Source organism: Serratia sp. BNK-17, from assembly GCF_048684935.1.
GTDB classification, from domain to species: Bacteria; Pseudomonadota; Gammaproteobacteria; order Enterobacterales; family Enterobacteriaceae; genus Serratia; species Serratia nematodiphila.
Window position 1 is genome coordinate 2,729,625 of record NZ_JBLQTR010000001.1, and the last position, 53,765, is coordinate 2,783,389.

Here is a 53,765-nt window from a genome sequence, read left to right on the forward strand (position 1 = left end):
CAGCGCCGCCGGGATTTGCCGCAGTTGGCAGGCCGGATCGAAGCGCAGCTCGATGCCTTTTTCTCTGGCGCTGGAATATTTGCCCAGCAGCAGGCCGCACAGCGCCGCCGAACTGAAGCGCTGCGAGATGAAATCGAGGATCTCCTGCGCGCCCTCGGATTGGGCTTCCACATAGCGGATGGCCTCGTCGTAGCGCTGCATATGCAACAGACCGGCCAACGTGGCGGTCCAGTTCAGCTGCTCGTGGCGCATGATGCGCAGGTTGTCGGCATAGCGTTTCACCTGGCTGAGCTGGCTGCTCAGGGTATTGATGTCGTTTTTGTCGCGGAAGCTGATCACCCAGCCTTGCAGCTCCTGCTCCTGCATGATGCGCACCCGGCTGGCGATCACCCGAACGTGGTTGAAGCGGCACACCTCGTCGTGCGTATCCTGGCCCAGTTGCGCGGCGGCGAAGAAGTCCGGCTGCGCCTGGATCACGTCGCCGATCGGCCGGCCCAGCAAACTGGCGGCGGGCTGGTGCAGATCCAATAGCTCGCGCGCCGCATGGTTGATGGTGATGATCCGCAGCTGTGGATCGATGGCGATCACGCCCTCATAAATGGCTTCCAGCAGCGCTTTTTGCTGGCGCACCAGCAGCGCGATCTCTTTCGGCTCCAGCCAGAACATCTGGCGCTTGAGGTTTTTCGACAGCAGCCAGGAAAAGACGAACAGGGCGATCAGCAGCAGGACGATGGAGCCGATAATTTGCGTCAACGTCCTGGCATTTAAATTATCTATGTGCGATTTCAAATAGCCGACGGAAACGATGCCGATCACGTGATTATTTTCATCCAGGATCGGCGCCTTGCTGCGCAATGAAACGCCAATGCCGCCCTTGCGAATGGAAATAATGCTTTTCCCTTCCAGCACCTCTTTATTATCGCCGCCGATCATCGGCGTACCCAGGCGGCCTTCGTATTCGGAATGATAAAGATGGCGGGCGTGATTATCGCCGATGACGATATAACTGGCGTCACTGCTGGCGCGGATTTTTTTCATCAGCGCGGCAATTCTGGCGGCGTCGTGTTTTTCCACTGCGTCCACCAGCGAAGGAATGAGGGCGATTTCCCGCGCCTGCACCTGGGCGCGGGCGCCGAGATCGCGGTGCAGCTGCGCATCCAACTGGTAATAGGTGTAGGCGCCGATACAGGTCAGCAGCAGGCAGGAGAAGGCCACCAGGCACAGAAACAGCTTGATTTGAAATGAGAGTTTGAGGCGCATGGCGGAGCTTCACCGTAAAGAGATCCTGAAGCCTTACCCTATCACGAGAAGCGGGGTCTGTAATATTGCGCCCGATCAACTTGTGATCCCTCACACGGGATTAGAGTGAACCGGACGAGAATTGTTCGCCTGCGATAAAATTGATAAGCTTTAAAATAAAAACGGTATTAACACCATTAAAACCACGTCGATTTTTACATAATCTTAATTAACCCCATAGAAACCATAACCACCATTAAAAACCCTTTTTAACTTTGAACATAATCACAGCAGATAATCTGTGCGCTTCTCTATGATGGCTGAACAAACTAATAAGAGGCCAGATTATGAGCACAACAGATGATTCTTACCTCGTAGCCAAAGACAAGACCGCCGATATTCCTCTGCGTGAGAAATGGTGGCGGATACTGGACAATTATAAAGTAGGGATTATTCCGTTACCGTTCTTTATTCTGGCCGGCGTATTGATTCTGCTCGACTGCCTGGAAGGCAAATTGCCGAGCGATATCGTGGTGATGGTGGCCACCCTGGCGTTCTTCGGTTTCGCCTGCGGCGAATTCGGCAAACGCCTGCCGTTGATCGGCAAAATGGGCGCGGCGGCGATCTGCGCCACCTTTATTCCTTCCGCGCTGGTGCACTATGGCCTGTTGCCGGACGTGGTGGTGGAATCGACCACCAAGTTCTACAAATCGACCAACATTCTTTATCTCTACATTTGCTGCATCATCGTCGGCAGCATCATGAGCATGAACCGCCAGGTGCTGATCCAGGGTTTCCTGCGCATCTTCATTCCGATGCTGTGCGGCGAGATCGTCGGCATGCTGGTGGGGATGGGCGTCGGCATGGCGCTGGGCCTGGATCCGTTCCAGATCTTCTTCTTCCTGATCTTGCCTATCATGGCCGGCGGCGTAGGTGAAGGGGCGATCCCGCTGTCGATGGGCTACGCGGCGATCCTGCACATGGAGCAGGGCGTGGCGTTGGGGCGCATTCTGCCGATCGTGATGCTCGGCAGCCTGACCGCCATCGTCATCGCCGGCCTGCTCAACCAACTGGGCAAGCGTTATCCGCACCTGACCGGCGAAGGCAGCCTGATGCCGAGTAAGCAGGGCGACAGCAACATGAACGCGGTGGAAAAAATCAGTGGCAAGGTGGACGTCAGCACCATCGCCTGCGGCGCGTTGCTGGCCATTCTGCTGTATATGGTGGGCATGCTGCTGCACCGCCTGATCGGCCTGCCGGCGCCGGTGGGCATGCTGTTCGCCGCCGTAGCGGTGAAGCTGGCGCATGGGGTGTCGCCGCGCATTCAGGAAGGTTCGCAGGTGGTGTACAAATTCTTCCGCACCGCCGTGACTTATCCGATCCTGTTCGCGGTCGGGGTGGCCATCACGCCGTGGCAGGAGTTGGTGGATGCGTTCACCGTCCAGAATCTGATCGTGATCGTCACGACCGTCAGCGCGCTGGTGGCGACCGGTTTCTTCGTTGGCAAGAAAATTGGCATGCACCCTATCGACGTGGCGATCGTCTCCTGTTGCCAGAGCGGGCAGGGCGGCACCGGCGACGTCGCGATCCTCACCGCCGGCAACCGCATGTCGCTGATGCCGTTCGCCCAGATCGCAACCCGTATCGGCGGCGCTATCAACGTCTCGCTGTCGCTGCTGGTGTTGGCCAAGTTCTTCGTATAACTCCTATAAATCCTTAGCGTTACTTTGCCTTTCCCCGCCCCCGCGGGGATTTTTTTGCCCGCGCGCCGGCCGGCCGCGCAGGCGGGAAAACGCCGGTTACGCCGCCTGTTTCATGGCGGCGTCATACCAGGCGAAGTAGCGCTCTACGCCGCGACGGCCGGATTCGATCAGCGCGCGTTTTTTCTCCTCGCTGATGCCGAACTCCAGCGTGCCGACGTCGAGCGTGTCGACATACACGGTGCGCTTCCAGTCATCGCTGTCCAGATGCACCTTGGTTTGGATGTCCAGCATCACGTTGGCCACCGCCAGGGTGAAATCAAACAGGTTGTTGACCGGCGTGCGCGGGCCGGCCTGACCGGCGGCCTGAGCGATTTCACTGGCGGAGTCCAGGCGAATGCCCAGCGTGCGGGTGTTGATGCGCTGGCTAGCGTTGTCGATGTAAGGCGGCGTGGCGGAGAAGTCATAGTCGAACAGCCGCACCGGGTAGTTGTCGATCATGCCACCGTCGATGCACAGGTCGCCCAGGGTATTGTTCTTCGCTACGAAGGCGAACGGGAACGACATCGAAATGCGCAGGCCGTCCGCCACTTTCATGCGCGGCGTGGTGCGGTGAGAATAGACCTCGCGCTGACCGCTGTTGAGGTTGGCGCCGATAAAGTAAATCGACTTGAACCCTTTCGCCGCTTTCATCGCTTCGAACTGCTCGAAGGTAATATCCGGGTTGCCGGTATATTGCTTGATAATATCGCGCGACCATTGATAGAAATAATCGCCGGGCGCGATGCCGTATTGATTGAACAGGCGATAGGCGTCCTGGATCGTGCCGAAAAAGCCGCCGTTATAATCGAGGAATTTTTTAAAATCCATCGCCGACAGAATTTTGGTGACGTCCGCCGAGCTGCAGCCCAGGCCGACCAGCAGTGCGGCGATGGCGCCCGCCGAGGCGCCGGAGGTTTGCTTGATCTGCGGCATGATGCCTTTGGCTTCCAGCAGTTCCAGCGCGCCGCCATAGGCGATGCCTTTTACGCCGCCGCCTTCAAAGACCAGGTTTTCGAATTGATAGCTCATGTTATTTCCTTACTCGTGGTTTAGGGAGTAAGGAAAATAACCAAGTGGCGAACGAGAAAATATTGATTGGGGTTGTGTGGGGCGGCAAACAAAATTATTCACAATAAATATATTATTTATATATTTATCAAAGGCATTTATTAAACAGGCGCATCGGGCTTTTTGCGTCAATACTTAGCGCTGTTCAATTCTCGCAAGGAGTCATCATGTTCTGGAAACGTTGTTTGCTGGGCGCGGCGCTGGCCGTTATGTCATTACAGGCCGGCGCCGCCGCGCCGCAGGCCAAAACCCCGACGCCGGGATTCTACCGCATCATGCTGGGCAGTTTTGAAGTGACCGCGTTGTCCGATGGCATCATTCGCCTGCCGGCGGACAAGCTGTTGCTGAACAGCACGCCGCAGCAGATCGCCGCCGGGGTAGCCGAGCAGCATCAAAGCCTGCCGGTGGTCACCTCGGTCAATGCCTATCTGATCAACACCGGCGACAAGCTGGTGATGATCGACAGCGGCGCCGGCCAACTGCTGGGCGACGGCCTGGGCAAGCTGGTGGATAACCTGCGCGCGGCGGGCTACCAGCCGGAGCAGGTGGATGAAATCTACCTGACCCACATGCACCCGGATCACCTCGGCGGCCTGACGCACGACGGCAAGGCGGCATTCCCCAATGCGGTGGTGCGCGCCGCCAGCCAGGACGCGGACTTCTGGCTGAGCGCGGACCAACTGAAACAGGCCAAAGCAGAGAGTAAAAGCAACTTCGAACGGGCCCAGGCGGCGATCAAGCCGTATCAGGCGGCCGGCCACTTTAAGCCGTTCAGCGGCGACGGTGAGCTTTCCCCGGGCATTGCCGCCTTTGCTGCCCACGGCCATACGCCGGGGCATAGCGTGTATCAGGTGACCAGCCAGGGCCAGAAGCTGTTGCTGCTGGGGGATCTGATCCACGTGGCGGCGGTGCAGATGCCGCATCCGAAGGTGGCTATCAGCTTTGATAATGACGCCAAGGCGGCGGTCGCTCAGCGGCTGCGGATATTTGGCGACAGCGCGCGGCAGAGCGAGCTGGTGGGGGGCGCACACCTGTCGTTCCCGGGGTTGGGGTATTTGAACCGCCAGGGCGACGGTTACACCTGGGTGCCGCTGAATTACGGCGCGCTGTAACGGAGATGGCCGCCCGTTGGGCGGCCATCGTAAGCGCCTTGGGGACATTGTTCGAAAATTTGGGATTATGATGCCAGAGAATCGGGGCTGATTCGCCGTGATAAACAGTGCATGATTAACGTCATGCCTGTCGTTTTCTTTAAGGAGCTCCCGATGAACCAGAAAACTCACTCCGTCGCCATCGTCACCGGCGCATCCCGCGGCATCGGCGCGGCCATCGCCGAGCGTCTGGCCGCCGATGGCTTTACCGTCATCATCAACTATTCAGGCAATCCGGCACTGGCCGATGAGCTGGTGCGCAAGATAGAACAGCGCGGCGGCCGCGCCTTGAGCGTCAAGGCCGACGTCAGCGATGCGTCTGCGGTCGCCCGGCTGTTCGACAGCGCAGAACAGGCGTTTGGCGGCGTCGACGTGCTGGTCAATAACGCCGGGGTGATCGCGCTGGCGCCGATAGCGGACATGAAGGATGAAGACGTGGATCGCCTGCTCGACATCAACCTGAAAGGCAGCTTCAATGCGATGCGCGAGGCGGCGAAGCGCCTGCGCGACAATGGCCGCATCATCAATTTCTCCTCCAGCGTGGTGGGGTTGCTGCAGCCGGGTTACGGCATGTATGCCGCCAGTAAGGCGGCGATCGAAGCGCTGACCAGCGTGCTGGCGAAAGAGCTGCGCGGCCGCAATATCACGGTGAACGCCGTCGCGCCGGGGCCGACCGCCACCGGCTTGTTCCTCGACGGCAAAACCCCGGAGCTTATCGAGCGGCTGGCGAAGATGGCGCCGTTGGAACGCCTGGGTACGCCGGACGATATCGCCGCGGCGGTGGCTTTTCTCGCCGGGGCCGACGGCGGCTGGATCAATGGCCAAACTCTGCGCGCCAACGGCGGCATCATCTGATTGGCGACGCGCCGCCGCCGGATCGGGTATCCTGTGGCGGAACATATCACATCAAGGGCAACGTATGGCGGGCCACACTCAGCAATCCCATCCTGGCGTCAGATCGCCCTGTGTCAGCCTGTGCCGGATCGACGACGAAACCCAGCAGTGCCGCGGATGCCGGCGCACGCGGGCGGAGATCGCCGCCTGGCCGACCGCCAGCGACGCGGAGAAACGCGCTATTTGGCGGCGGCTAGAGTTGCGTCAATGGGTGAAATAATCCTCAGTGTTATTGCGCTGTCAGACTTCGTGTAGCACAATTGAGCTACATGTAACAGACCGACGTTGGGAGCGCTTATGTCTACGACGACCATCCGTATTCCAGATGAGCTTAAAGCCCGCGTGGCCGCCGTCGCCGAGCAGACTGGCGTGACGTCTCACAGCTTTATTTTGCAGGCAATAACGGAGAAAACGCAGCAAGAAGAGTTGCGCCGCGACTTTGAGAATGAAGCGGAAAAACGCTATGCCAAGATAATTGCGACGGGAGAGACGGTTTCTTGGAAAGAGATGCGCGGTTATTTGGAAAATTACGCTGCGGGTAACACCGCTGCGGTTAAACCTGCCGTTAAAAAACTGGGGCGCTGATGGCAAATGTCGAGTTGGCGCCAGAGGTCAGGGATGATATCGAACGTATTCTCGCTCATTTGGCTCAGTATGCTGCCGCGGATTCAGGGCGGCGCATTCAGGAAATCATCCAGGCGGTTGCGGTATTGGAACATAATCCATTGATCGGACGGTCCCTTGGCGCAGGGCTGCGTGAATTGATTATTGGGCAGCAAGCTCGCGGTTATTTGGCGCTCTACAAATATATCCCTGATATCGATACGGCATTTGTTCTGGCGATCCGCAGTCAGAAAGAACAAGGGTATTGAATGCACGATACCGGCCTGAAAGACCGGTATCGTTGTCATGTCCTCAGAAATCCCAGTCCTCATCCTCGGTGTTGACCGCCTTGCCGATGACGTAGGACGACCCTGAGCCGGAGAAGAAATCGTGGTTTTCATCGGCGTTCGGCGACAGCGCCGACAGGATCGCCGGGTTGACCTCCGCCATCGCCGGTGGGAACAGCGCTTCATACCCGAGGTTCATCAGCGCCTTGTTGGCGTTGTAGTGCAGGAAGGTCTTCACGTCTTCCGTCCAGCCGACGCCGTCGTACAGCTCCTCGGTGTAACGCACCTCGTTGTCGTACAGATCCTGCAGCAGATCGAAGGCGAAGTTTTTCACCTGCTGGCGCCGCGCGGCGTCCACCTTCTCCAGCCCTTTCTGGAACTTATAGCCGATATAGTAGCCGTGCACCGCTTCGTCGCGAATGATCAGGCGGATCAGATCGGCGGTGTTGGTCAGCTTGGCGCGGCTGGACCAGTACATCGGCAGGTAAAAGCCCGAATAGAACAGGAACGACTCGAGGAACACGCTGGCGACTTTTTTCAGCAGCGGATCGTCGCTGCGGTAGTGCGCCAGAATGATGCCGGCTTTCTTCTGCAGCGCGCGGTTTTCCTCGCTCCAGCGATAGGCGTCATCCACGTCCGGCGTTTGGCACAGGGTGGAGAAGATTGAGCTGTAAGAGCGGGCGTGCACCGCCTCCATAAAACTGATGTTGGAGTACACCGCCTCTTCGTGCGGCGTCAGCGCATCGGCGATCAGGGCCGGCGCGCCGACGGTGTTCTGGATGGTGTCCAGCAGCGTCAGCCCGGTGAACACCCGAATGGTCAGCTGCTGCTCCTTCGGCGTCAGCGTGGCCCAGGAGGGGATATCGTTGGACAGCGGCACCTTCTCCGGCAGCCAGAAGTTGGAGGTCAGGCGGTTCCACACCTCCAGATCCTTGTCGTCTTCGATGATGTTCCAGTTGATGGCGCGCACCAGCGGCGCCGATGTTACGGTCGTCATAAGTTGCCTCACAGCGAGCAGGACACGCAGCCCTGCACCTCGGTGCCTTCCAGCGCCATCTGGCGCAGGCGGATGTAGTAAATGGTCTTGATGCCTTTGCGCCAGGCGTAGATCTGCGCGCGGTTGATGTCGCGGGTAGTGGCGGTATCGCGGAAGAACAACGTCAGCGACAGCCCCTGATCGACGTGTTGCGTGGCGGCGGCATAGGTATCGATGATTTTCTCCGGGCCAATCTCGTAGGCATCCTGGTAATACGCCAGGTTGTCGTTGGTCATGTAAGGCGCCGGGTAGTAAACGCGGCCGATCTTGCCTTCCTTGCGGATCTCGATGCGCGAAACGATCGGATGAATGCTGGAGGTGGCGTTGTTGATGTACGAGATGGAGCCGGTCGGCGGCACCGCCTGCAGGTTCTGGTTGTACAGCCCGTGCATCATCACCGACTGGCGCAGCGCGCGCCACTCGTCGCGCCCCGGAATGGCGATACCGGCGGCGGCGAACAGTTCGCGCACCCGCTCGGTCTGCGGCAGCCAGTCGCGCTCGGTGTATTTGTCAAAGTACTCGCCGCTGGCATAGCGAGAGTGCTCAAAGCCGTCAAAGGCGCCGCCGCGCTCGATCGCCAGCCGGTTAGAGGCGCGGATGGCGTGATAGGCCACGGTATAGAAATAGAGATTGGTGAAGTCGATGCCTTCTTCCGAGCCGTAGAAGATACGCTCGCGCGCCAGGTAACCGTGCAGGTTCATCTGACCGAGACCGATGGCGCGGGCGCTGCGGTTGCCTTCGGCGATCGACGGCACCGAGCGGATGTCGCTCATGTCGGCCACCGCGGTCAGCGCACGGATCGCGGTCTCGATCGCCTTGCCGAAGTCCGGCGCGTCCATGGTTTTGGCGATGTTCAGCGAGCCGAGGTTGCAGGAGATGTCCTTGCCGATGCGATCGTAGCTCAGATCTTCATGATACGTACTGGCGCGGTTGACCTGCAGGATCTCCGAACACAGGTTGCTCATGTTGATGCGACCGGCGATCGGGTTCTCCCGGTTGACCGTGTCCTCGAACATGACATACGGGTAGCCGGATTCGAACTGGATCTCCGCCAGCACCTGGAAGAATTCACGCGCGTTGATGCGCGACTTGCGGATGCGCTTGTCGTCCACCATCTCGCGGTACTTCTCGCTGACGGCAATCTCCGAAAACGGCACGCCATACACCCGTTCGACGTCGTAGGGCGAGAACAGGTACATCTCCTCGTTGTTCTTCGCCAACTCAAAGGTGATATCCGGGATCACCACCCCCAGCGACAGCGTTTTGATGCGGATCTTCTCGTCGGCGTTTTCCCGCTTGGTGTCGAGAAAACGCAGGATATCCGGGTGATGGGCGTTGAGATACACCGCGCCGGCTCCCTGGCGTGCGCCGAGCTGGTTGGCGTAGGAGAAGGCATCTTCGAGCATTTTCATGATCGGAATGACGCCGGAAGACTGGTTCTCGATGCGCTTGATCGGCGCGCCCACTTCGCGAATATTACTCAGCAGGAAGGCCACGCCGCCGCCGCGTTTCGACAGCTGCAGCGCGGAGTTCACCGCCCGGCCGATCGATTCCATATTGTCTTCGATGCGCAGCAGGAAGCAGGAGACCAGTTCGCCGCGCTGGCGTTTGCCGCAGTTGAGGAAGGTCGGCGTGGCCGGCTGGAAGCGGCCCGAAATCATCTCCTCCACCAGATCCTGCGCCAGGGCGGTATCGCCCGCCGCCAGCGTCATCGCCACCATGCACACCCGATCTTCGTAGCGTTCCAGATAGCGCTTGCCGTCGAAGGTTTTGAGCGTATAGCTGGTGTAGTACTTGAAGGCGCCGAGGAAGGTCTCGAAGCGGAATTTTTTGGCGTAGGCCTGCTGGAACAGCTGCTTGATAAACGGGAACTCGTACTGCGCCAGCACCTGCGGCTCGTAGTAGCCTTCTTCCACCAGATAGCGCAGCTTTTCCTCCAGGTTATGGAAGAACACGGTGTTTTGGTTGACGTGCTGCAGGAAGTAGTGCCGCGCCGCCAGCCGATCCTTGTCGAACTGGATCCGGCCTTCCGCATCGTAAAGATTGAGCATCGCGTTGAGCGAATGGTAATCCAGCGCGCCCGTCTCGGGCCTGGTCAGTTCTGTCGTTGCCAAAATGCGGTTACTCCCTGTCTAACGTTTTCAACGTCTTGCGTAGTGCCGAGCAGCTCGAAGCGGTACAAGAAAGGCACCTGGCATTTTTTGGCGATGATGTCGCCGGCGATGCCGTACGCTGCGCCGAAGTTGGTGTTCCCGGCGGCGATGACGCCGCGCAGGTATGAACGGTTTTGCGGAACGTTGAGAAAGCGGATCACCTGGATCGGCACCGCGCCGACGGCGCTGCCGCCGCCATAGCTGGGCACGATCAAGATATAGGGTTGTTCCATCAGCAATTTGCTGCGGGCGCCGGCGATCGGAATGCGGATCGCCGGCAGGCCCAGTTTCTCAACGAATCGGTGGGTGTTCTCCGAACTGCTGGAGAAATAGACCAGCGGATTCATCGTCGAGCCTCAGCAGGTGAGCGCCAGCGCGCCGATTTTGTCCGGCCGGAAACCGGACCAGTGATCGTCACCGGCGATAATCACCGGAACCTGCTGATAACCTAATGATTTAACGTGGTTCAGCGCCTGCTGATCCTGGGTGAGATCGATCACCTGATAATCAATCCCCTGCTTATCAAATGCGCGATAGGTGGCGTTGCACTGGACACAGTCCGGCTTACTGTAAATAATAATGCTCATGATTCGCATTTACCTTTAGACTGAAGGAAAGGCGGACAAGTCAGATAACGGAGCATCGTTCCTGGCGTTTCTGACGGCGTTATCAACCGAACGACATTCCCTGCGGCTGACCTATAAAATACTATATGTTGATATTTGTTTTATCAACCACGCTATATATGGTGTTTTGTGGGGTTGGGTGCGCAGACCGCGTCGGAGCTGGGAAGACGAGGGGAAAATTTTTTTGCGGATGGGAAATTCCCCCCTCTCAGAGAAGAGGGGGAGGCGAACGCATTATTGGCGCATGCTGACGGCCAGCCGGTTGAAGGCGTTCATGATGCTGATGGCGAAGGTCAGATCGGCGATCTCGGTATCGCTGAAGTGCGCTTTCAGCGCCTCAAAAGCGCTGTCCGGCGCGCCGGTGGCGGCGATCAGCGTCACCGACTCGGCCCATTCCAGCGCGGCGCGTTCGCGCTCGCTGAACTCATGGCTGACGCGCCAGCCCGCCAGCGTATCGAGTTTGGCGTGGCCGAAGCCGCTTTCGCGCAGCGCTTTGCCGTGCATGTCCAGGCAGTAGGCGCAGCCGTTGATCTGCGAAACGCGCATAAACATCAACTCGATGGTCGCTTTGTCCAGAGCGCCTTTCTCCAGCGCCATCAGCGCGCTCACCATATTTTTGTACGGGGCGGGCGCCAGCTCGGCATAGTTCAAACGTTGCTTAATCATGGTCAACCTCAATCGATAGTAACGAAATCATGCCGCTACTTTAGCGGCCTTATGGTCTATGCTATAGAGCCATAAAATGATTATTTAACCGGGCCATGATGCCACCGTTCCTGACTTCATTGCGGCTGGACAGCGGGCTCGCCGAACCGCTGTACCGGCAGATTTATCTGCGAATCAAAGACGCCATCGCCCAGGGCAACCTGGCGGCGGGCAGCCGGCTGCCTTCGGTGCGTGGGTTGGCGAGCGATCTTGGCGTGGCGCGCGCCACGGTGGAAAGCGCCTACGCGCAGCTGATCGCCGAAGGTTTTTTGCGGAGCCGGGGGCAGGCGGGCACCTATGTCTCGTCGCAGTTGCCGCCCATGCAGGGGGCGGCGTCCGCTGCACCGCCGCTGCCGGCGGTGGCGCCCGATCCGCTGCAGCCGCAGGGCATGCTGCAGCCTTTCCAACTGGGCGTGCCGGCGCTGGATGCGTTTCCACGTGCGCTGTGGCAGCGCATTGTCGCCCGCCAGCTGCGCGGTTCTACGGTGGCTTCCCTGGCGCTGCCGCCGGCCGGCGGCCTGCCTGAACTGCGTGAGGCGATCGCCCATTATCTGCATTTGTCGCGCGGCATCAGCTGCCAGCCGGAGCAGATTTTCCTCTGCGCCGGCTACCCGGCGCTGTTGGACTGGGTGGTGGAGACGTTGTTGCACGCCGGTGACGCGGTATGGATTGAAGATCCCGGTTATCCGGTTACGCGCCCGCTGCTGCGGGCCGCCGGCGTGAGGCCGGTCGCCGTGCCGGTGGATGAACAGGGCATGGACGTGGCCGCCGGGATCCTGACTGAGCCCGAGGCGCGGCTGGCGGTGGTCACGCCGACTCATCAGAGCCCGCTCGGCGTCTCGCTCAGCCTGGCGCGGCGGATGGCGCTGCTCGACTGGGCGCAGCAGCGCGGGGCCTGGATCCTCGAGGATGACTACGACAGCGAGTTTCGCTATCACGGGCGGCCGCTGCCGCCGCTGAAAAGCCTCGACGTTCAGGGGCGGGTGCTGTACGCCGGCACTTTCAGCAAAACGCTGTTCCCGGCGCTGCGCATGGCTTATTTGGTGGTGCCCGCCGGTCTGACGGCGGCATTCGCGCGCAGCAGCCGGCTGCGCGGCTGCGGCTGCCCACCGTTGCTGCAGGCAAGCGTGGCGGATTTTATCCGGCAAGGGCATTTCTACCGCCACCTGAAACGCATGCGGCCGCTGTACCGCCAGCGGCGCGAGTGGTTGACGCAGGCGCTGGAACGGCAGCTGGGGGCCTGGCTGACGGTGGTGCCGCAGCAGGGCGGCATTCAGCTGTTGGCTCGGCTGCATCACGGGCTGGCGGATGCGCCGTTGGCGGCGCAAGCGTGGCGGCAGGGGCTGGCGGCGCAGGCGTTGTCGGATTGGCAAATCGATCATCCGGCGGGGCAAGGGTTACTGTTGGGATTCGCCAATTTCAGCCGGCGAGAGGAGACGGAGCGGGCGGTGCAGGGGTTGGCGCAGCTGTTTAAACACGCAAATTAAACGGCCCGCGATTTCCGCGGGCCAGACGCACATCTGTTTTATCTTTATGACTGCAGGGGTGTTAACGCCGGGCCAGCAGCACGCCGAGCACGATGCCGACGGCGGCACCGATCCCTACGCCCTGCCAAGGTTTGTCACGCACATAGCTGTCGGCTTGATCGACCGCGTCGCGCGCATGCTGTGTCAGACTGGTGGAGCCATTGAACCGCGCCCGGGCGTCGCGCAGCACGCCTTTCGCCTTGCTGTGCAGCTCTTTCAGTTCCTCTTTGGTCTTGTCACCGGACTCGCGCAACACTTCATCCAGCGTATCTGCCAACAGAGTGACGTCCTGATCGATATCGCGTTCTGTTCTTTCCGCTTTCTTAAACATTCAGCTCTCCATTTCGACACATGTCTTTCAAGTGTAGACCATGCCGAGATTTGCGTGGCCGATCACGGAAAAAAACCGCCGTCACGCAGGTGTTTGCCGGCGCCTGGGCTTTGTACATTTGGTTACTCGGCGAAACCAATCACTCACGGAAGCGGCGGTTTGATTCCACTAGTATCTGTTTCAACGGCTCCACCGGGGCTTACCGAAACAACACTCTGAGGATTTAAAGATGAAAAAAGTATTAGCGCTGATCGTTGCTGCCACTATGGGTCTGTCTTCTGTTGCTTTCGCTGCTGATACTGCAGCTACTGCTCCGGCTACCACCACCGCGCCAGCTGCGACCACCACTACCGCTGCGCCAGCGGCTGCTGCTGAAAAAGCGCCAGCTAAAGCAACGCACCACAAGAAAGCCAAGCACCACAAAAAAGCGCCAGCCCAGAAAGCTCAGGCCGCTAAAAAGCACCACAAAAAAGCGCCAGCTCAGAAAGCCCAGGCCGCTAAAAAACACCACAAAAAAGCGCCAGTGCAGAAAGCTCAGGCCGCTAAAAAACACCACAAAAAAGCCGGTAAAAAAGCGTAATTAAGTGATGTTTGCGGAACCGAAAGGTTCCGCACGCTCCAGTCCGTACTCCAGACACCCGGTTCTTCCGGGTGTCTTCTTTTGAGACGACGCACGATGATCAATCGCTATCTGTTTGAAGTCATTTTCAGCGCGGTAACTCTGTGCGGGGTGATCGTCGGCTGGGAACTGTTTTTGGCCGGCAGCTTTTTGTGATCATTGCGCCGCGGCGGTTTCATGCAAATGCCGCCAGCCGAGCGCGTTGCGCTGGCGTTCAAACACCACCGTGGAGTAGCGCAGCGTAGCGCTTTGTCCCGGCAGACTCTGTTTTTCCCGGTAGCTGACTACCGCGCCCGTCGGCCATTCGGCCACCAGTTTCATCTCTTCTATCTCGATTTCCAGTCCCGGTTTGGCGGCGCGATGCGCGCGGAAAAAAGCGCACAGCGCGGTGAAATCCAGCGGGGCGCCGTTCAGCGCGATCATGCTGAAATCCGGCGTAAAGCGCGCCAGCAGCGCCTGCTCTTCTTCGGCCCCTTTGCCCAGCCAGCGTTCAATGGCGATGTGGGCGTCGATCACTTCGGTAAAATACGGGTTCATAAAGCATCCTGTTGAGCGTTGAGTTGGCGCACGATGGCGCGGTTGGCGAGGCGCAGGCACAGCAGCAGCGGGATAAGTACGCTGGCGCCCGCCAGAATGAAGCAGGTGCGGTAAGCCGCCGCGGGCGGCAACACGGCCAGCAGCAGATTCAGCAGCAGGCTGAACAGCGCCACGCCGAGGCAAAAACTGAGCTGGCGGTTGATATTCCACAGCGCGCTGGCGTCCGCCAGCTGAGCGTCGGGGATCTGCAGGAACGCGCTGCTCTGCGCGGTGCTGCTGCACAGGCTGCCGCCGAACCCCATCAGGGCGAAGGCGGCGATCTGCAGCGCGTGCTGCCCGGCCTGATCGATCTGCGCCAGCGTCAGCATGCCGGCGCCTTGCAGCAGGCAGCCGGCGATCAGCAGCGGCCGCGGGCCGAGGCGGTTAAAGGTTTTGCCGGTCAGCGTGATGGCCAGGAACGATGCCAGCGCCCAGGGCAGCATCAGGCCGCCAACCTGTGCGGCGGGCATCCCCAGCTGGTTTTGCAGATACAGCATTGCCACCAGGCTGACGCCGATGAACAGGCCGGGAATGCACAAATAAACCGTCATGGCGTTGCGCAGCAGCGGATCGCCGACCAGCCGCAGGTTCAGCAGCGGCTGCGGGGTGCGCAGGCTATGGCGCAAATAATAGGCCAGCACCAGCAGACCGGCGGCCAGCAGCGCCGCGCCGGAAGCCTGATGGCCGGCCTCGCTCAGCCGGGTCAGGCCGAGCAGCAGCAGCGTCAGCGCCGCGCAGCCGCTCAGCAGCCCCGTGGCGTCGAGCGGTTTACGCGCCGCCGTCGGCGCTTCCGCGCGCAGCCACAGCGCCGCCAGCGCCAGGGCCAGAGCCGCCAGCGGCAGGTTGGCGAAAAACACCCAGCGCCAGTCCAACCGATCGACGAGCCAGCCGCCCAGCGCCGGTGACAGCGCCGGCGCCAGCAGCCCGACTAACATGATGGCCGCAGACAGCCCGGCGCGTTCATGGCTGCGATACAGCTGATAGGTCAGCGTCTGGCCGATGGGGATCAGCAAGCCGCCGCCCATGCCCTGCAGGGTGCGCCAGCCGATCAGCGCCCCGACGCTCTCGGCGTTGCCCGCTCCGAGGGTGGCCAGCATGAACAGCGCCAGCGAGAGCAGAAACACCCGCCGCCCGCCGATGCGCTGCGCCAGCCAGGCGCTGAGCGGGATCACCAGCGTCAGGCCGAGAATATAGCCGTTGCTGACCCACGCCAGTTGGCTGACCGATGCTCGCATCGCCTGGCCGATGGCGGGGTAGGCGACGTTGGCGATAAACATATTGATCAAATCGACGAAAAAGCCGAGCAGATAGACGATTGCCACTTTGCTGCGATAAGACATGGTGCCTCCGGTTAAAGGCGAGCAGTGTAGCGGGGGGAAAAGTGCGGATAAATCGGCGGCGGGCGATTACACTGTCAAAATCATTTTGACAATAAGGGCGGCGAAATGCTGAATTTGCAGCGCCTGGCGATCTTCGCGGCGGTGGTGGAGGCGGGCAGCTTTACCGCAGCGGCGGTGGCGCTGGGGCAAACCAAGGCGGTGGTGAGCTTTAACGTCAAGCAGCTGGAGAACGAACTGGGGGTTTCACTGCTGGCGCGCAGCACCCGCCGATTATCGCTGACCGATGCCGGCGAACGCTTCTACCAGCGCAGCCTGCAGTTGTTGCAGGAGGCGGAGAACGTGCTCGACGACGTGCGCCGCGATCATCACGGGCTGAGCGGCGTGCTGCGCATCACCAGCACGCCGGAGTACGGCGCGCAGGTGGTGGCGCCGGCGCTGGCGGCGTTTTCGCGCCAGCATCCGCGCCTGCGCATCCAGCATGTGTCTTCTTCTTATCATGCCGATCTGATCTCGGAGCGCTTCGACGTGGCGATCCGTCTGGGCCAGCTGGCGGATTCCAGCCACCGCGCGGCCTTGATCGACAGCTTCGCCATTTTTCCGGTGGCGGCGCCGGATTATCTGGCCGACCGGCCGATTCATTCGCTGACGGATCTGGCGCAGGCGCAGTGGATCGCCCACAGCCGGCTCAGTTCGCCGCTCAGCTGGCAGGTGGTCACGCCGCAGCGCGAAGCGGTGCTGTTCAAGGTGGCGGACGCTGCGACGCTCACCGGCGACAGCGCCGCCGCATTGCTGGCGTTCGCCCTGCATGGCGCCGGGGTGGCGCTGCTGCCGGCGTGGCTGGCGCAGCCCGAGATCGACGCCGGCAGGCTGCAGCGGTTGCTGCCGGATCACCGTTTCCCCGAGCAGAGCATCTATGCGCTCTACCCGAATACCCGTCATGTGCCGGAGAAGGTGCGGGCGTTTATCGATTTTCTGCGCGTGCGGGTGGCGGCAAACCGTTAGCGAAATAATAATTCGTTATCACTCTCTCATTTATCATCAAATCTCATCGGGGTATGCTGGAGGGCTTCGTCTACCCCGTCCGATGCGAGCCACCTTCGATGACCGCAGAAAATAACTTCCAGCTGAACCGACGCATTCTGTCCGTGGTGATGTTCACCTTCGTCTGCTACCTGACCATCGGCCTGCCGCTGGCGGTGTTGCCGGGGTTTGTGCATGACCACCTGGGCTACAACTCGGTGCTGGCGGGCCTTATCATCAGCGCGCAGTACTTCGCCACGCTGTTCAGCCGCCCGCACGCCGGGCGTTACGCCGATCAGCTGGGGCCGAAGAAGGTGGTGCTGTTCGGCCTGGCCTGCTGCGGCGCCAGCGGCCTGTTTTACGCGCTGGCGTTCGGCGTTGACGGCTGGCCATGGCTCAGCCTGCTGCTGCTGTGCGTGGGGCGGGTGTTTCTCGGCGTCGGCGAAAGCTTCGCCAGCACCGGTTCCACGCTGTGGGGCATCGGCCGGGTCGGGGCGATGCACACCGCACGGGTGATTTCCTGGAACGGCGTCGCCACCTACGGGGCGATGGCGGCCGGCGCGCCGCTCGGCGTGTACCTGAATCAGCAGTGGGGCTTGGCCGGAGTGGCGGCGCTGATCGTGCTGGCGGTCGCGGTGGCGCTGCTGTTGGCGAGCGGCAAGCCGGACGTCTCGATCACCGCCGGGCAACGCATCGCCTTTAGCGCGGTGTTCGGCCGCATCTGGGCCTATGGTCTCGGGCTGGCGATGGGCACCGTCGGCTTCGGCGTCATCGCCACGTTCATCACCCTTTACTACGCCGACAAGGGCTGGAGCGGCGCGGCGTTTTCGCTGACGCTGTTCAGCTGCGCCTTCGTCGGCATCCGCCTGATCTTCAGCAACGTCATCAACCGCCACGGCGGTCTGAAGGTGACGCTGGTGTCGTTTCTGGTCGAGATCGTCGGGCTGCTGTTGATCTGGCAGGCCGGTGAGCCCTGGATGGTGCAAACCGGCGCGTTGCTGGCCGGCGCCGGTTTCTCGCTGGTGTTCCCGGCGCTGGGCGTCGAGGCAGTGAAACAGGTGCCGCCGCAGAATCAGGGCACGGCGCTCGGCACCTATTCGGCGTTCCTCGACCTGGCGCTGGGCATCACCGGCCCGCTGGCCGGGCTGCTGATTGGGCAAGCGGGCGTGCCGTCGATCTATCTGGCGGCGGCGCTGCTGGTGGCGCTCGGGGTGTTGCTCACTCTGCGCCTGCTGCAGCGCAGCCGGCGCTGATTCAGGAATAGTCCGAAACCCGGATTCCTCCCCAGAAAATCATTGTTTCGGTGAATGATTACGGTAAGGTCGCTCAGCGGTCCAGAATGAGAGGAGGAATCGATGTATTTACGGCCGGATGAAGTGGCTAAAGTGTTGGAGAATACCGGCTTTGAGCGTGATTATGTCACCGATCAGGCCTATGGCTACCGCAAGGGTGCACACTACGTGTATGTGAATCGCGAAGCGCGGATGGGCAGAACCGCGTTGGTGATCCACCCGGCGTTGAAAGAGAGAAGCGTGCATTTCGCCACGCCAACCTCCCCGGTGCGCACCAGCGAGCAGTATCTGGAGTTTCCCCTGGATTTAAGCGGCGACGCCCCGAACCTGCGTTACGGCATCGCACACGGCTTCAGCTCGCGCGAAGCGCTGTCGCGCTACCTCTTCAGCATGTTCCTGTAATCGGTCCCCCGCCTTGGGGGACGCGATCAGCCGTGGGCCAACGCTTCGCGGTTGAAACGCTCATTGTAGGCGCGGCGGAACTGCGCCAGTTCAAACGCATCGATATCCAGCTCGGCGAAGTAAAACAGCGCCGCTTCGGTGTGCTCGGCGTGCAGCTCCGGCGATAGCCCGGCGCGCAGCAGCACGTCGCGCCACAGGGCAATCTGTTCGTCGTCCGCCTGTTTGATGAACGTCAGATAGATGAACAGCAGGTAAGCGGCCTGGTGCATCTCTTCGGTGTAGCCGTTGTTCAGCATGCGGATAAAGGTCTGGCTTTGGCGGCCGCCCATTTCCTGGATCATCGATTCGATCAGCATCGGTTTGACCCTCAGCAGATGGGCCAGCGAATCGATGGCTTTGCGGGTGTCGGACGTCAGAATGCGGTAACCGATAATAAATACGACGATCAGGGCGGCGAGGATGATCCAGGTCATTTAGGCTTTATTACACTCTCAATACGCCAGAAGAGGGAGAGGCGCTGTGCGACAGCGCCCGCTATCAATGCTGTTCGCCGCTGAAATTACCGACCGCGCTCTGCTGGCGCAGATGGTGGTTAAAGGTGGCCGCGTCTTTGGCCAACGCGTCGAGATGGGCGCCAAGCATTTTGATCTGCTTCACCAGCGCATGTTGTTCCGGCACCGAACTGGCGGTGCTCAGTTTGCGCGCCAGTTGTTCATTCTGCGCCCGCAGCGCGGCTTCGCGCTGTTTGGCTTCTTCCAGCAGTTGCTGCAGCGCCTGGTAGCTCTGCTGCCATTCGCGGTGTTGCCGTTCGAAGCTGCTCTGCAACTCATTCATCGCATTTTGAAACTGGATTTCCAGCTCGCGCATTGTCATGGGCTCGATCCTTTGCGGCACTCAATGATGGCTTAGCAGTATAGCGAAAACTGTTCGCAAGCTCACCCGTTGACGACAAATGAGACACATGCCGCTGACAATTCCCGGCTTGCAACCGTGGCAAGGCGTCTTACAATCGACCCCATTCCCGGCCGTAAAGGCTGCCGTTCAAGAGAGGTGGAACATGAGCGAGCAGGAAAAAGACTTTTTTGAACAGGCGATGGCGGACGTGGTGCCGCTGGCGAACGGGCGGCAGACGTTGCACCTCCGGCCGCAGGAGACGGTGGACAAAAGCGCGCGGCGCGAAGCACAGCGGCTGCGGCAGGAAAACTTCCTCAGCACCGATTTTCTCGAGGTGATCCCCTGCGAACAGCCGCTGGAGTTCAAAGGGGAAGGCATTCAGCAGGGCGTGCTGGACAAGCTGCGCAACGGGCGTTATCCGCCGCAGGCGTCGCTGAACCTGCTGCGTCAGCCGGTTGAAGCCAGCCGGCAGGCGCTGTTTCGCTTCATCGTGCAGGCGGAGGCGCAAAACCTGCGTTCGCTGCTGATCGTGCATGGCCGTGGGCGGCAGAACGACAGCCATCCGAATATCGTGCGCAGTTACGTCGCCAAATGGCTGGCGCAGTTTGAACAGGTGCAGGCGTTTTGCCGCGCCTTACCGCGCGACGGCGGCGAGGGCGCCTGCTACGTCACGCTGCGTAAATCGGCGCAGGCCAGGGCGGAAAACTTTGAGCGCCACGCCAAGCGCAGCCGTTGAAAGGATTGCCGAAATAAAATGGCCGGCGAATATCGCCGGCCATCGATGAATTATTTATTAAATATTTTATAGTCCAGCGAATAACGGCCGGCGCCGGTCACCGCCAGCAACAGCAAACCACCAATGATGCTGATGTTTTTAAAGAAGTTGATTTCGTTGCCCATCATTTCCATACCGGTCATTTTCCAGAATGGATGGCCGATAAACGCAGTGCCCAAAACATAGAGGGCGAAAATGACCGCGATAGGGCGAGTAAACAGGCCGAGAATAAGCGCGATGCCGAAAATAAACTCCACCACCACGGCAACGATCGCCGCCAAATAAGGCATCGGCGTGCCGTAACCTTCCATCGCCGTGACGGTCGCACCGAAGTTGACCAGTTTCATCCAACCGAAAATGATAAACAGAATCATCAGCAATATGCGGGACAGCAGAATTACGCCGTCTTTTGAGCTATCACCCATTTCGAACTCCTTAGCCACTGTCGGAATTATGTTGTCTTACTGTATAAAGATTAGAACAATTTACGTTTTTTTCTAGCGGCGACGGGCGGTTGCGCCACTTTTTTCGATGGGCGAGACGCGTGGTGAAGCCGGCGGTATTGCCTATACTTGACTCTGGAGCAAAAACAATAAAACAGGCAATGTGAGGCCATGATGGATGAGGAATTGACCGCCGCCGGTTACCGCCGTTATTCCGGTGATAAGATTGACGTTTATTTTAACAGTGCAGTTTGCCGCCATTCCGCCAACTGCGTGCATGGCAACGCGGCTATTTTTACCCTGAATCGCCGCCCGTGGATTATGCCGGACAATGCCGAGCCGGCCGAGGTGAAACGCGTTATCGACAGCTGCCCCAGCGGCGCACTTAAATATAGGGAGAAATCATATGGATCATAAAATCTTGGCAGACGACAAGCGTTTTTATATCAATGATGAGCAAGGCAAGCTGATCGCCGAGATCTCTTTCGTGCCGAGCGGCGACAAGCTGACCATTATCGATCACACCTGGGTGGATGAGTCATTGAAGGGGCAGGGCGTCGGCAAAAAGCTGGTGGCGCTGGTGGTGGAGAAAATGCGCGCTGAGCAGCGTAAAATCATTCCGCTGTGCCCGTTCGCCAAGCATGAGTTTGATACCACGCCAGCCTATCAGGACATTCGCGCCTGAGGCGATAACGGGGCGCGGCGCGCGCCCCGAGCGTTCAGCAGACGCCGAAATCGCCGTCTTCATGGTACAGCGCCACCTCGCTGGCCTGCACCTCCGTGCGCTGCTCTTTACCCAGTTCATTCCAGCTGCAAACCAGGGTTTCGCCGTCGATCGCCACCACGGTCATCTTTGGGCCGCCGGTGGTGCGTTGTACAAAATCACCGATATTGAATGCCATGCGTTCCTCCACAACAGATTAAACCTCACCTATTGATAACACAGAATGGCGCTACCGTTGGCAGATGTTTCGTTATGCATTAAATTATACAGCGATTATCACCAGGGAGAGCAGACTAACATGCCGGGATTATTGATGTTTTATGTGGGCGGTACGGCACCGGGCGCCAATATTGAGTTGCACGACGTGCAGTTCGCGGCGGCGGATCGGCCGGATGAGGCGTATCCGCTGCTGCGCGAAAAGTGGTTCGGCGATAAGCGCAAGGTGCATGTCGACGGTTATGCGCGCATCGACTGGGCGGACGGTTACGACGTGAGCCTGGAGCCTGCGCCGTTCGCCGGTGAAGAGAAGCTGTTTTTCGTTAACGTGGGCGGTTACCGCAGCGATGAGCTGGCGGAACTGCACCAGTTCGGCCTGTTTGTGGCGCGCTCCGCCGACGAGGCGAAAGACAAAGCCAAACGAGTGCTGCTGACCGATAGCGCGCAGCAGCACAAGGATGACCTGGCCGAGGTGGACGACTGCCTGCTGCTGCAGGCGTTGCAGGGTTATCACGTTCATCTGCGGGCCAACCCGCACGGCAAACCGGCCCGGCCGCTGTGGCAGGGGTATCTGCCGATCGGCGAACCCGCGTTATAACACTGCTTCGAACACCAGCAGCAGGTTGAGATCGAGGCGTGTCAAATCCAGATGCATGATATTCATTATCTGTTGATGAAAATGCCGTTCATGCAGTACTGGAGGCGCTGTATGCTGGCAAGCACACCATCAACTCATACGGGATTTGCCATGACCATTGAGATTTACCCGGCGCAAAAAAGCGACGCCAAACGGATCCTGGATATGATTATCGAGCTGGCGGTGTACGAAAAGGCGCGCGAGCAGGTGTTGGCCAGTGTGGAAGACATCGAACGCAGCCTGTTTGGGCCGGGCGCCTGTTCCGAAGCGCTGATTTGCACGGTGAACGGCGAGCCGGCGGGTTATGCGGTGTTCTTTATGAGTTACTCCACCTGGCTGGGTAAAAACGGCATCTATCTGGAAGATCTGTACGTGGCGCCGAAGCATCGCGGCGCGGGCGCCGGTAAAAAGTTGCTGCGGCACATCGCTCAGTTGGCGTGCGAGCGGCAGTGCGGCCGCCTGGAGTGGAGCGTGCTGGACTGGAATCAGCCGGCCATCGATTTTTACCTCAGCATCGGCGCGCAGCCGCAGGGCGAGTGGGTGCGCTATCGCATGGAGGGCGAGGCGCTGACGCACTTCGCGGCGCACGGGGCGGCGCTGCCGGCGCAATAGCCGTTGGGGGGAGGCGGCCTCCCCAACTGTGGTGGTGTGAACGGTTTACTGCGGGTGAATCAGATCAGAATCAGGCGGGTTTGCCGGCGGCGAGAATAAAGATCATCGGGCGTTCCTGCTCTTCGTCCAGCGCCGGGGTAGCGGCGATTTGCTGCGCGCTGGGGCCCCATTCGTTCAAATGCTGGATGATAAATCCTTGCTGCGCCAGCGGGTTGATATAGCTGCCGAGCGTGCGGTGCTGCTTGATGACGCCTTCCGCCAGCCAGTTGGAGACGCGCTGGCCTTCCCGCTGGTAGCCGTTGACCGGCCAGGATTTCTGCCCGTTGCCGTCGGTCAGCCAGCCCTGCTGCGCCGGGGCGGTGTAGATCGGGTGCTCGGCGGTGAAGATGAACTGCCTGCCGGGTTTCAGCGCGGCGTAAACCGTGGCGAACAGCGCTGCCAGATCCTCGAGGTAGTGCAGCGTCAGCGAGCTGTAGACCAGATCGTAACTTTCCGGCGGCAGCTGCAGCTGCGCCAAATCCTGCCGGCGGTACTCGATGCCCGCGTCGGCGGTCATCTCCCGCGCCTTGGCCAGCATCTTTTCCGAGACGTCCAGCCCCAGCACGCTGGCTGCGCCCTGTTCGCGCGCGCTGCGGCAAAACCAGCCGTAGCCGCAGCCGAGATCGACCACGCTTTTTCCCTGCAAGTCCGGCAGGATGCGGCGGATGGCGGGCCATTCCGGCGCGCCGTCCAGGCCGTGCTGCGAGCGGCTGAGCTGCGCATAGCCGTCGAAAAAGGCCTGATTGTCATAGATGTTTTGCGTCATGATGACTCCTTGGGGTGAATGACGGCGGCGGAATTCCGCTGCCATACTCTGCATATTGCTGCATAATTCTACGCTGACAACATGAATAACGGGAATGACGATGGACATGATTTCGGTGCGGCAAGCGCCCGAGCTGGCGCCGCGCGCCATTGCATATTTTCAGCGGCACTGGGCCACGGCAGAGACGCTGATGATGTATGAAGACGCTATCAACCGCAGCCTCGGCGCCGCCAACCCGCTGCCGCAGTGGTACCTGCTGATGGAAAATGACCAGATCCTCGGCTGTGCGGGGCTGATTACCAACGACTTTATCAGCCGCGGTGAGCTGTATCCCTGGCTGTGTGCGCTCTACGTAGAGGAAACGCAGCGCGGCCGGGGCTGCGGCGCCAAGCTGATTGAACATGTGGCGGCGGAAACTCGCCGGTTGGGCTTCCCGCAGCTGCACCTGTGCACCGATCTGGAGGGCTACTACGAGCGCAGCGGTTTCGTTTATAACGGGCTCGGCTATCACCCCTGGGGCGAGGTCTCGCGGGTCTATTCGCGGGTGCTGTAAACCGCTCGTTGTTTGCCAATTCGGTCCGATGGTTATCCTGATGGGATTGCGGTTGTGTTTCATCTGCCGTGCCGAATATTTTCAGCGCATTCCCGCAATGAGAAAACGGCGCAGAGAGAAACGAGAGCCTTTGTCGTTATATCTGAGGGGGGGAGTGACGGCATATCATCATTCATTTTTTGTTGGATCTATATTAATTATTTATGTGAGTTATCATTCGGGCTGTTTTTCGGTTTTAATGTGCTGTGTATATTTTTAATGTGTGGCCGTGGCGGTTAATTAAATGTAATTATCATGGGGCGTTTGTCTGTCTGTTGGTATGATTTTATTGTTTTTTAGTCGTCTCAGCCTATTTTTTTCTACTTATTCTGCTATATGCTCTGAATTTTCCTCCGTATTTAGCTTTATATTTCAATTGTTGTTCCGGGACGCTAAATTGGCATTTCCTGCATCGTCGCTGGCATTGATGCAGGTGAAGCCGTGCTGAGAAATAAAAAATTGATGGTTATCTAATGAGAGAACGTTTATCGCTTCTGCGTCAGGGGAAGTGAGAACTATTTATCTCATCGATGGCTTGCGTAATTGCAAGCGTGCGGATTAATGGGAATGGAAACCACGCTGGGATGAAAAAGAGACTGTTGCAAACAAGCCTGATCGCTTTATGGGTTCTTTTTTCCGGTCAACTTATCGCTGCGCCTTCGGCTGAGTTGAAAGTATCCGGGAAAATAAAACATTCAGGATGCACCGTTATCGCCGGTAATGACGGCGTTTATGATTATGGCGCCGTGCGGGGAGGCGCTCGGGGTGAGGCGCAGAGATTACCGACCTTGAAACAAACCTGGCAGGTACGCTGTGAAGGCGATACCTATCTGGCCATCATTCCGACGGATAACCGCGCGGCCAGCCGCAATGAGCCGGATCTGCGCCGTTTCGGGCTGGGCAATGCGCCGGATGGGCAACCCGTTGGCTATTTTCTGTTGGGGCTGTCTCACTCTGCCGTAAACGGCTTCCCGGCTACGTTGCGTTCACGCAATGCGTCAGTGCCGCCGAACACGGAAGCCGCGCTGATTTCCGGTGAGCGTACCGATTGGTTGCTGGCGGATGCGACGCGCGCCGCCGGCCAGACCTACACCATGGATATTTCAGTGACGCCGGTTCTGGACGCCAATATTCTCGCCGTCGATAAAGTGGGGCTGGACGGCTCTGTCACGTTGAATTTCGTTTTTGGGCTCTGAATAACAAGCAATAAGTGCGCAGCGTCAATTCATGCATTGTTTTTACGCCGGCATGGGTAACGACAGTGAATTTGAGTGGCAAAACGGGGTTTATCTCCGCTTAACATCCTGTCATCTGTTTTGAACGGGATAATATTAACTATGAGTATGGATATTCATGATGAAAAAAACAGTAATCTCTGCAAGCATCGCCGCAATCCTGATGATGGCGAATCAGGTCTCTGCGGCCTCTATGTCGCCGGAATTGAAAGTGAAAGGGCAAATGGCGGTGCCATCCTGTGAGGTGTCCATCACCAACGACGGTGTTTTCGAACTGGGTAAGCTGTCCAATGGGTTAATTAACTCAGCGGCGGCCACGGCGTTAGCCAAGTCGCAAAAGCAGCTGGTCGTTAATTGCGAGGCCGAAACCTTCCTGAATTTCACCGTGGTCGATAACCGTGAGGGGACCGCCAGTGTAACCGGCAGCGCTCACTTTGGCCTGGGGAACGTCAATGGCGACGGCAAGCTCGGTTATTATAAAGTCAACGTCCTCAGCGCTGGGGTTAATGCCGCACCTTCGGCGCTGTTCAGCGTGAAGAAAGGCACCACGGCGTTCACCACCGTCAGTTCCGCCTATATCGATAAAAACAACATCACCGGCTGGGCAAAGTCGGGCAACGTACAAAACAGCGGCAAGCTGTTTACCGCCATGCTGGAGGTTGAGCCTTATCTGGCCTCGGCCAAAGACATGAAGGGCCCAATTACCGACAACGTCAAACTGGATGGCTCTTCCACGCTCAGTTTCGCGTACGGCATTTGAGTGCCCGAAAAAGTTCTTTGGATTGAAGTGATATAAGGATGTCGACTGATGAATAAAATTGCATTGCGCGTGATGGTAGCGTCCACGCTGCTGGTCGCCGGGGGCAGTCTGGCCGCCGGCCCGAGCGCGGAAATCAAAGTGGTGGGGGAGCTGGTGGCGCCGACCTGTGAGGTGTCACTCCCGAACGACGGGGTGTTTGATTACGGCAGCATCAACCATACGAAAATCAGCAGGGACAAAGCGGTCAGCCTGGGGATAAATGGTAACGGCACCATGGAGGTGAAATGCGATGCCGAAACGCCGATGACCTTCAACGTTATCGACAACCGTCTGGGCACCGCCAGCGAGGCGGGAAAAACCTTCGGTCTCGGTAGCATCAATAATACCGGCAAGCTGGGATTCTATGCGGTAACAGCTTACCACCCGCAGATTGATGGCAAACTCGGTCGACTGTTCGTGACCCAGGATAGCACGATCACCTCCCCAACGGGTAGCGTACAACTCGAACACGGCAAGCGCGTGGGCTGGGCTTCAAATGCCAATACGCTGGCCATCGGCAAGACCTTCACCGCAATACTGAGTGTGGAGGCCTTCCTGGCCAAAAGCGGCGATATGCACGGCGGTATCGGCGAAGGCACCAGTCTGGACGGCTCCACCACGCTGGATTTCGCGTTCGGACTGTAATGTCTGATGGGTAACGCAAGGGGGAGGGCTCTCCCCCTTTTTCTGAATCAGTCGCTCCCGGCATTAACCCAGAGAAGATGACGTGTCTATCAGGCAAAGGGCATCGGCGTTGCTGTTTTTGTTGGTCTGGCCGATGACGAAAACCGCTGCCGCCGGATTTGATGTCAAAACCCTGGCGCAGCTGGGGTACAACGCGGATATCGCCGAATTTTTCAATACCGCCCGGTTTTTGCCGGGCGTGCACCGGGTGACGCTGGAGGTCAATGCGGCGCAGCGTTACCAGGAAGAGGTGCGTTTCGATTCGCAGGGGGCGCTGTGTCTGGATGAACGGCTGGCGCAGACGCTGCGTTTGCGGGTCACGCCGCCGCCGGGGGCCTGCGAACGTTTCGATTCGCACTGGCCGCAGGCGGTGGTGCAGGTGTTTCCCGGCGCCTTTCGGGTGGAAATCACCCTGCCGGAGGCGGCGTTCGATGCGGACAAACTGCGCAGCGAGCAGTCGGGCGGCCATGCGGTGCTGCTGAACTACGACCTGTACGCCAACCGGCGTCAGGGGCGCTACGGCAATCAGCAGACGCTGCAGGCGATGCTGGAGCCGGGCGTCAACCTGCGCAACTGGGTGCTGCGCAATCGCTCAAGCTACAGCAACGACGAGAGCGGCAGCCGGCTCGAGGTGTACGAGACCTCGGCGAGCAAAGACTTTCCCGCCTGGGGGGCGGTGGTTCAGCTCGGTGAGTTCAGCGCCGGCGGCGCGCTGAGCGGCAACGTGCCGCTCAGCGGCGGGCAGCTGGTCTCCCTGGCGGCCGGCGCGCCTGATGCGGCGCTGACGGTGCCGCTGCAGGGCAGCGTGGCGAGCCCGGCGACGCTGGAGGTCAAACAGCGCGGGCAGGTGATGTACCGCACTCTGTTGCCGGCCGGGCCGTTTTCGCTGAGCGAGCTGGGGCCGGTGATGGCCGGGGTGGAGGCCGAGGTCACGCTGACCGAAACCGACGGGCGGCGGCAACGCTTTACGGTCACCCCCGACGCCGGCGACCCGGCGGGCCGGACGGGGGGGTATCGGCTGGCGGCGGGGCGCTACCGGCCGTACGGCGCCGGGCGTGAGGGCGCCTCGCCGCCGGCGCTGCTGTTGGGTGAGCAGGCATTCCGTCTCGGCCGGGGGCAGATAACGGCGGGCGGGCTGCTGGCGCGCACCTACCAGCGGCTGGGCTGGCAGGGCAGTGTGAGTGACGACGCCGGCAACTGGCTGTCGGGCGGCGCGACCTTCACCCGTGGCCGGCAGCCCGGCGTGCAGCTGGAGGCTCAGGGGCAGGTGGCGCTGGGGCCCCATCTGGCGCTGGCGCTGTCGTCGCAGTACCGCACCGAAGGCTTTCGGGACGCGGACGAAGGGCTGAACCCGCCCGCAGAGGCGGAAGGGGCGGCCCGGCAGCGCTACAACGGCGGGGCGGCGCTCTCCTGGCGCACCCTGAGCGCCGGGGCGCTGACCTACTCGCTGTCGCACGAACGCTATTACCGCGACAGCCGGCGCAGCTGGACCCATGCGCTGGCGTACGGCGTCAGCCTGGGAAGGGCGACGCTGAGCGTCAACCTGCAGTCTTCCGCTTATGACCGCGCGGCGGTCTACGCCGGGCTGAGCCTGCCCTGGGGGGGGCGGGCAGCGTCAGCAGCCGGCTGCAGTCGCGGCGCAACAATCAGCTGACGCTGGGCGGCAGCTGGCAGGGGCCGGTGAGCGAGCGGCTGAACGGCTACCTGGACGTGACGCGGGACGCGGACGGCGAGTACCAGGGCGCCGGCAACCTGAGCGGCGAGACGGCTTATACCCGGCTGGCGCTGGGGGCCTCGCACAGCGGGCAGGGCAGTTCCTCGCTGTCGCTTGCGTCGTCGGGCGGGCTGGGGGTGGCCAACGGCACCTGGGTGACGTCGCCGCAGCGCATCGGCGACACCTTCGCGGTGATGAGGGTGGCGGGACAGTCGGGGGTCAGGGTGTCGGGCGGTGGCAGCGGCATGACGGATTTTGCCGGCGACGCGCTGCTGCCGATGCTGATGCCTTATATGCCGTTGCGCGCGCAGGTCGATACGCTGTCGCTGCCGCTGAACCTGCGGCTGGACAGCACCGAAGCGGCGTTCGAGCTGGCGCGCGGCACGGTGGCGGAGCGGCGTTTTCGGGTGACCGAAGTGCGCCAGCTGCTGCTGACCCTGCGGGATGAGAGCGGCGCGCTGCTGCCGACTGGGGCGTCGGTGCACGACGAGCGGGGGCAGCTGCTGGGTACGCTGATAGGCGAGGGCAACCTGATGCTGGTGAATGACGATATCGGCAAGGCGCTGCGGGTGCGGCGGTTGAACATGAACGAATGCGTGGTGAGTTACGCGGTGCCGGCGGCGTTCGACCCGTCGGTGTTGTACGAAGAGGGCGATGGCGTCTGCCGTGCGGCGGGCGGCTCGTCCGATAATGGATGAGAAGAGAGGAGCAATCATGACGATAAAACGGAGACTGGCGCAGCTGCTGGGCGGGCTGTGGCTGACGCTGGGGCTGGCGCATTCCGCCGGGGCGTCGTTTCAGCTGGAGAGCATGGGTATCGTGCTGGAGGAGAACCCGGGGCGGGTGAGCTTCAGCATCAGGAACAGCTCGTCGGAGCCGATATTGCTGGCGACGAAGGTGGAGGATTTGGATGGCAAAGGGTTCAGCAAGGCGGTGCTGCTGTCGCCGCCGATAGCGCGCATCGAGGCGGGGCAGAGCCAGCAGGTGAACTTCGTGCTGAAGCCGGGTACGGCGCTGCCGCACGAGGTGATGCTGAAGGCGTCGTTCGAGGGGATAGGGCAGGCGGTGGACAACAGCGCGCGGATGCCGGTGCGTCAGAGCATCGGGCTGATATTGCAGCCGAAATCGGTGGCGGTGAGCAAGACGCCGTGGGACGACCTGCGGTTGAGCGCGGCGGATGGTCGGCTGACGCTCAGCAACGGCGGGTTGCACGTGGTGCGGCTGGCGCCGCAGCTGACGCTGCAGCCGTCGGGCAAGGTGGTGACGCTGGAGAACTACTACCTGATGGCGGGCGAGACGCAGACGCTGGCGGTGGAAGGGCGACCGACGTCGGTGGTGATCACGCCGCTGAGCCGCTACGGCTTCAAGCAGGACGCGGTCACGCTGGCGGTGAAGTAGCGTGATGCAAGTTAAGGGGCCCGGTGACGTTTACCGGGCTTTTGGGCTTATTTTTTCGCACCGCAACACTTCTTATACTTTTTACCGCTGCCGCACGGGCAGGGAGCATTGGGTTTGGCGCTGCCGGCGCCGGCCCGCTGTTCCTGAGCCAACGCGTACATGATGGCCTGTTCCGGGTAGCCGTTGGCGAGCAAGTCCTTCATCAGGTTCATTTCGCGAGAGATATGCCTGAAGAAATGCTTGTATCCCGGGCAGAGATAGTTATGCCCAGGATGACCGGACGGCGACACGGCGAAGCGGTGTTTGGGGCAGCCGCCATGGCAGACAAACCTGAATTCGCATTGGCGGCAATCCGGCGTTAGCGACGTCTTTTTCGCGCGGCCAAACGTATGCGCTTGCTCGCTGTTATTTAAGGTGCGGATATCTTGCTGATGAATATTCCCCAGTCGATGCTCCGGATAGACGAAGTGATCGCAGTTATACAGATCGCCGTTGGCTTCCAGAGCGAAGGCGTGCCCACAGGTTTCGGCGAATACGCACAGCACCGGCGGCTGATCGCACCAGGCGGAAAGCGCCACGTCAAACATCTGTACAGAGACGTGCCCGACATCCCGCCGTACCCAGATATCGAAAATCTGATTGAGAAACTCGCCGTATTGCCAGGCAGGCACTGTCCAGGGCGCCAGCGTGGCGGCGCTTTCGCCCGGCATGACCAGCTTGAGCGCGGCGCTCTGCGCCGTGCTCAGGCGTTCAACCAATGGAATGAATTGAATATGGCGAGAGCCTGCGGCCAAAAGAAATTCGTAAACCTCGCGCGCCTGGCCGACGTTATGCTTACCGACGACGGTGAGCGTGTTGAAGTCGACGCCGTGTTCTTGCAGCAGAGTGAGGGCGGCCAGTACCTGGGCATGGGTGCCTTTGCCCGAGCGCGAGGTGCGGTAACGATCGTGCAGCGCTTGCGGGCCGTCGATCGATATGCCGATCAGGAAGCGGTGTTCGGCGAAAAAGCGCGCCCACTCATCGTTCAGCAATAGCCCATTGGTTTGCAGCGCGTGTTGAATGCGCTTGCCGCCGGCATATTTTTGGCACAGTTCGACGATGCGACGGAAAAAAGGCAGCCCCATCATGGTGGGCTCCCCGCCCTGCCAGGAGAACATCACCTGCTCGCCATCCTGAGCTTGGATATGCTGTTGAATATACAGCGCCAGCGTTTCATCTGACATGCGCCAGTTCTGCTGGCGTTCGGGATAAAGCGCCTCTTTTTCAAGATAAAAACAGTAGGTGCAGTCGATGTTGCAAACCGATCCGGTGGGCTTTGCCATCACCAGACAACCGTGGGTAGCCGTCATTGAATACTTCCTTCCGATAACAGCATGAGCGCGCTGTGCAGCGCGAGACCCAGCGCATTAAACAAGAGGGCGAGGCTGAGCAATCTTTTAAACCACGCCGACCAGACAAGCGGGAGCGCCATCGCGCCCATCAGCGATTTTTGCCGAACAAAAGAGCCAAATACCAACAGCATCGCCACGAAAAAAGAAACGCAGCCCAGTGCGGCGAGCACATATTCTTCGCGGTAAAGGCCGGTACGCGCGGTGATAAGCGCCAGCAGCAATAGAGAGAATGCGGTTCTCTGCCACGCCAGCGCCGTTCTTTCCGGCTGCAGGCCAGGATCGCGCTGCGGACAAGCGGCGTTCATGGCCGAACCAATGTGGCCAGCGTCAGCAATATCCCTGCCGCCAGGCCCGTGCTGAGCCAAATCAGCAGGCGTGGATAGCCTAAGGCTTGTTCATGCCGCATCGCTTTCTCGTTGCCCGCCCAGCGATGGTAGGCGTAGCAGGCCAGCGCCGCCGCCGTAAGCGCCAGCGCGATGATCAACACCTTCAGCGATGTTGAGTCCGTCAACTGATCCAGGCCGACAGCGGCGGCCATAAAGGTCAGCGCGGTGCGGATCCAGGCCAGAAAGGTGCGTTCATTGGCTAATGTAAACCGGTAATCCGGTGATTTTCCCTGCGTCCACCAGCTCATTTGCTGTTCTCGACGATGTATTGATAGTAACGCGCGATATGTTTGGCGATGGTGTATTCCACCAATTGACCTCGTTCGTTGTATCCCTTGCGGGTTTTGACCAGCAGCGGAGTAGAGGGGGCAACGTTGAGGATTGCGCAGTCTTCGGCGGTCGGCAGTTCGGCCGTGATGATGTCCTCAAAGGCATCGATATTTTCATTGCGCTGTTCCAACGCGCAGTACAACCCTTTTTCCAGATCCGACAGCGTCAGCGTATTTAAGCGCGGGGTCAGATAGATATAGTTGACCTGCGCCGGGACTTCATTTTTGCGGTAAATGGTGCGGGTCAGCAGCAGCGCGCTGTCGGTGTCGAACAGCTGCGCGATAGGCTCCGGCGGCTGAATCGGTGACAACGAAAGGTTGTTGCGCGCTATCGCCTCCGTTTGCTGGCCATCGATCAGGCTGATGCGGGTCTTGACGTTCTGCTTTTCCGACGTGCTGATGACCATGGTGCCGATGCCGGCCTGACGTTTGACCAACCCTTTGGCGACCAGTTCGGCCAGCGCCCGCCGCGCGGTGATGCGGCTGACGCCGAACATTTCTTCAAACTCGGCTTCTGTCGGCAGTACGTCGTTCTTCCGATATTCGCCGTTTTTCAGCTTCTCCAGCAGGATGTCATACAGCTGGGCATACAGCGGCTTGGCGCCGCGCGAGTAGTCCAGTTCTTGTCCCATCGTTAATTTTCCTTCTGTTCTGCAGTCGCCCCGCCGAAAGGGCGGGGCGACCTCTCAATCAAGCCGCATTTCCAGCGCCAGTTTATAAAACACGCCGGCGTGCTGTTCTGGCGGCACTCCTTGCTGCACGAAGGCCCACAGATCGGCGGTGGTCCATGAGGATTTGGCGGAAGCATTCAGTTTATCAATTATTGCCGTTTGATGAGTGCCTTCCAGATGTTGCATCAGGGCCAACATACCGTAGCGCACCTGCGGCGCATAATCTTTGAAAGCCGGCACCCAGTCAGGATCGGCGCCCAACAGCGGAGAAGCGGGGTCCGACAATTGGTAGCGTGCCCAGAGTTCCGGCGGCGCGTCGCTTTGTTCCAGCATGCAACGGATGGCGGACAGCAGACGTTCGGCGACGGCGGCATCCCGGCACTGACGATCCTGCTTCGGATTTTCCGCCAGGTCATACAGCCGGTGCCCGAAGCGATCGGCGCCCCGGGTCATCACCGAAGAGGCGGGGATGCGCAATACCTGGCAGCCCTTGGTGAAACGGAATCCCGGATGCAGCGTCATGTGTCGGAGTTCTTCAGGGGACAGCCGGCGGTTGATGCTGGTGGGCATCAGGGTGTATTCGAACAGATCCTCGGCGCCGTGTACCTGCGGTGAACGCATATAGACATAACGGCCGTCGGTAATGTTGATATGGCAGCCGTGGTAGCCGAACAGCGCATAGTCGCGTATCGGCGTATCGTCGCAAATCGCTGGCACCAGAGAGGCGCCTTGCATATCCGCCGGCTTGTCCAGCTTGAAGAAATCCAGCAGCGTGGCGGGAATGTCGATGGTTTGCGCCAGCGCCTGCCGCGCTTCGCCGCGATAAGGATGCTCGGGATGCCAGATGAAGAAGGGGATATTCGCCACTTCGTTATACAGCGGCATGATATTTTTGCCCCACCACTCATGCTCCCCCAACAGGAAACCATGGTCGGTGTTGACGATCAGCAGGGTATCCCGCCATAAATCGTATTTGTCCATGTAGTCCAGGACCTTGCCGACATAGTCGTCCACCATGGTCAGCAAGGCCAGGTAGTATTTCTGAATGGCGTCCTTGCGTTCTTCGCTTTCGGTGACGAAGTAATAGGGCGGCCAGCCGTCAAAAACGCTGGCGTCGTCAATGCCGTACATCCGTAGGTATTTTTCCGGCACGAAAAACGGCTCGTGGGGATCGAAGCACTCCAGTTGCAGGAACCAGTTATCGGCCGCGTGGTTCTCGTCGATGAACGCCAGGCCTTTCTGGATGGTTCTGGCCAGCGGATGATCCTGCTCGTCCTTCATAAACTGCACGTTAATTTGATGCTGCGTGCGGCTGGCGATGCGGCGCTGTTTGATCTCTTCCGGCTCGCCGGATTCATAATGATAAATCGGCTTGTCGACCACGCCCTTCCAGGAGTCGCCCTCTTGCCCGCGCACGAACTCATAGGTGTTGTAACGGGAGTGGTAGGTGGCGCCGCCGTCGCGCCAGTAATGCTTGTGATCGGTAACCAGATGGGTGTGGATACCGTGCTTTTTCAGAATTTCCGGCATGGAGTCGTCAAAGGGCTCCAGCGGCGACCAGGACCGGTGCAGGAAATTATAGCGGCCGGTATGGATCTCGCGCCTGGCCGGCATGCAGGGCATGCTGCCGACGTAGAAATTGTCGAAACGCACCGTTCTTTCTTTCAGCCGCTGGAAGTTGGGCGTGATGGCCCGGTCGCTGCCATAGGCGGACAGCAAATGTTTGTTCAGTGAATCGAACATCAACATGATGGCTTTCATTTTTGCTCCCTTAACTGTTTGTCGTCCCGTCAGACGCTTTCCCGATCGTATTTGCGCAGCTTGCCCGTGATGTAAGTCAGCACAAAGGCCGCCAGGCAGCCGGTGAGCCAGGCGAAGATATACTGCAGATATTTGCCGTCGGCGATCAGCGGCAGGGCCGACAAACCTGCGGCGCCGACGCCATTGGTGGAGACGCCGAGCAACACGACCATCATGCCGCCGAAGCCGGCGCCGATAGAGCCGGTGATAAAGGCGAATCCCGCCGGAATATTCACACCGAAGATGGTGGGTTCCCCTACGGCGAGGATCGAGGTGGGAATGGCGCCTTTGGCGATCTTTTTCATCACCGGATCGCGGGTCAGCAGCAGCACCGCCGTGGCGGCGCCGACCATGCCTGCATTGGACATGATCTGGATGGCGAACAGCGGGGCATGTCCGGTCGCATTGATCATCTCCAGATGGATCGGGAACAGGCCATGGTGCAGACCGAGCGAAATCAGGAATGGGAACAGCGAGGCCAGCACGAAGCCGGCGGCCAGGCCACCCGTGGCCAGCAGGCCGTTCAAACTGTGCAGGATGCCGTTGGACAATAGGCCGGCGACGGGCATGATGGCGAACAGCAAGGCGCCGGCCATCACCGTCAGCACGATCGTCGGTGTCAAGACCACGTCCAGAATGTCGGGCACGATGCGACGCACCTGTTTTTCCAGCACGCACATTAGCCAGACGCAGAAAATAACGCCGATCAACCCGCCCTGGCCGGGGATTAACCCCAAAAGCGGCAGTTGGGGCGCGATGGTGATGGCGCCCAGCAGGCCGCCCATGATGGCGTTGCCGTTGAACTCTTTCGCCGTGGTGACGCCGGTATAGATGGCCAGGAAGTTGAACAGCGCTTTGGAAACGATATCAAGGAATTGGCTCAGGCCCAGCAGATGGCGCTGATCCAACACTATCTGGGCCGGAGAAAGCTCGCCGCTGGCCGCAATGGCGTGCGTCAGCGCATAGGAGGCGGCGGAGTTGACCAAGACGTTGTTCAGTCCCATCAAAATCCCGGCGGCGATCAGCGGCGGCAGGATGGGAACGAAAATGTTGGCGATGTGCTTCAACACGGCTTTGGTGCGCGTGGGTTTGCGGGATTTCTCGCGCGCCAGCGCCGCTTTTTGTTCTACGTCGCTCAGCGTCGCCGTTTGCCGGCCCGAGGCCAACAGTTCATTGATTACCGTCGCCACTTTAGACGACTTGCCCGGGCCGACAATCACTTGCAAAGTATCGTCTTCCACCACGCCCAGCACGCCTTCGATGCCTTTAAGCGCCTGAATATTCACTTTTGCAGGATCGATCAGGGTCATGCGAACCCGTGTCATGCAGTTAGTGACATGGCGTAAGTTATTTAAACCGCCGCTGTGCTCAACAATGGCGCTGCCAACAAGAGGGTAGTTCATCCAGAGGTTCCTTTTGGTTGTTGTCGCCATTTGTTATAACAATATAATGTTATCATGTTTGTGAGGGCGATCATACAATGCCGTTTTTTTATGCGGGAACGGAACGAAATAATGCGTGTGATGGGTTTAAAATTTAATTAAATCATCATGTTGTTTTTTTTGGTGAGTTTGAAAGGTTTGCAGGGAAGGAGGAAAGGCGTTCAAACCAGGGGGAGCAGAGATTTGAGCCAGGGGCCGTTGACTGCGTCAATTTTCGCTTGTCAGTGTATTTAACCTTCGGTATGAAGAATGTTCTTATAAAAACCATTTGCCATTTTGAGGGTGCGATGAATAAAAAGGTTATTCATATGTTAATTGGCGTGTTTATTGGCGCAGTCGTCAGCACCCTCTATTTTAAGCAATTCGCTAACCAGAACCGGCAAAATGTGAATGAATTGTCACTGAGTATGGCGATAGAACGCGCGCTCCCATCCGTTGTATATATATATTCTAAAGATTGTAATGATGTTGTTTATGGTTGCCCGTTGGGCACCGGCGTTATTATGGACAATCGTGGGCATGTAGTGACGAATTATCATGTGGTCAATGGCGTCAAGAACATGGTGGCGCTGCTCAGCGACGCGACGGTAAGAGAAGCGATCGTCGTGGGCTACGACAAACTGACCGATTTAGCCGTGATGAAACTGGATCCTGCGGCGACCACGCCCATCCGTATCGATGAAGAAAAGAAAATCAAAGTCGGTGATTTTGTTTTGGCCATCGGCAATCCTTACAACCTGGTTGGCTCTGTTTCACACGGTATCGTCAGCGCCATTGGCCGCAGCGGCTTCGGCGTCATTGGCAGACAGACGTTTATTCAAACCGATGCGCCGATCAATAAAGGCAACTCCGGCGGGCCGCTGGTTAATGCATCTGGAGAAATGATCGGCATGAATACGTCGGTTTTCTCGGTAGACCAGGATCTGAATAGCGTAAAAGGCATCAGTTTTGCCTTGCCGGTGCGCCTGGTGAATCAGGTAATGAAAAAAATCGTGGCGGATGGGCGAGTCATTCGCGGCTGCATCGGCGTGGAAGCCGCTAATGTCTCCGCTATCCATGGAAAACTGGGGGGGCGATATAATGTGCTGGTGACAGGTGTAAACACGCGGGGGCTGCGAGCGACGCCGGTTTACAGGAAGGCGATATCATTAATAAAGTTGCAGGGAAAGTGATTGATAATGCCCAGGAAGCTTTGAATATTTTTGCCGAGACGCCGCCGGGTCAATATGTTGAGGTTACGGTGGAAAGAAAAGGTAAAAACAGGGTTTCATCGCTGAAGGTTGAGGATTGTGATAACGAATAACCAAAGGGGGATTCTCTGACAGAGAAAATAACATGGTTTTTATAACCATTTTAGTATAACACTATGTATTAAAAGGTTAATTATTTTTATTAAGAATATTCCTATAAAAATTGCGTTGTGATATCATTTTAGCGTTCAATAAGAGGTGCGCTATGGCTTATGTGATAAACAACAGAATTATTTACCGGGATGATATCTCTGAGCTCTGCGTTATTGATGATGAACAGGCTAAAGTTACGTTAACGGCGACAGTTAATAGGTTGTTGTTATTGTTTGTACGGAACGATAATAAAGTATTAAGCCGCGAGTTTTTGCTGAGCCAGGTTTGGGGCAGCTATGGCCAGATCGAGTCGGGCAATAATCTGAATAATGCGCTTTCTCAGTTGCGCAAGGCGTTTACCGAACTGGGTGAGGGTGAGGTGCTGATCACCTTGCCAAAGCAGGGTATTTTGCTTCAGACAGGGGTTGCCCGCACTGATGAGACAGGAAACCAAGAAAAGCCTGAATTGAATAAAGTTCTTATCGGGAAAGGGAGCGCCCGGCGGATGAAGTATTTATGGCTCTGCGTGGCAATGGCCGTTTTTATCGGTGGCCTGATGATGTTGGCTGTAGGGATGCGCCAGATTTATATCCCGACGGCGCAGTTCATACCCGCTCAGCGTATTGTGAATTGTGAAATAGAAATAATTAACAGCCACCACAAGCTGGTGCGCACGAATATTTCGGTGCAGGATGTAAGGAACACCATCGCGGAAGGCGGCTTTGACTGCAATAAACCGGCAACGGTTTATTATTATAACGGCGGGGCGTTGGTTCTCAGCGCATTGCACTCGATGGCGACCTTTTTCGCCTATTGCCCAAAAAATGAAAAGAACATTAACGCAGCCTGTGAGAATGTCTATGTTTTCAAAAAATAAAAAAATAATAAAAGGGGTGCTTGCATCACTGATAATTATTGGTGGGGGCTTTATATTTTTCGGTATCTATCTGCAGTTTTTTTCTCCGATTATGCCGGAATGCAATGCGGTGATCCGCACCGATTATCATGATGAAAAACATTCGTTATCCAGAGTGTTGTTTGTCAGCATTGTCAATATAAATGCAAGAGAGAGCGCATTTATTATCAACGGCAGCGTGACCTATAATAATGAGCGTTATACCATAGCGCGCACCATTACCATGACTTATACCGCGAATGAAGGGCGCTTCTTGCTGCGCCCGACAAACATCGTTCGACGCTCTAATGACGATAGTCACAATAATAAAGAAGTCGACAAGCTGTTCCCGGTGGTGGGGAAGGACATCTTGTTTACGGTCGAGAAGATCAATGATCAGCAATACATCTTTGCCGACAATCGTTCCCCCAATTTTATTTGCAACAAGCGTTGATGCCCTAACAAGGCACTCTTCTGATGTCAGAAGAGACTATGCCTACTGTTGCAGCTTTACCGTTTTGCACGCAGACAGGCCCTGTCTGGGGCAGTAGGTCATCACGGCCGCTGTGCTGTCGTCATCGGCAACCTGATTGTATAAATATACGCTGGCGCTGCTGTTGCAATCATAATCAAACTCGCTCAGCAGCCGCCTGGCCGAAGAAATATCCTGCGCACTGTCGATGGCGAACACGTTGCAGCTGCGATATTTACCAATAAAGCTCAGATCATTATTGGCAGTGTAATAATGTAACGCGACGCCGATGGCGACGAGGCCGGCGGCCAAAGGCAGGAGAAGCAGAATGAGCGGTTTTATACGCCTGGTTTTCTTTTCCGTTAACGGATGCGCTTTCGGCGTTTCGCCATTATCTTCATCCTTTTCCTCCCCTAAAAGGGTTATCGACTCGGCGACGAACTTGAACCCTTGCCTTGGGTAAGTAACCAGAATGTCATCCTGGCCTAACTGAGACAGCGTCTTGCGCAGCCCTGATATATAATTGCTCAGGTTATTGTTCGATGCCGTCAGGCCATGATTATTCCATACCTCATCCAGCAACCGCTCCCTCTCCACAATTTCATTATTGTACTCAATAAACAACGACAGCAGCCGCTGTGAAGGTTTTAATAAAACCACGTCTTTATCATCGTTGTTCTTGTTGAGTGATAATGTCCCTTTATGCGCATCATAAATGATGGCGTTATTTATAATGTATTTCATGTTGCTCCCTGTAAATAATCTGTCCGTGCTTAATACTGTGGCTGCTGGCGTTTTTTTTCAACTGTCTCATGGCTATTGAAATTAGAATTTTCTTATATTGCATGGATAATGGGTTAATTAAACATGAATTGATCGGTTTTTTTATTTACAGGTCGGTTAATTTGCGCCTTTAATTGGAGTTAAAATCTATTTTTAAGGCATTTTATTTATACATATTCTTAATTTTATTTAATTTGCAGTTTTATATTTCAAGAAGTGAGCTGTGGTAGTAGATTGTCCTCACTGGTTTGAAGGCCAAAAACAGAAGGTTTCCTGTGCTGATACGGAAATGGCGGTAAGCCGGGAAGCATTATCTTCTGCAGATAAAGTGAGTCTTATTTAACTCTTTCTACTTACTAAGGAATGTAAGAACTATGAAACTGAACAACATCATGATGGCGGCAGTGGTTGCTTTTGGCATGTCTTCTAGCGCATTCGCGGCCGACCAGGGTCACGGTAAAGTCACTTTCACCGGCGCTATTATCGATGCACCGTGCTCTATTAACCCTCAGTCTATCGATCAGACCGTTGAGCTGGGCCAGATCTCTAAAGTGGCATTGCTGAACGGCGGTCAGTCTACGCCGCGCAACTTCGCCATCGATCTGGAAAATTGCACCTTTGCAATTGATCAAGCTACTGGCAACCCACAGAAAAACAAGGTCACGCTGACCTTTACCGGCATGGAGTCCAAAGCCAATAACGGCCTGCTGGGCATTACCGGTACCGCGCAGGGCGCCAGTGTAGCCATTACCGACGGTTCCGGCCAGGTTATCGAACTGGGCAAGGCAACCAAGGCGCAGGAGCTGCAAAATGGCTCTAACTCCCTGAATTTTGCGGCCTACCTGCAGGGTGATGTTGCCTCTGGTGCAGTACTGACTGAAGGTGAGTTCCAGTCAGTGGCCGACTTTACCCTGGCGTACAACTAAGCCGTATCAATTTCTTCAATATTGAAGTGAATTAAGCATGCCAATGCATGCGGGGTTCCCGCATGCATTTTTTAAGGACAGCTTTATCAGGAACAATGCCATGTGGACTAAAAAAATGGTTTTTTCGGTGGCCGCTTTCCTATTTATCCTCACTGCCTTTATCGCACAGGCAAGCAGCGCTACTCAGGGCTGGGGCAGGGTAAATATGCAAGGCGCCATTATCGACACCGCTTGCGCCATTGCCGTCGAGAGCCGTTATCAGACTGTGGATATGGATATTGTTCCGATCGCGGATATTATTCGCGATGGCCAGGGCAGAACAAAACCGTTCGCCATCGAACTGGTTAATTGCACGCTGGAACGCGCCAATAATAAATTGCCGGACTGGAAACAGTTTCAGGTGACCTTTGACGGCGATGCAGAAGGGGACTTATTTGGCGTGCGCGGCGAGGCGTCGGGTATTGCGCTGCAAATCACTGATGCCGCCGGCAATATTGCCACGCCGGGCTATCCGATGCCCCATGGCGACATTATTCCCGGCGATATGCGGCTGAATTACGCCTTGAAATTAGTCTCCAATAATCATGCGCCGAAGGCTGGTGATTATTTCTCAGCCATCCGTTTCAAACTGGATTATTTCTGAGGCCGGCGGTGATGACTGATTACAAGAGCGCAGGGACAAGAAATAATTATAAGGGAACGGGGACATGAGGAAATCACCAGCAAGAAAAATAGTGCGTATTAATGCGCTGGGATTATGCATTGCCCTGGCGCTCGGCGCCCTTCCGGCGCAGGTGTATGCCGCCGATGACATTCAGTTCAATACCGACGTGCTGGACGTGCATGACCGCAAGAACATCGATCTGAGCCAGTTTTCACGCGGCGGTTACATCATGCCGGGCACCTACGGCATGGTGGTGCACATCAACAAAAACGATTTGCCGGAGCAGCAAATCCCGTTCTACCCGCCGCAGGACGACCCGAACGGCAGCCGCGCCTGCATCAGCCAGGCGCTGGTGGCACAGCTGGGCCTCAAAGAGGGCGTGATGAAAGACCTGCGCTGGTGGCACCAGGGCGAGTGTCTGGACGAGAGCAGCGTGGCGGGTATGGAGACGCGCGGTGATTTGGCCACCTCGTCGCTGTACCTGAATATCCCGCAGGCGTTTCTCGAGTACACCGCCGAGAACTGGGATCCGCCGTCGCGCTGGGACGAGGGCATTCCAGGCCTGCTGTTTGACTATAACCTCAACGCCCAGAGCCAGCACCAGCAGCGCAGCGGCGCCCGCAGTTACAACCTGAGCGGCAACGGCACCGCCGGCGCCAACCTCGGCGCCTGGCGCCTGCGGGCAGACTGGCAGGGCAGCCTCAGCCACCAGACCGGCAGCGGGCAGCCGACCGACAAGCGGCTGGACTGGAGCCGCTATTACGCTTACCGCGCGCTGCCGGCGCTGCGCTCGAAGCTGACGCTGGGCGAGAGCTACCTGGACTCCGGCATGTTCGACAGCTTCCGCTTTGCCGGCGCCAGCCTGGTGTCGGACGACAACATGCTGCCGCCCAACCTGCGCGGCTATGCGCCGGAGGTGGTCGGCGTGGCGAAGAGCAACGCCAAGGTCATCATCAGCCAGCAGGGGCGGGTGCTGTATGAGACCACGGTGGCGGCCGGGCCGTTCCGCATTCAGGACATCAACGATGCGGTGAGCGGCGAGCTCAACGTGCGGGTGGAGGAGCAGGACGGCACGGTGCAGGAGTTCGTGATGAACACCGCCAGCATCCCGTACCTGACGCGGCCGGGCTCGGTGCGCTTCAAGCTGGCGGCGGGCAAGCCGTCGGACTGGGAGCACCACGCGCGCGGGCCGCTGTTCGGCACCGGCGAGTTCTCCTGGGGGGTGAGCAACGGCTGGTCGCTGTACGGCGGTGCGCTGGCGGGCGGTGACTATAACGCGCTGTCGCTGGGTATTGGCCGCGATCTGATGGTACTGGGTGCGCTGTCGTTCGACGCTACCCAGTCGCGGGCGCGGCTGCCGCAGGAAGAGGGCACGCTGAGCGGCGGCTCGTACCGGCTCAGCTACTCGAAGAGCTTCGACGAGTACGACAGCCAGGTGACCTTCGCCGGCTACCGCTTCTCGGAGCAGGATTTCATGAGCATGAGTGAGTACCTGGACGCGCGCTATTATGGCAACCGCAACGGCAGCGGCAAGGAGATGTACACCATCACCTTCAACAAGCAGTTCCGCGACTGGGGGCTGAGCAGCTACCTCAACTACAGCCATGAGACCTACTGGGACAGGCCGGCCAACGACCGCTACAACCTGACGCTATCGCGCTACTTCGATATCGGGCGGTTCCGCAACCTGAGCCTGTCGCTGTCGGCCTATCGCAACCAGTACAACGGAATGAAGGACGACGGAGCCTACCTGTCGCTGTCGATGCCGTGGGGCGAGCGCGCGACGGTGAGCTACAACACCACGGTGAACCGCCACGATACCACGAACCGGGTGAGCTACTACGACCGGCTTGACGAGCGCAGCAACTACCAGCTGAGTGCCGGCACATCGCGCAGCGGCGCCAACGCCAGCGGCTATTACACCCGTGAGGGCGATATCGCGCGGCTGAGCGCCAACGCCAGCTACCAGGAAGGGCGTTACAGCGCGGTGGGGCTGAGCGCCCAGGGCGGGATGACGCTGACGGCGGAGGGCGGTGCGCTGCACCGCAGCGGCATGGCGGGCGGCACGCGGATGCTGATCGACACCCAGGGGGTGGCGGGGGTGCCGGTGCGCGGCTACGGGCGCACCAGCCGCACCAACGCCTGGGGCAAGGCGGTGATTGGCGACGTGAACAGCTACTACCGCAACAAGGCCAGTATCGATCTGAACCAGCTGGGCGACAACGCCGAAGCGACCAAATCGGTGGTGCAGGCGACGCTGACCGAGGGGGCCATCGGCTACCGGCAGTTTGACGTGATAGCGGGCGCCAAGGCGATGGCGGTGATCAAGCTGGCGGACGGCAGCGAACCGCCGTTCGGCGCCACGGTGTTGAACGCCCGCAAGCAGGAAACCGGCATCGTCAACGACGGCGGCAGCGTCTATCTCAGCGGCATCCAGCCGGGCGAGGCGATGACGGTGCGCTGGAACGGCGTGGCGCAGTGCGAGGTGCGTATGCCAAGCCCGCTGCCGGCGGAGATGTTGATGAATACATTGTTGCTGCCTTGCCATACGCTTGGCGGTGAAAGAGATAAGTAATCGGGGTGGCATGATGGTGTTATTTATCGGTTTTTTTTTGTTTTTCTTTACCGTTGCTTGCAACGCCGCAACGACAGTCGCCAGTTTTTCTGACTGGTATTGGCTTAATAATCGAACTGCGGTGGATTACAACGTTACCAGCATCACGCTAGGCCCTGAGGATAGCGAGGGGAATGGGAACATGGACCCTGTAAAAGGGAGTTATTGTCCTGATACCTGGACATGTTCGGTCCGTGTCTATACCAATATTGCGTCAGGAGGGGTGTGTGGTTCGCCTTACTACCCGTTAAGCAGCATTGTGCTTTTTAACGATAGAAACTGGCATAGTTTTGATGAAATCAACAAAGCCATTAAAGATAAAATGCCGTTCAAAGGAACGATAAATCAGACATATCCTTGTAAGGCTCCGGTGGTATGGATTGAATTTTGGAATGGCGAGAGAACAATGTTGGCCTCAACCAAGGATGGCCGTCTTCCACCGATAGATCCACTCCCCCCCGTCAACGTATTTTGCCGGGTCGATGGTTTAAGCAACAGTGAAATTAATTTTGGCGTTGTCAACCAGGAATCTAAAACCGCCAGCATTACGGCTTCGTTGATTTGCGATGGTGATTACACCTCACAAGCGACGGCGCGTTTAATATTTACCGATGCCAATCGCAGCGGCGGCGATACCATCGTATTGACCAATCCGCAAAATAAACAGCAGCTTAAAGTGAAACTTTCCGTTGATGCACCGGGCGCCAGCAACAAACGAGATGTGACCGTCAAGGTTGGCTATAAGGGCAGCGTTGAACTGTTTGCCTCTCTCGATGAGTCGGAACTGAAAAAAGAAACCTCGGGCGACTTTACCGGCAGTGCGGTGATTATTTTTAATGTGATCTAAATGAATTTTTATTGATTGGATGAATTTTTATATTTATTGAGTTGAGGTTGTTATGAAAAATACGAAACGTTTATTTGCGGCGTTTGCCGAAAAACACCTTGTGGCGGCAGCGGGGGCCGTGCTGATCGTATCTGCGTCGCTGCCGGCCCAGGCGGCGATTGCCCTGGATCGCACCCGCGTGGTGTTTGACGGTTCGCTAAACTCGGTGAGCCTGAGCGTCAGCAACCAGAACAAGCAGTTGCCGTATCTGGCGCAGGGCTGGATCGAGGACGAACGGGGCAACAAGATCCAGAGTCCGTTGACGGTGCTGCCGCCGGTGCAGCGCATCGAGCCGGGCAAGCCCAGTCAGGTGAAGATCCAGGCGCTGCCGGCAGCCAAACAGCTGCCGCAGGACCGCGAAACGGTCTACTACTTCAATCTGCGCGAGATCCCGCCGAAGAGCAGCAAGCCGAACACCCTGCAGATCGCGCTGCAGACGCGCATCAAGCTGTTCTACCGCCCGGCGGGATTGGGCATCGACACCAATGCGCCGCCGCCGCAGGAGCAGCTGACGCTGACCCGGCAGGGCGACAAGTACGTGGTGAACAACCCGACGCCGTACTACGTCACCCTGGTGGATGCGGGCAGCAGCAAGAACGCGCCGCTGAAAGCTTTCGAGCCGATGATGGTGCCGCCGAAGGGCAGCCTGCCGCTGACGGCGAGTGCGGCGAGCGTGGGCAATAGCCCGGTGTTGACCTACGTCAACGACTACGGCGGCCGCCCGCAGCTGAGCTTCAGCTGCAGCGGCAATATCTGCAAAGTGGTGCCGGAGAAGAAAGGCGACTAACCGCTGCATCCAGATAAAAGTAGACAGGAGGATAAATGGCAAAGGAGCTGATGGCGGAACGCGCTTACTGGATAAGCGAGCTGCGATATTACGCCGTGCTGGCGGCGCTGGCCTTGATGGCGCCATTGAGCCTGACCGCGCTGCTGTGGCTGCTGCCACCGGCGCAGGCGGCGGATAACTGGCAGGTAGAGGGTGCCAACGGCGTGCTGTATGTGCAGGGCGCGCTGACCGAGAGCGCCTGTCGGCTGGAGATGGATAGTGTGCGCCAGGACATCGCGTTGGGTGAAGTCGGCACCGGGCGCTTGAAGCAGACAGGCGATCGCGGCACGCCGGTGAGCTTTGAGCTGCGGCTGGCGGACTGCCTGCGCAGCCCGGCGGCCAATCGCGATCCGCGCACCGGCGGGTTGGTCTGGGCCAATGGCCAGCCGGCGGTGACGGTGAGTTTCCGGGCGCCGCGGGATGCGAATAATCCGCAGCTGGTTCAGGCGCGCGGCGTATCCGGTCTGGGGCTGAGGCTAAAGGATGCCCACGGGCGCGATGTGCGGCTGGGCGACAGAGGTGCGCCGCTGCTGTTAACGCCGGGGCGGAACAGCCTGAGCTACACCATCACGCCGGAGCGCACGGCGGCCGGTTTGCTGGCGGGCAGCTACCGGGCGGTGATGGACTTTTATCTGAGCTATGACTGAGGCGGGGCTGAACATGGATGAAACGATAACGAGAGTAAGGAACCGACAGCGAATCGGCTGCCTGAGCGCATTGTTGATTACCGTGCCGCTGATGCTACAGGCGGCGACCACGGTGACCGTAAAAGTTACGGTGGTGGCGCCGCCGCCCTGTGTGATTAACGGCGATCGGCCGATCGAGGTGAATTTTGGCGAAGTCATGACCACTCGGGTAGACGGCAACAATTATCGGACGGCGGTGGGTTACACCCTGTCCTGCAACGGCCAAAGTAAAAATGCCATGAAGTTGCAGGTGCAAGGCACCGGTGCGGCCTTTGACTCGACGGCATTGAAAACCAATAAAACAGCGCTGGGCATTCAATTGCAGCAAGGCAGCAGCAAGCTGGCGCTCAACAGCTGGCTGAATTTCACCTACCCGAACAAGCCTGAGCTGTGGGCGGTACCGGTAAAACAGAGCGGTACTACGCTCAGCGGCGGTGAATTTACGGCGGGCGCCACGCTGAAGGTGGCTTACCAGTAAGGGAACGAAAAATGAATATAACGATGCGTGCCCTGTTGTTGATAGGCGGTCTGATAGGGCCGCTGAGTACCGCGTTAGCGGCGGAGAATATGACTTTCCGCGGCACACTGCTCGCGCCGCCGCCGTGCCGCATTAATGACGGCAACCAGGTTGAGGTGGACTTCGGTCAGCGCGTCGGCATTAACAAGGTCGACGGCGTGAACTACCGCCAGGTGCTGAACTACCAAATTACCTGCGACAGAGCGACCAACGGCAATTGGGCGCTAACCCTAAGTCTGAGGGGCGACGTCAGCGGTTTCGATAAACAGGCGTTGGCGACCAACAAAAGCGATTTGGGCATCCGCATATACCGGAACGATGAGCCTTTCACACCGGGCAGCACGTTGAACATCACCTTGGATAACCCACCGCAGCTGGAAGCGGTGCCGGTACAAAAACAAGGTGTCACGCTGAGCGAGGGGGCGTTCGAGGCTTGGGCAACGTTGCAAGCCGATTATCAATAAGGAGCGAGGGATGAACAAGGCGATCGGCCGATGGCTGGCGGTGGCCGCGCTGCTGCCAGCGCTGATGATGGGCGGCAACGCGGCGGCGGCCAACAACCTGCGCCTGCATGGCGCGCTGGTGGCGGAGCCGTGCGTGATCCCGCCGGGAAATGAGGAGATCGAACTGGATTTCAGCACCATCATTGACAAATACCTGTATCTCAATACGCGTACGCCGGGCCAGAAGTTTGAAATTCGTTTGGCCGAATGCGATATCAGTCTGGGGAAATCGGTATCGGTGACGTTGTCAGGAACAGAAAGTTTGGCATTGCCCGGTTTATTGGCCGTCAGCGCAGGTAGCCTGGCCACGGGAATAGCGATAGGGCTGGAAACTCCGGCAGGGAAAGCGGTGCCGATGAATAAAACCGGCGACAAATACAGCTTGCAAAAAGGCGGAAATATTATCGAGTTGCGGGCCTATGTTCGCGCTGAGCCTCTGGCTATCGAAAAAAAAGCGATCGGGTACGGAGCATTTGGTGCCGTGGCCACGTTTAGTTTGGCATATGAATAATATTACAGGTGGCATAAAATGAAAGTCTTTTCGCTTTTTTTTGTACCCGTTTTTTATTCTTCGGTGGCGTTTTCTGCTGCCTATGAACTAAAGGTTGTGGCGACGCCTGGGTACGCTGATATGGTGAGCGTAGAGTCATGGGATATTAATGATACACGTAGAAATCCCATGAATATTTGGTCCGGTCCGATAAATCCGGGGGTTAAAGATGATGATATTTACTTAACGTATACCTATATTGGCCCCGGTAGTGATTTTCTGGATATTAAAGCGTTTACTGTTCCAGGGGCCAGAGACGCAAAAACCATGGGGGAGCTAGGTAAGTTATTTATTAAGCATGGGTTTCTCGGAAAGAGATTCGATGGCCAAAGAAATGCTGGGGTAATTGGCAAAGCTTGTTGGCGTCTGGGGTATCTTAATAGCACTTGGGGTTCTGGAAGGGCATACTCCTTGGATATTGCTTGCACTTATGCCGAGTATCCGCCAACCGTATGCCGGATCGACCAGCCTGCCTTGGAGATAAACCATGGCACATTGACCCCCCGGGAGGTAAACGGCAACTCGGCCTATACTGATTTTTATGTTACGTGTTCTTCCGCGATGTTTGTTTATGTCATTTCACCTACACAAATAAACTCGGTTATTTTGTCTCCGGCCAGCGGATTGCGCAGTGATATCACTATCAATGATAGAAAGTTGGGGGATGGCGTCGGGATTTCCGCGTCGACATCACCGACCCGGTTGAGGATTACCTCAACATTAAACGGAGTTACCTCCCAACTTGAAGGGGAGTTCTCTGGGAGTTTCATTATTATTATTGCACCCGCGTAAAAATAAGTTTAACTCATAGGGGAGAGTATGGTTAAGTTTCTTTATGGATTTCTCGTGATTTTTTTTATCATAGGGAAAGCTAATGCGTGGCCAGATGCCAATTTTGAGCTCGAATGGGGCAAGTTATCGGGAGAAAACTATAGTTTTAAAATGGTTTCCATATCCAGTAGTAGTAGTCGTGAGGTGAATTGTAGTGTTATTACTCATTGCTTGATTCTTACCGGGGGGGCTTGATAATTGGGTTTATGATGTTAAAGGCGTTTATGGGAAATTTACATTGGAAAAGTTTATGTCGGAGGTTAATAAGCAAATGCCAATCACCGGTATAATTAAAGGTTATAAACCAGGGGATTGCATTACTATGGGGATTCACAGTATGGAGTGGGGGAACACCAATCTTGCTTCAACTTGTGGGGGCGGGATTACGCCCCCACCGGCTCCTACCCCGCCAAAGGTTATTTGCTCTCTGTCAGGGGACGTGACCCTGGACCATGGTACCTTGGCGGCAGACGTGATTAGCGGCAATAGTGTGAGTAATTATAGTATGCTGTCCTGCACCGGAGCTGCGACGGTAAGCGTTAAAGTCACAGACGGAAACGGTAGCGATATGCTGAAATTGATTGCCGATGGTAGTTTGAAATCAAAATTAAAAATTAGCGGTAAAGATGGAGTAACAGGTGTAAATATTTCTGTTCCTGGTTCAAGTACCTTCGTACCACTTGTCTTTTCTTCGGAGTTATCAACGAGTGGAGCAATCAGCTCAGGCAGCTTTAGTGCCTCGGCGGTGGCAACGGTAGATGTAATTTAGTGACAGGTGATTAAATTTTTTATCTTTTATCCTCGATGCTATAGCTATGGTTTTTACAGCCGTCTTATTATGGATGGGATTGGAGGTGAGTGTGGTTAATATTAGCCTTTTGGTGAAGGACTTTTATTTCATGCGAGGTTTGAGGTTTTTTTTATCTGACTACTTTATGGCGTTGGGAAAAGAATCTGTTTTTGTTAGGGAAGAACAATTAAATAATGCTGATGTCATACTTTATGAATCTAGCAATAGAATGTCTCATTTTGTAGGAAAAACCTTACTCTCCTCTTCTAAAGATATTATTGTTTTATCTTTTTGTAGGGACTGGAATAGTTCTTCTACGTGGAGGTTGTCACCGTTTCAACAGACGGTAACTAAAAAAGTTAGTCAGCAAGAGTTGCGTTTCTATCTGGATACCTTATGGCATAAGCGGGAACTTTCTATCCGTAAAACTCAAAAGCTATCACTGGAAAATGAACTGACCCACCGTCAGCAACAAATCATGCGCCTGCTGGCCAAAGGTCTCACGCCCGCGGAAATTTCAATGCGGCTGAATATCAGCATTAAAACCATCAGCTCGCACCGGGGCGCGGTCATGAAGAAGTTCGGTTTTAACCGCAAAATTGAACTCTATAACTGGCTGATTTTGCGTGGCAATGATATCTAATTAAAAAGTGACGCAGGTAATGCTGTTGTTGAATATTGTTTTTCCTGAGTTTGTTTTCATTCTGTTTGCATTATAAATCATGAACAAGAGAAATTCAGAGATACTTACCTGGAGGAAAAGCGAGTGGACAAAACTGGGAGAGGTACTTTCAGAGCGTCAATCAGTAAAAAGAATTCTTGGAGCATGCCTGGTAGTTACTGTTTGCTGTTGAACGGCAGCGAACAAACTGAGTCTGCACGATATCTTGGTAGCTGAATAGTGTATTCTCTCTGGGGATGAGAAAATCGCATTGGATTTCGGTACTGTCATCGACAACCATCCGTACCCCAATATCCTTACGCCGGGGGCATAATTTTTAAACTAGTCTAGCCGAATGCAATGTCATCCAGGGTAAACTACAGCGATGACCTTATTGGGAACAGAAAGTGCGGTATGGCCCGAGCTTCTGGCGATAAATGTAGGCAGATAGGTGAATGGGATGACTATTTTTTTGTAAGCCAGGAAGGAAAATAACTGCAATAAATTAACCTGTGAGAAATGTAATCTGCAAAATGGCAGCAGTCTGATAGCGCTGTTAGCTTATGTGCAGAGTGAACTGCAGGAGTTAATAAATCAGGTTGTTATGTTTTTTTCTTAGCGCAATGGTTATTTTTGAATTGAAATTTACATTGACGGTTTGAATAGGTGTAGATGTTGTTTCGCTCTTATGGCCATTTAATGAAGCGCTTTTGTTCGATATTGGAGCTTAAATATAACTTTGTGAGATTTTTGTTAGATCTATAGTTGTGGAAGGGACTGCTTTATGCTGTTCTCCTTTTGTATTCGTGGGGGGGGGCTATGCAGAGGGCGCTTTGTTGAATATTTTAGTTTGTGGTGATATGTGTTAACTATCTGTCGGGTGACAATTTTGGCTTTTTTGATGCTCCCTATGCATGTGAATGGGGCTATATATAGTTACATCTCTAGATCTGAATATTCATCTAGCCTTTCAGTTTATCACTATACCGTTGAATCATGGGAGGATGAAACTTCACAGGCTAACCCCTGTTTTGGGGGGAGTGGGTGTACTCTCTGGATCGCTCATAGACATGATGAGTCAGGGAATCCAGGTACGACTTATAATGCAAAATTAGACTCCAATACTGCTCCTGAAATGACAAAAGTTCGGACTGTTGGTGAACTCGGTCAGATATACAAACGGTATTGGTCTCTCCCATTATCGGGAACGCTTGAGCATACTGGTTCTAAGGTACCAAATGAATGTGTAGGAATTTTTTACAGAGTGGCCGTTCCTCCCGTAGGGTTGGCTTATGCTCAACTTTTACCTGGAAGTATTTGTGGCGTTGCCCCCCCTCCTGCTGGCGTTTGTGGGTTTACTGATTTAAGCGATATCGTGCTTGACCATGGCACTATCAATCTTGATGAATCGAGTTCTTCACGTGTGGAAAAAAGTATTGAGGTCCAGTGTAGTGTGGCAAGCAATCTCAAACTTGTTATAGCAACAGGGGAGCAAGGTAAGTTGGTACTGTCAGGAGGTGAGGGGGCAGGATTTTATAGTTCGCTGACCCTTGATGGTATGTATGCCAATGATGGGGTTGTGCTTTCAAATGTAGGTCCCGCTGGACGAAGAGTAACGCTTGTTTCAAATTTGCATGCTGGAACAGGTTCGGGAGTATTCACTGGTAGTGCCGTAATGATACTTGCAATCCCATAATATTTTTGCAAGCAATATCTAAATATAGACTTTGAAGCTCTAAAGGTTTTGTAGTAGTGATTTTATTCATGCTAGAGGGTTGTTTTGTTAATTTATAAATAAATGGGGTATGTATGCCTGCTTGCTCACTATAGTTATTAATGTGTTATATTGAGCTGTTTCTTCAAGGGGATAAAAACGTCGTTGTTGTTGATAAGAATATAGTTGATATTTCTGTTGTGATGATTCCCGATTGCGGATAGTGGCATGAATGTTTCACGGTCGTTAGTGAATACCCCCTCTTTCCCATTAACTTAAAAGGGGAAGATATATTTTTTTGCTGACTGAAATTTTTCATCTGTTTTTCAAAAAATATTCATGACCACATTTGGGTACACTATGTTATGAGAGGGCGTGAATAGGTGATGACCTAAGTTGTCTGAGATTGGTTTAACCAGTAGATAGCGGAAAATCAGGCGCATGTTGGTAAAAGGTGCCACACCAGCAGCAATCTAGATGCAATTGAATGCCAGCATCAAAACCGTCGGCTTACATAGTTGGTCCGTGATGCAGAAATTTTTTTAACCGAAAATTGAAAGCTATCACTGGCTGATTTTGGGTGGTAATGAAATTTGAAGGGTTGTTATAATATAAGGAATGTTGATGTTTTTATTATTTTTGGCGTTATTGCTGTTGTTGCTGAGTTTGTTTTCATTCTATATGCATTATAAAACGGTTAATAAAAAGAGGCTCAATATAAACACCCAGGGCATGATTGGGAGGGCAGCAAGAAAGAAGCTTCGGCCGGCAATCCGTCGTCTTGTCGAGAGTTTGTAGCGGATACCAAATCGTTAGCTGCATATACCACACAAATCTCGCTTTTCATTCAACTCACCGTTCATTGAGGTTACACTGGCCGCTTGTTCGCCACCGACCGGGTTAATTCACCGCCGCGATGAGAGTGCCACGCCAGCTACAGCAACGCTTTGCCGCCTGCATCGCCATTATGGCGGTGCTGTTGCTGTTTGTGGCGCCGGTGGTGTCGAAATCGCTGATGCACCATCAGATGATGAGCGGCATGGCGCAGCCGGCAGCTACCATGCAGCATGAGATGCACGGAATGGCGATGCCCGCCGCCGAGCATGCCGGCCACCACGGCATGGATCCGGCGGAGGTGATTTTCTGCGGCTATTGTGAGCTGCTGATCCATGTACCGCTGCTGCTGTGGGCATTCGTCCCGCTGCTGTGGCTGATGACGCGCATCGCACGCCTGCCTTGCGCGCCGCGCATCGTTTCTCCGCCCATTCGGCGCCTTGCCCTGCGGCCGAGCCCGCGCGGGCCGCCCGGCCAGCCGTTTTTCCCTATTGCTTGATCATGGGTAACGCCGTCCGTATCGCTGCGGACGGTTTGCCTGCGCGCACAGTTTGAAAAACGAGAAAGGCCATGTCTTCAATAACCAAAACTCCACCTGCCGCATCGCCGCGAGGCGCGATGCTGAACCTGATCAGACGGCTGCATTTTTATATCGGCCTGCTGGTTGCCCCTTTTATTCTGGTCGCCGCACTGACCGGCACGCTGTATGTGCTGACCCCGCAGCTTGAAGAGGCGCTGTATCGCGATGCGCTTTTTACCGAACCGCACGGACAGGCGAGATCGCTGGCCGACCAAATCGCCGCCGCCCGCCGCGTGGCGGGTGCCGAGACGCGCATTTACGCCGTGCGCCCGGCGCCCGGCGCGACGGATACCACGCGCGTACAGTTCGCGAGTGCCGATCTGGGCGCTTCCGAGTCGCGCGCGCTGTTTGTCGATACTTACACCCTGGCGATCAAGGGCGACATGACGGTGTACGGCACCTCCGGCGTACTGCCGCTGCGCACCTGGCTGGATAAGCTGCACAGCAGCCTGCTGCTCGGAGATATGGGCCGCAATTACAGTGAGCTGGCGGCATCCTGGCTGTGGGTGGCCGCGCTGGGCGGCGTGGCGCTG

The 53,765-nt window shown here is 56.9% G+C and carries 64 protein-coding genes (2 of these 64 cut by a window edge); 42 read left to right on the forward strand and 22 right to left on the reverse strand.

Annotated elements, in window-relative coordinates; all coding sequences use genetic code 11:
* Positions 1–1,260: the 5' portion of an ATP-binding protein gene (locus tag ACMGF7_RS12880; protein ID WP_049242317.1), read on the reverse strand. The gene continues 333 nt to the left of window position 1, outside the view; the window shows 1,260 of its 1,593 coding nt (coding positions 1–1,260); its start codon is at positions 1,258–1,260; the stop codon falls past the left edge of the window.
* Between the two features lie 326 nt (positions 1,261–1,586).
* Between ACMGF7_RS12880 and ACMGF7_RS12885 the strand changes: the two genes are divergently transcribed.
* The gene (locus ACMGF7_RS12885) at positions 1,587–2,942 is read left to right on the forward strand and encodes a 2-hydroxycarboxylate transporter family protein (protein ID WP_049242314.1); all 1,356 of its coding nucleotides are present in this window, start codon (positions 1,587–1,589) and stop codon (positions 2,940–2,942) included.
* A gap of 96 nt (positions 2,943–3,038) precedes the next feature.
* Here the strand turns inward: ACMGF7_RS12885 and ACMGF7_RS12890 are convergent, their stop codons facing one another.
* Positions 3,039–4,010, reverse strand: coding sequence for a patatin-like phospholipase family protein (locus ACMGF7_RS12890; protein WP_049242312.1), 972 nt, complete (start codon positions 4,008–4,010; stop codon positions 3,039–3,041).
* Positions 4,011–4,216: 206 nt separating this feature from the next.
* Here ACMGF7_RS12890 and ACMGF7_RS12895 point away from each other — a divergent pair, with 206 nt between their 5' ends.
* The 5 genes from ACMGF7_RS12895 to ACMGF7_RS12915 all read left to right on the forward strand — a co-directional run bounded on the left by ACMGF7_RS12895 (position 4,217) and on the right by ACMGF7_RS12915 (position 6,966).
* Complete coding sequence (locus ACMGF7_RS12895) at positions 4,217–5,161, forward strand: MBL fold metallo-hydrolase (protein WP_049242309.1); 945 nt, start codon at positions 4,217–4,219, stop codon at positions 5,159–5,161.
* Between the two features lie 153 nt (positions 5,162–5,314).
* The gene (locus ACMGF7_RS12900) at positions 5,315–6,055 is read left to right on the forward strand and encodes an SDR family oxidoreductase (protein WP_420286452.1); all 741 of its coding nucleotides are present in this window, start codon (positions 5,315–5,317) and stop codon (positions 6,053–6,055) included.
* Between the two features lie 64 nt (positions 6,056–6,119).
* Positions 6,120–6,314, forward strand: coding sequence for a DUF1289 domain-containing protein (locus ACMGF7_RS12905; protein ID WP_075201911.1), 195 nt, complete (start codon positions 6,120–6,122; stop codon positions 6,312–6,314).
* Between the two features lie 77 nt (positions 6,315–6,391).
* Positions 6,392–6,679 carry a CopG family ribbon-helix-helix protein gene (locus tag ACMGF7_RS12910; RefSeq protein WP_033632276.1) on the forward strand — a complete coding sequence of 96 codons (288 nt, stop codon included), beginning with the start codon at positions 6,392–6,394 and terminating at the stop codon, positions 6,677–6,679.
* Positions 6,679–6,966, forward strand: coding sequence for a type II toxin-antitoxin system RelE/ParE family toxin (locus ACMGF7_RS12915; RefSeq protein ID WP_033632277.1), 288 nt, complete (start codon positions 6,679–6,681; stop codon positions 6,964–6,966). The genes ACMGF7_RS12910 and ACMGF7_RS12915 overlap by 1 nt, the downstream gene beginning before the upstream one ends.
* A gap of 43 nt (positions 6,967–7,009) precedes the next feature.
* Here ACMGF7_RS12915 and nrdF read toward each other — a convergent pair whose 3' ends face one another.
* The 5 genes from nrdF to ACMGF7_RS12940 form a co-directional block, all read right to left on the reverse strand.
* Positions 7,010–7,981, reverse strand: a complete 972-nt coding sequence (gene nrdF / locus ACMGF7_RS12920; RefSeq protein WP_004928917.1) for a class 1b ribonucleoside-diphosphate reductase subunit beta — start codon at positions 7,979–7,981, stop codon at positions 7,010–7,012.
* A gap of 8 nt (positions 7,982–7,989) precedes the next feature.
* Positions 7,990–10,134: a class 1b ribonucleoside-diphosphate reductase subunit alpha gene (nrdE, locus tag ACMGF7_RS12925; RefSeq protein ID WP_015378866.1), complete on the reverse strand. Its 2,145-nt coding sequence runs from the start codon at positions 10,132–10,134 to the stop codon at positions 7,990–7,992.
* Complete coding sequence (nrdI, locus tag ACMGF7_RS12930; RefSeq protein ID WP_004928930.1) at positions 10,116–10,520, reverse strand: class Ib ribonucleoside-diphosphate reductase assembly flavoprotein NrdI; 405 nt, start codon at positions 10,518–10,520, stop codon at positions 10,116–10,118. Before nrdI ends, nrdE begins: the two co-directional genes overlap by 19 nt.
* A gap of 9 nt (positions 10,521–10,529) precedes the next feature.
* Positions 10,530–10,760, reverse strand: a complete 231-nt coding sequence (gene nrdH, locus ACMGF7_RS12935; RefSeq protein WP_004928934.1) for a glutaredoxin-like protein NrdH — start codon at positions 10,758–10,760, stop codon at positions 10,530–10,532.
* Between the two features lie 273 nt (positions 10,761–11,033).
* Positions 11,034–11,465: a carboxymuconolactone decarboxylase family protein gene (locus ACMGF7_RS12940; protein ID WP_049242302.1), complete on the reverse strand. Its 432-nt coding sequence runs from the start codon at positions 11,463–11,465 to the stop codon at positions 11,034–11,036.
* Between the two features lie 95 nt (positions 11,466–11,560).
* Between ACMGF7_RS12940 and ACMGF7_RS12945 the strand changes: the two genes are divergently transcribed.
* Positions 11,561–12,991 carry a PLP-dependent aminotransferase family protein gene (locus ACMGF7_RS12945; RefSeq protein WP_049242300.1) on the forward strand — a complete coding sequence of 477 codons (1,431 nt, stop codon included), beginning with the start codon at positions 11,561–11,563 and terminating at the stop codon, positions 12,989–12,991.
* A 61-nt stretch (positions 12,992–13,052) separates the two neighbouring features.
* On the opposite strand, the gene ACMGF7_RS12950 is transcribed toward ACMGF7_RS12945, so the two are convergent.
* Positions 13,053–13,361 carry a DUF883 family protein gene (locus tag ACMGF7_RS12950; RefSeq protein ID WP_004928950.1) on the reverse strand — a complete coding sequence of 103 codons (309 nt, stop codon included), beginning with the start codon at positions 13,359–13,361 and terminating at the stop codon, positions 13,053–13,055.
* Between the two features lie 229 nt (positions 13,362–13,590).
* Here ACMGF7_RS12950 and asr point away from each other — a divergent pair, with 229 nt between their 5' ends.
* The gene (gene asr, locus ACMGF7_RS12955; protein ID WP_004928953.1) at positions 13,591–13,941 is read left to right on the forward strand and encodes an acid resistance repetitive basic protein Asr; all 351 of its coding nucleotides are present in this window, start codon (positions 13,591–13,593) and stop codon (positions 13,939–13,941) included.
* A gap of 195 nt (positions 13,942–14,136) precedes the next feature.
* On the opposite strand, the gene ACMGF7_RS12960 is transcribed toward asr, so the two are convergent.
* Positions 14,137–14,517 (reverse strand): DUF4440 domain-containing protein, encoded by a 381-nt coding sequence (locus ACMGF7_RS12960; RefSeq protein WP_164095200.1) that lies wholly within the window; start codon positions 14,515–14,517, stop codon positions 14,137–14,139.
* Positions 14,514–15,896 carry an MFS transporter gene (locus ACMGF7_RS12965; RefSeq protein WP_274864683.1) on the reverse strand — a complete coding sequence of 461 codons (1,383 nt, stop codon included), beginning with the start codon at positions 15,894–15,896 and terminating at the stop codon, positions 14,514–14,516. The genes ACMGF7_RS12960 and ACMGF7_RS12965 overlap by 4 nt, the downstream gene beginning before the upstream one ends.
* A 105-nt stretch (positions 15,897–16,001) precedes the next feature.
* Between ACMGF7_RS12965 and ACMGF7_RS12970 the strand changes: the two genes are divergently transcribed.
* The 3 genes from ACMGF7_RS12970 (at position 16,002) to ACMGF7_RS12980 (ending at position 18,610) form a co-directional block, all read left to right on the forward strand.
* Entirely contained in the window at positions 16,002–16,898 is an 897-nt protein-coding gene (locus ACMGF7_RS12970) for a LysR family transcriptional regulator (RefSeq protein WP_049242294.1), read from the forward strand.
* Between the two features lie 98 nt (positions 16,899–16,996).
* On the forward strand, positions 16,997–18,169 hold the full coding sequence (locus ACMGF7_RS12975) for an MFS transporter (protein WP_049242291.1): 1,173 nt from the start codon (positions 16,997–16,999) through the stop codon (positions 18,167–18,169).
* 102 nt (positions 18,170–18,271) lie between these two features.
* Positions 18,272–18,610 carry a DUF2002 family protein gene (locus ACMGF7_RS12980; RefSeq protein ID WP_038872785.1) on the forward strand — a complete coding sequence of 113 codons (339 nt, stop codon included), beginning with the start codon at positions 18,272–18,274 and terminating at the stop codon, positions 18,608–18,610.
* 26 nt (positions 18,611–18,636) lie between these two features.
* Here the strand turns inward: ACMGF7_RS12980 and ACMGF7_RS12985 are convergent, their stop codons facing one another.
* Both ACMGF7_RS12985 and ACMGF7_RS12990 read right to left on the reverse strand, forming a co-directional pair.
* A complete protein-coding gene (locus tag ACMGF7_RS12985; RefSeq protein ID WP_025303978.1) occupies positions 18,637–19,083 on the reverse strand; it encodes a DUF1198 family protein in 447 nt (148 codons plus the stop codon).
* Between the two features lie 64 nt (positions 19,084–19,147).
* Positions 19,148–19,483, reverse strand: coding sequence for an MbeD/MobD family mobilization/exclusion protein (locus tag ACMGF7_RS12990; RefSeq protein ID WP_004928976.1), 336 nt, complete (start codon positions 19,481–19,483; stop codon positions 19,148–19,150).
* Between the two features lie 184 nt (positions 19,484–19,667).
* Here ACMGF7_RS12990 and smrA point away from each other — a divergent pair, with 184 nt between their 5' ends.
* Positions 19,668–20,240, forward strand: coding sequence for a DNA endonuclease SmrA (gene smrA, locus ACMGF7_RS12995; RefSeq protein ID WP_015378857.1), 573 nt, complete (start codon positions 19,668–19,670; stop codon positions 20,238–20,240).
* A gap of 50 nt (positions 20,241–20,290) precedes the next feature.
* Here smrA and ACMGF7_RS13000 read toward each other — a convergent pair whose 3' ends face one another.
* Positions 20,291–20,704, reverse strand: coding sequence for a DoxX family protein (locus tag ACMGF7_RS13000; protein ID WP_004928980.1), 414 nt, complete (start codon positions 20,702–20,704; stop codon positions 20,291–20,293).
* A gap of 192 nt (positions 20,705–20,896) precedes the next feature.
* On the opposite strand from ACMGF7_RS13000, the gene ACMGF7_RS13005 reads away from it, so the two are divergent.
* Positions 20,897–21,139, forward strand: coding sequence for a (4Fe-4S)-binding protein (locus ACMGF7_RS13005; protein WP_004928981.1), 243 nt, complete (start codon positions 20,897–20,899; stop codon positions 21,137–21,139).
* Entirely contained in the window at positions 21,129–21,407 is a 279-nt protein-coding gene (locus ACMGF7_RS13010; protein WP_004928983.1) for a GNAT family N-acetyltransferase, read from the forward strand. The genes ACMGF7_RS13005 and ACMGF7_RS13010 overlap by 11 nt, the downstream gene beginning before the upstream one ends.
* 34 nt (positions 21,408–21,441) lie before the next feature.
* On the opposite strand, the gene ACMGF7_RS13015 is transcribed toward ACMGF7_RS13010, so the two are convergent.
* On the reverse strand, positions 21,442–21,624 hold the full coding sequence (locus tag ACMGF7_RS13015) for a YodC family protein (protein WP_015378856.1): 183 nt from the start codon (positions 21,622–21,624) through the stop codon (positions 21,442–21,444).
* A 120-nt stretch (positions 21,625–21,744) separates the two neighbouring features.
* Between ACMGF7_RS13015 and ACMGF7_RS13020 the strand changes: the two genes are divergently transcribed.
* Together ACMGF7_RS13020 and ACMGF7_RS13025 are read left to right on the forward strand one after the other, a co-directional pair.
* Positions 21,745–22,260, forward strand: coding sequence for a DUF1543 domain-containing protein (locus ACMGF7_RS13020; RefSeq protein WP_048325138.1), 516 nt, complete (start codon positions 21,745–21,747; stop codon positions 22,258–22,260).
* 150 nt (positions 22,261–22,410) lie between these two features.
* The gene (locus tag ACMGF7_RS13025; protein ID WP_197763938.1) at positions 22,411–22,911 is read left to right on the forward strand and encodes a GNAT family N-acetyltransferase; all 501 of its coding nucleotides are present in this window, start codon (positions 22,411–22,413) and stop codon (positions 22,909–22,911) included.
* Positions 22,912–22,981: 70 nt separating this feature from the next.
* Here ACMGF7_RS13025 and ACMGF7_RS13030 read toward each other — a convergent pair whose 3' ends face one another.
* Positions 22,982–23,716, reverse strand: a complete 735-nt coding sequence (locus ACMGF7_RS13030; RefSeq protein WP_164095196.1) for a class I SAM-dependent methyltransferase — start codon at positions 23,714–23,716, stop codon at positions 22,982–22,984.
* A 100-nt stretch (positions 23,717–23,816) separates the two neighbouring features.
* On the opposite strand from ACMGF7_RS13030, the gene ACMGF7_RS13035 reads away from it, so the two are divergent.
* The 7 genes from ACMGF7_RS13035 (at position 23,817) to ACMGF7_RS13065 (ending at position 30,138) form a co-directional block, all read left to right on the forward strand.
* Positions 23,817–24,269 carry a GNAT family N-acetyltransferase gene (locus tag ACMGF7_RS13035; protein WP_420286453.1) on the forward strand — a complete coding sequence of 151 codons (453 nt, stop codon included), beginning with the start codon at positions 23,817–23,819 and terminating at the stop codon, positions 24,267–24,269.
* A gap of 623 nt (positions 24,270–24,892) precedes the next feature.
* On the forward strand, positions 24,893–25,504 hold the full coding sequence (locus tag ACMGF7_RS13040; protein ID WP_015378852.1) for a DUF1120 domain-containing protein: 612 nt from the start codon (positions 24,893–24,895) through the stop codon (positions 25,502–25,504).
* 157 nt (positions 25,505–25,661) lie between these two features.
* Positions 25,662–26,303 (forward strand): DUF1120 domain-containing protein, encoded by a 642-nt coding sequence (locus ACMGF7_RS13045; RefSeq protein ID WP_197800443.1) that lies wholly within the window; start codon positions 25,662–25,664, stop codon positions 26,301–26,303.
* Positions 26,304–26,351: 48 nt separating this feature from the next.
* Positions 26,352–26,987, forward strand: coding sequence for a DUF1120 domain-containing protein (locus ACMGF7_RS13050; protein ID WP_197800442.1), 636 nt, complete (start codon positions 26,352–26,354; stop codon positions 26,985–26,987).
* 133 nt (positions 26,988–27,120) lie between these two features.
* The gene (locus ACMGF7_RS13055) at positions 27,121–28,680 is read left to right on the forward strand and encodes a fimbria/pilus outer membrane usher protein (RefSeq protein ID WP_420286454.1); all 1,560 of its coding nucleotides are present in this window, start codon (positions 27,121–27,123) and stop codon (positions 28,678–28,680) included.
* 26 nt (positions 28,681–28,706) lie between these two features.
* Positions 28,707–29,438 (forward strand): fimbria/pilus outer membrane usher protein, encoded by a 732-nt coding sequence (locus tag ACMGF7_RS13060; protein WP_420286455.1) that lies wholly within the window; start codon positions 28,707–28,709, stop codon positions 29,436–29,438.
* 16 nt (positions 29,439–29,454) lie between these two features.
* Positions 29,455–30,138 (forward strand): fimbria/pilus chaperone family protein, encoded by a 684-nt coding sequence (locus tag ACMGF7_RS13065; RefSeq protein WP_420286456.1) that lies wholly within the window; start codon positions 29,455–29,457, stop codon positions 30,136–30,138.
* Between the two features lie 47 nt (positions 30,139–30,185).
* Here ACMGF7_RS13065 and ACMGF7_RS13070 read toward each other — a convergent pair whose 3' ends face one another.
* From ACMGF7_RS13070 to ACMGF7_RS13095, 6 genes are read right to left on the reverse strand one after another with little or no spacing between them, the layout of a single operon-like run.
* A complete protein-coding gene (locus tag ACMGF7_RS13070; protein ID WP_182265570.1) occupies positions 30,186–31,487 on the reverse strand; it encodes an anaerobic sulfatase maturase in 1,302 nt (433 codons plus the stop codon).
* Entirely contained in the window at positions 31,484–31,834 is a 351-nt protein-coding gene (locus ACMGF7_RS13075; protein ID WP_046897832.1) for a DUF202 domain-containing protein, read from the reverse strand. The genes ACMGF7_RS13070 and ACMGF7_RS13075 overlap by 4 nt, the downstream gene beginning before the upstream one ends.
* On the reverse strand, positions 31,831–32,163 hold the full coding sequence (locus ACMGF7_RS13080; protein ID WP_154747700.1) for a YidH family protein: 333 nt from the start codon (positions 32,161–32,163) through the stop codon (positions 31,831–31,833). The genes ACMGF7_RS13075 and ACMGF7_RS13080 overlap by 4 nt, the downstream gene beginning before the upstream one ends.
* Complete coding sequence (locus ACMGF7_RS13085) at positions 32,160–32,876, reverse strand: GntR family transcriptional regulator (protein WP_420286457.1); 717 nt, start codon at positions 32,874–32,876, stop codon at positions 32,160–32,162. Before ACMGF7_RS13085 ends, ACMGF7_RS13080 begins: the two co-directional genes overlap by 4 nt.
* A gap of 54 nt (positions 32,877–32,930) precedes the next feature.
* Complete coding sequence (locus ACMGF7_RS13090) at positions 32,931–34,676, reverse strand: sulfatase (protein WP_420286458.1); 1,746 nt, start codon at positions 34,674–34,676, stop codon at positions 32,931–32,933.
* 29 nt (positions 34,677–34,705) lie between these two features.
* On the reverse strand, positions 34,706–36,118 hold the full coding sequence (locus tag ACMGF7_RS13095; protein WP_420286459.1) for a PTS transporter subunit EIIC: 1,413 nt from the start codon (positions 36,116–36,118) through the stop codon (positions 34,706–34,708).
* A 326-nt stretch (positions 36,119–36,444) separates the two neighbouring features.
* Here ACMGF7_RS13095 and ACMGF7_RS13100 point away from each other — a divergent pair, with 326 nt between their 5' ends.
* The 4 genes from ACMGF7_RS13100 to ACMGF7_RS13115 all read left to right on the forward strand — a co-directional run bounded on the left by ACMGF7_RS13100 (position 36,445) and on the right by ACMGF7_RS13115 (position 38,849).
* Complete coding sequence (locus ACMGF7_RS13100) at positions 36,445–37,329, forward strand: S1C family serine protease (RefSeq protein ID WP_420286460.1); 885 nt, start codon at positions 36,445–36,447, stop codon at positions 37,327–37,329.
* On the forward strand, positions 37,305–37,460 hold the full coding sequence (locus tag ACMGF7_RS13105; protein ID WP_420286760.1) for a hypothetical protein: 156 nt from the start codon (positions 37,305–37,307) through the stop codon (positions 37,458–37,460). The genes ACMGF7_RS13100 and ACMGF7_RS13105 overlap by 25 nt, the downstream gene beginning before the upstream one ends.
* Before the next feature lie 152 nt (positions 37,461–37,612).
* On the forward strand, positions 37,613–38,377 hold the full coding sequence (locus tag ACMGF7_RS13110; RefSeq protein ID WP_420286461.1) for a winged helix-turn-helix domain-containing protein: 765 nt from the start codon (positions 37,613–37,615) through the stop codon (positions 38,375–38,377).
* Complete coding sequence (locus ACMGF7_RS13115; protein ID WP_420286462.1) at positions 38,361–38,849, forward strand: hypothetical protein; 489 nt, start codon at positions 38,361–38,363, stop codon at positions 38,847–38,849. The genes ACMGF7_RS13110 and ACMGF7_RS13115 overlap by 17 nt, the downstream gene beginning before the upstream one ends.
* A 42-nt stretch (positions 38,850–38,891) precedes the next feature.
* On the opposite strand, the gene ACMGF7_RS13120 is transcribed toward ACMGF7_RS13115, so the two are convergent.
* The gene (locus ACMGF7_RS13120; protein WP_420286463.1) at positions 38,892–39,611 is read right to left on the reverse strand and encodes a winged helix-turn-helix domain-containing protein; all 720 of its coding nucleotides are present in this window, start codon (positions 39,609–39,611) and stop codon (positions 38,892–38,894) included.
* A gap of 413 nt (positions 39,612–40,024) precedes the next feature.
* On the opposite strand from ACMGF7_RS13120, the gene ACMGF7_RS13125 reads away from it, so the two are divergent.
* The 15 genes from ACMGF7_RS13125 to ACMGF7_RS13195 form a co-directional block, all read left to right on the forward strand.
* Positions 40,025–40,576, forward strand: a complete 552-nt coding sequence (locus tag ACMGF7_RS13125) for a fimbrial protein (RefSeq protein ID WP_197800427.1) — start codon at positions 40,025–40,027, stop codon at positions 40,574–40,576.
* Positions 40,577–40,676: 100 nt separating this feature from the next.
* On the forward strand, positions 40,677–41,219 hold the full coding sequence (locus tag ACMGF7_RS13130) for a fimbrial protein (protein ID WP_197800425.1): 543 nt from the start codon (positions 40,677–40,679) through the stop codon (positions 41,217–41,219).
* A gap of 64 nt (positions 41,220–41,283) precedes the next feature.
* Positions 41,284–43,815, forward strand: a complete 2,532-nt coding sequence (locus ACMGF7_RS13135) for an outer membrane usher protein (RefSeq protein ID WP_273875308.1) — start codon at positions 41,284–41,286, stop codon at positions 43,813–43,815.
* A gap of 10 nt (positions 43,816–43,825) precedes the next feature.
* Entirely contained in the window at positions 43,826–44,701 is an 876-nt protein-coding gene (locus ACMGF7_RS13140; protein ID WP_197800421.1) for a hypothetical protein, read from the forward strand.
* Positions 44,702–44,753: 52 nt separating this feature from the next.
* A complete protein-coding gene (locus tag ACMGF7_RS13145; RefSeq protein WP_273875307.1) occupies positions 44,754–45,527 on the forward strand; it encodes a fimbria/pilus periplasmic chaperone in 774 nt (257 codons plus the stop codon).
* A 35-nt stretch (positions 45,528–45,562) separates the two neighbouring features.
* Positions 45,563–46,213, forward strand: a complete 651-nt coding sequence (locus tag ACMGF7_RS13150) for a fimbrial protein (RefSeq protein ID WP_197800419.1) — start codon at positions 45,563–45,565, stop codon at positions 46,211–46,213.
* A 13-nt stretch (positions 46,214–46,226) separates the two neighbouring features.
* Entirely contained in the window at positions 46,227–46,730 is a 504-nt protein-coding gene (locus tag ACMGF7_RS13155; RefSeq protein WP_197800417.1) for a fimbrial protein, read from the forward strand.
* A gap of 11 nt (positions 46,731–46,741) precedes the next feature.
* Complete coding sequence (locus tag ACMGF7_RS13160) at positions 46,742–47,233, forward strand: fimbrial protein (protein WP_197800414.1); 492 nt, start codon at positions 46,742–46,744, stop codon at positions 47,231–47,233.
* A gap of 10 nt (positions 47,234–47,243) precedes the next feature.
* Positions 47,244–47,783, forward strand: coding sequence for a fimbrial protein (locus ACMGF7_RS13165; RefSeq protein ID WP_197800412.1), 540 nt, complete (start codon positions 47,244–47,246; stop codon positions 47,781–47,783).
* A gap of 18 nt (positions 47,784–47,801) precedes the next feature.
* Positions 47,802–48,614, forward strand: coding sequence for a hypothetical protein (locus ACMGF7_RS13170; RefSeq protein ID WP_420286464.1), 813 nt, complete (start codon positions 47,802–47,804; stop codon positions 48,612–48,614).
* 289 nt (positions 48,615–48,903) lie between these two features.
* Complete coding sequence (locus ACMGF7_RS13175; protein ID WP_420286465.1) at positions 48,904–49,422, forward strand: hypothetical protein; 519 nt, start codon at positions 48,904–48,906, stop codon at positions 49,420–49,422.
* A 91-nt stretch (positions 49,423–49,513) separates the two neighbouring features.
* Positions 49,514–50,086 (forward strand): response regulator transcription factor, encoded by a 573-nt coding sequence (locus ACMGF7_RS13180; protein ID WP_273875302.1) that lies wholly within the window; start codon positions 49,514–49,516, stop codon positions 50,084–50,086.
* 907 nt (positions 50,087–50,993) lie between these two features.
* Positions 50,994–51,800: a PapG chaperone-binding domain-containing protein gene (locus tag ACMGF7_RS13185; protein ID WP_273875301.1), complete on the forward strand. Its 807-nt coding sequence runs from the start codon at positions 50,994–50,996 to the stop codon at positions 51,798–51,800.
* A 934-nt stretch (positions 51,801–52,734) separates the two neighbouring features.
* Entirely contained in the window at positions 52,735–53,151 is a 417-nt protein-coding gene (locus tag ACMGF7_RS13190) for a DUF2946 domain-containing protein (protein WP_420286466.1), read from the forward strand.
* Positions 53,152–53,270: 119 nt separating this feature from the next.
* A protein-coding gene (locus ACMGF7_RS13195) for a DUF2534 family protein (protein ID WP_420286467.1) crosses the window boundary here: on the forward strand, positions 53,271–53,765 show its start. It continues 1,119 nt past the right edge of the window; the window shows 495 of its 1,614 coding nt (coding positions 1–495); it begins with the start codon at positions 53,271–53,273; its stop codon lies off the right edge, out of view.

Bases quoted from the DNA above. Each gene is read 5' to 3' on its own strand.
- ACMGF7_RS12885 (WP_049242314.1), top strand. From the start codon at position 1,587: ATGAGCACAACAGATGATTCTTACCTCGTAGCCAAAGACAAGACCGCC.
- ACMGF7_RS12890 (WP_049242312.1), bottom strand. From the start codon at position 4,010: ATGAGCTATCAATTCGAAAACCTGGTCTTTGAAGGCGGCGGCGTAAAA.
- ACMGF7_RS12895 (WP_049242309.1), top strand. From the start codon at position 4,217: ATGTTCTGGAAACGTTGTTTGCTGGGCGCGGCGCTGGCCGTTATGTCA.
- ACMGF7_RS12900 (WP_420286452.1), top strand. From the start codon at position 5,315: ATGAACCAGAAAACTCACTCCGTCGCCATCGTCACCGGCGCATCCCGC.
- ACMGF7_RS12905 (WP_075201911.1), top strand. From the start codon at position 6,120: ATGGCGGGCCACACTCAGCAATCCCATCCTGGCGTCAGATCGCCCTGT.
- ACMGF7_RS12910 (WP_033632276.1), top strand. From the start codon at position 6,392: ATGTCTACGACGACCATCCGTATTCCAGATGAGCTTAAAGCCCGCGTG.
- ACMGF7_RS12915 (WP_033632277.1), top strand. From the start codon at position 6,679: ATGGCAAATGTCGAGTTGGCGCCAGAGGTCAGGGATGATATCGAACGT.
- nrdF (WP_004928917.1), bottom strand. From the start codon at position 7,981: ATGACGACCGTAACATCGGCGCCGCTGGTGCGCGCCATCAACTGGAAC.
- nrdI (WP_004928930.1), bottom strand. From the start codon at position 10,520: ATGAATCCGCTGGTCTATTTCTCCAGCAGTTCGGAGAACACCCACCGA.
- nrdH (WP_004928934.1), bottom strand. From the start codon at position 10,760: ATGAGCATTATTATTTACAGTAAGCCGGACTGTGTCCAGTGCAACGCC.
- ACMGF7_RS12940 (WP_049242302.1), bottom strand. From the start codon at position 11,465: ATGATTAAGCAACGTTTGAACTATGCCGAGCTGGCGCCCGCCCCGTAC.
- ACMGF7_RS12945 (WP_049242300.1), top strand. From the start codon at position 11,561: ATGATGCCACCGTTCCTGACTTCATTGCGGCTGGACAGCGGGCTCGCC.
- ACMGF7_RS12950 (WP_004928950.1), bottom strand. From the start codon at position 13,361: ATGTTTAAGAAAGCGGAAAGAACAGAACGCGATATCGATCAGGACGTC.
- asr (WP_004928953.1), top strand. From the start codon at position 13,591: ATGAAAAAAGTATTAGCGCTGATCGTTGCTGCCACTATGGGTCTGTCT.
- ACMGF7_RS12960 (WP_164095200.1), bottom strand. From the start codon at position 14,517: ATGAACCCGTATTTTACCGAAGTGATCGACGCCCACATCGCCATTGAA.
- ACMGF7_RS12965 (WP_274864683.1), bottom strand. From the start codon at position 15,896: ATGTCTTATCGCAGCAAAGTGGCAATCGTCTATCTGCTCGGCTTTTTC.
- ACMGF7_RS12970 (WP_049242294.1), top strand. From the start codon at position 16,002: ATGCTGAATTTGCAGCGCCTGGCGATCTTCGCGGCGGTGGTGGAGGCG.
- ACMGF7_RS12975 (WP_049242291.1), top strand. From the start codon at position 16,997: ATGACCGCAGAAAATAACTTCCAGCTGAACCGACGCATTCTGTCCGTG.
- ACMGF7_RS12980 (WP_038872785.1), top strand. From the start codon at position 18,272: ATGTATTTACGGCCGGATGAAGTGGCTAAAGTGTTGGAGAATACCGGC.
- ACMGF7_RS12985 (WP_025303978.1), bottom strand. From the start codon at position 19,083: ATGACCTGGATCATCCTCGCCGCCCTGATCGTCGTATTTATTATCGGT.
- ACMGF7_RS12990 (WP_004928976.1), bottom strand. From the start codon at position 19,483: ATGACAATGCGCGAGCTGGAAATCCAGTTTCAAAATGCGATGAATGAG.
- smrA (WP_015378857.1), top strand. From the start codon at position 19,668: ATGAGCGAGCAGGAAAAAGACTTTTTTGAACAGGCGATGGCGGACGTG.
- ACMGF7_RS13000 (WP_004928980.1), bottom strand. From the start codon at position 20,704: ATGGGTGATAGCTCAAAAGACGGCGTAATTCTGCTGTCCCGCATATTG.
- ACMGF7_RS13005 (WP_004928981.1), top strand. From the start codon at position 20,897: ATGGATGAGGAATTGACCGCCGCCGGTTACCGCCGTTATTCCGGTGAT.
- ACMGF7_RS13010 (WP_004928983.1), top strand. From the start codon at position 21,129: ATGGATCATAAAATCTTGGCAGACGACAAGCGTTTTTATATCAATGAT.
- ACMGF7_RS13015 (WP_015378856.1), bottom strand. From the start codon at position 21,624: ATGGCATTCAATATCGGTGATTTTGTACAACGCACCACCGGCGGCCCA.
- ACMGF7_RS13020 (WP_048325138.1), top strand. From the start codon at position 21,745: ATGCCGGGATTATTGATGTTTTATGTGGGCGGTACGGCACCGGGCGCC.
- ACMGF7_RS13025 (WP_197763938.1), top strand. From the start codon at position 22,411: ATGACCATTGAGATTTACCCGGCGCAAAAAAGCGACGCCAAACGGATC.
- ACMGF7_RS13030 (WP_164095196.1), bottom strand. From the start codon at position 23,716: ATGACGCAAAACATCTATGACAATCAGGCCTTTTTCGACGGCTATGCG.
- ACMGF7_RS13035 (WP_420286453.1), top strand. From the start codon at position 23,817: ATGGACATGATTTCGGTGCGGCAAGCGCCCGAGCTGGCGCCGCGCGCC.
- ACMGF7_RS13040 (WP_015378852.1), top strand. From the start codon at position 24,893: ATGAAAAAGAGACTGTTGCAAACAAGCCTGATCGCTTTATGGGTTCTT.
- ACMGF7_RS13045 (WP_197800443.1), top strand. From the start codon at position 25,662: ATGATGAAAAAAACAGTAATCTCTGCAAGCATCGCCGCAATCCTGATG.
- ACMGF7_RS13050 (WP_197800442.1), top strand. From the start codon at position 26,352: ATGAATAAAATTGCATTGCGCGTGATGGTAGCGTCCACGCTGCTGGTC.
- ACMGF7_RS13055 (WP_420286454.1), top strand. From the start codon at position 27,121: ATGACGAAAACCGCTGCCGCCGGATTTGATGTCAAAACCCTGGCGCAG.
- ACMGF7_RS13065 (WP_420286456.1), top strand. From the start codon at position 29,455: ATGACGATAAAACGGAGACTGGCGCAGCTGCTGGGCGGGCTGTGGCTG.
- ACMGF7_RS13070 (WP_182265570.1), bottom strand. From the start codon at position 31,487: ATGACGGCTACCCACGGTTGTCTGGTGATGGCAAAGCCCACCGGATCG.
- ACMGF7_RS13075 (WP_046897832.1), bottom strand. From the start codon at position 31,834: ATGAACGCCGCTTGTCCGCAGCGCGATCCTGGCCTGCAGCCGGAAAGA.
- ACMGF7_RS13080 (WP_154747700.1), bottom strand. From the start codon at position 32,163: ATGAGCTGGTGGACGCAGGGAAAATCACCGGATTACCGGTTTACATTA.
- ACMGF7_RS13085 (WP_420286457.1), bottom strand. From the start codon at position 32,876: ATGGGACAAGAACTGGACTACTCGCGCGGCGCCAAGCCGCTGTATGCC.
- ACMGF7_RS13090 (WP_420286458.1), bottom strand. From the start codon at position 34,676: ATGAAAGCCATCATGTTGATGTTCGATTCACTGAACAAACATTTGCTG.
- ACMGF7_RS13095 (WP_420286459.1), bottom strand. From the start codon at position 36,118: ATGAACTACCCTCTTGTTGGCAGCGCCATTGTTGAGCACAGCGGCGGT.
- ACMGF7_RS13100 (WP_420286460.1), top strand. From the start codon at position 36,445: ATGAATAAAAAGGTTATTCATATGTTAATTGGCGTGTTTATTGGCGCA.
- ACMGF7_RS13110 (WP_420286461.1), top strand. From the start codon at position 37,613: ATGGCTTATGTGATAAACAACAGAATTATTTACCGGGATGATATCTCT.
- ACMGF7_RS13115 (WP_420286462.1), top strand. From the start codon at position 38,361: ATGTTTTCAAAAAATAAAAAAATAATAAAAGGGGTGCTTGCATCACTG.
- ACMGF7_RS13120 (WP_420286463.1), bottom strand. From the start codon at position 39,611: ATGAAATACATTATAAATAACGCCATCATTTATGATGCGCATAAAGGG.
- ACMGF7_RS13125 (WP_197800427.1), top strand. From the start codon at position 40,025: ATGAAACTGAACAACATCATGATGGCGGCAGTGGTTGCTTTTGGCATG.
- ACMGF7_RS13130 (WP_197800425.1), top strand. From the start codon at position 40,677: ATGTGGACTAAAAAAATGGTTTTTTCGGTGGCCGCTTTCCTATTTATC.
- ACMGF7_RS13135 (WP_273875308.1), top strand. From the start codon at position 41,284: ATGAGGAAATCACCAGCAAGAAAAATAGTGCGTATTAATGCGCTGGGA.
- ACMGF7_RS13140 (WP_197800421.1), top strand. From the start codon at position 43,826: ATGATGGTGTTATTTATCGGTTTTTTTTTGTTTTTCTTTACCGTTGCT.
- ACMGF7_RS13145 (WP_273875307.1), top strand. From the start codon at position 44,754: ATGAAAAATACGAAACGTTTATTTGCGGCGTTTGCCGAAAAACACCTT.
- ACMGF7_RS13150 (WP_197800419.1), top strand. From the start codon at position 45,563: ATGGCAAAGGAGCTGATGGCGGAACGCGCTTACTGGATAAGCGAGCTG.
- ACMGF7_RS13155 (WP_197800417.1), top strand. From the start codon at position 46,227: ATGGATGAAACGATAACGAGAGTAAGGAACCGACAGCGAATCGGCTGC.
- ACMGF7_RS13160 (WP_197800414.1), top strand. From the start codon at position 46,742: ATGAATATAACGATGCGTGCCCTGTTGTTGATAGGCGGTCTGATAGGG.
- ACMGF7_RS13165 (WP_197800412.1), top strand. From the start codon at position 47,244: ATGAACAAGGCGATCGGCCGATGGCTGGCGGTGGCCGCGCTGCTGCCA.
- ACMGF7_RS13170 (WP_420286464.1), top strand. From the start codon at position 47,802: ATGAAAGTCTTTTCGCTTTTTTTTGTACCCGTTTTTTATTCTTCGGTG.
- ACMGF7_RS13175 (WP_420286465.1), top strand. From the start codon at position 48,904: ATGTCGGAGGTTAATAAGCAAATGCCAATCACCGGTATAATTAAAGGT.
- ACMGF7_RS13190 (WP_420286466.1), top strand. From the start codon at position 52,735: ATGAGAGTGCCACGCCAGCTACAGCAACGCTTTGCCGCCTGCATCGCC.